Annotated in this window: 50 protein-coding genes and 1 tRNA gene (2 of these 51 running past the window's edge); 32 read left to right on the top strand and 19 right to left on the bottom strand. The window is 74.1% G+C overall.

Annotated features, from left to right (window positions below):
• From ACFQ8Y_RS03085 to ACFQ8Y_RS03120, 8 genes are all read right to left on the bottom strand, one after another.
• Positions 1–143 carry the beginning of a response regulator gene (locus tag ACFQ8Y_RS03085; protein ID WP_430584577.1) on the bottom strand. 523 nt of this gene lie to the left of the window's left edge, so 143 of the gene's 666 nt are visible here — the first part of the coding sequence; it begins with the start codon at positions 141–143; the stop codon falls past the left edge of the window.
• Positions 140–1,333, bottom strand: coding sequence for a sensor histidine kinase (locus ACFQ8Y_RS03090; protein WP_430584578.1), 1,194 nt, complete (start codon positions 1,331–1,333; stop codon positions 140–142). The genes ACFQ8Y_RS03085 and ACFQ8Y_RS03090 overlap by 4 nt, the downstream gene beginning before the upstream one ends.
• Before the next feature lie 73 nt (positions 1,334–1,406).
• Positions 1,407–2,039 carry a hypothetical protein gene (locus ACFQ8Y_RS03095; protein WP_430548719.1) on the bottom strand — a complete coding sequence of 211 codons (633 nt, stop codon included), beginning with the start codon at positions 2,037–2,039 and terminating at the stop codon, positions 1,407–1,409.
• Positions 2,036–2,932, bottom strand: a complete 897-nt coding sequence (locus tag ACFQ8Y_RS03100) for a hypothetical protein (protein ID WP_430584579.1) — start codon at positions 2,930–2,932, stop codon at positions 2,036–2,038. The genes ACFQ8Y_RS03095 and ACFQ8Y_RS03100 overlap by 4 nt, the downstream gene beginning before the upstream one ends.
• Positions 2,932–3,561: a signal peptidase I gene (locus tag ACFQ8Y_RS03105; protein ID WP_430548721.1), complete on the bottom strand. Its 630-nt coding sequence runs from the start codon at positions 3,559–3,561 to the stop codon at positions 2,932–2,934. The genes ACFQ8Y_RS03100 and ACFQ8Y_RS03105 overlap by 1 nt, the downstream gene beginning before the upstream one ends.
• Positions 3,558–4,625, bottom strand: a complete 1,068-nt coding sequence (locus ACFQ8Y_RS03110) for a hypothetical protein (protein WP_430548722.1) — start codon at positions 4,623–4,625, stop codon at positions 3,558–3,560. The genes ACFQ8Y_RS03105 and ACFQ8Y_RS03110 overlap by 4 nt, the downstream gene beginning before the upstream one ends.
• Before the next feature lie 97 nt (positions 4,626–4,722).
• On the bottom strand, positions 4,723–5,427 hold the full coding sequence (locus tag ACFQ8Y_RS03115; RefSeq protein WP_430548723.1) for a SipW-dependent-type signal peptide-containing protein: 705 nt from the start codon (positions 5,425–5,427) through the stop codon (positions 4,723–4,725).
• A gap of 180 nt (positions 5,428–5,607) precedes the next feature.
• Positions 5,608–7,413, bottom strand: coding sequence for a dolichyl-phosphate-mannose--protein mannosyltransferase (locus ACFQ8Y_RS03120; protein ID WP_430584580.1), 1,806 nt, complete (start codon positions 7,411–7,413; stop codon positions 5,608–5,610).
• Positions 7,414–7,448: 35 nt separating this feature from the next.
• Here ACFQ8Y_RS03120 and rsmI point away from each other — a divergent pair, with 35 nt between their 5' ends.
• Positions 7,449–8,354, top strand: coding sequence for a 16S rRNA (cytidine(1402)-2'-O)-methyltransferase (rsmI, locus tag ACFQ8Y_RS03125; RefSeq protein WP_430564144.1), 906 nt, complete (start codon positions 7,449–7,451; stop codon positions 8,352–8,354).
• 64 nt (positions 8,355–8,418) lie between these two features.
• Here the strand turns inward: rsmI and ACFQ8Y_RS03130 are convergent, their stop codons facing one another.
• From ACFQ8Y_RS03130 to ACFQ8Y_RS03140, 3 genes are all read right to left on the bottom strand, one after another.
• A complete protein-coding gene (locus ACFQ8Y_RS03130; protein WP_430584581.1) occupies positions 8,419–9,012 on the bottom strand; it encodes an isochorismatase family protein in 594 nt (197 codons plus the stop codon).
• A gap of 30 nt (positions 9,013–9,042) precedes the next feature.
• A complete protein-coding gene (locus ACFQ8Y_RS03135) occupies positions 9,043–9,264 on the bottom strand; it encodes a hypothetical protein (RefSeq protein WP_430548730.1) in 222 nt (73 codons plus the stop codon).
• 108 nt (positions 9,265–9,372) lie between these two features.
• Positions 9,373–9,549, bottom strand: coding sequence for a hypothetical protein (locus ACFQ8Y_RS03140; protein WP_430584582.1), 177 nt, complete (start codon positions 9,547–9,549; stop codon positions 9,373–9,375).
• Positions 9,550–9,640: 91 nt separating this feature from the next.
• On the opposite strand from ACFQ8Y_RS03140, the gene ACFQ8Y_RS03145 reads away from it, so the two are divergent.
• From ACFQ8Y_RS03145 to ACFQ8Y_RS03180, 8 genes are all read left to right on the top strand, one after another.
• Positions 9,641–10,903, top strand: coding sequence for a PQQ-dependent sugar dehydrogenase (locus ACFQ8Y_RS03145; RefSeq protein WP_430584583.1), 1,263 nt, complete (start codon positions 9,641–9,643; stop codon positions 10,901–10,903).
• Positions 10,904–10,981: 78 nt separating this feature from the next.
• Positions 10,982–12,766 (top strand): methionine--tRNA ligase, encoded by a 1,785-nt coding sequence (metG, locus tag ACFQ8Y_RS03150; RefSeq protein ID WP_430548733.1) that lies wholly within the window; start codon positions 10,982–10,984, stop codon positions 12,764–12,766.
• Between the two features lies 1 nt (position 12,767).
• Positions 12,768–13,682 carry a TatD family hydrolase gene (locus ACFQ8Y_RS03155; RefSeq protein WP_430584584.1) on the top strand — a complete coding sequence of 305 codons (915 nt, stop codon included), beginning with the start codon at positions 12,768–12,770 and terminating at the stop codon, positions 13,680–13,682.
• A gap of 169 nt (positions 13,683–13,851) precedes the next feature.
• Positions 13,852–14,973: a ubiquitin-like domain-containing protein gene (locus tag ACFQ8Y_RS03160; RefSeq protein ID WP_430548735.1), complete on the top strand. Its 1,122-nt coding sequence runs from the start codon at positions 13,852–13,854 to the stop codon at positions 14,971–14,973.
• A 220-nt stretch (positions 14,974–15,193) separates the two neighbouring features.
• On the top strand, positions 15,194–16,516 hold the full coding sequence (locus tag ACFQ8Y_RS03165; RefSeq protein ID WP_430584585.1) for a transglycosylase family protein: 1,323 nt from the start codon (positions 15,194–15,196) through the stop codon (positions 16,514–16,516).
• A 361-nt stretch (positions 16,517–16,877) separates the two neighbouring features.
• Positions 16,878–18,239, top strand: coding sequence for a G5 domain-containing protein (locus ACFQ8Y_RS03170; RefSeq protein ID WP_430584586.1), 1,362 nt, complete (start codon positions 16,878–16,880; stop codon positions 18,237–18,239).
• 59 nt (positions 18,240–18,298) lie between these two features.
• Positions 18,299–19,171, top strand: a complete 873-nt coding sequence (gene rsmA, locus ACFQ8Y_RS03175; protein WP_430548738.1) for a 16S rRNA (adenine(1518)-N(6)/adenine(1519)-N(6))-dimethyltransferase RsmA — start codon at positions 18,299–18,301, stop codon at positions 19,169–19,171.
• Positions 19,168–20,109, top strand: coding sequence for a 4-(cytidine 5'-diphospho)-2-C-methyl-D-erythritol kinase (locus tag ACFQ8Y_RS03180; protein ID WP_430548739.1), 942 nt, complete (start codon positions 19,168–19,170; stop codon positions 20,107–20,109). Before rsmA ends, ACFQ8Y_RS03180 begins: the two co-directional genes overlap by 4 nt.
• Before the next feature lie 259 nt (positions 20,110–20,368).
• Here ACFQ8Y_RS03180 and ACFQ8Y_RS03185 read toward each other — a convergent pair whose 3' ends face one another.
• Entirely contained in the window at positions 20,369–21,364 is a 996-nt protein-coding gene (locus tag ACFQ8Y_RS03185) for an acetylxylan esterase (protein WP_430548740.1), read from the bottom strand.
• Between the two features lie 148 nt (positions 21,365–21,512).
• Between ACFQ8Y_RS03185 and ACFQ8Y_RS03190 the strand changes: the two genes are divergently transcribed.
• From ACFQ8Y_RS03190 to ACFQ8Y_RS03265, 16 genes are all read left to right on the top strand, one after another.
• Positions 21,513–22,760 (top strand): ROK family protein, encoded by a 1,248-nt coding sequence (locus tag ACFQ8Y_RS03190; protein ID WP_430565032.1) that lies wholly within the window; start codon positions 21,513–21,515, stop codon positions 22,758–22,760.
• A gap of 135 nt (positions 22,761–22,895) precedes the next feature.
• Positions 22,896–24,257: an ABC transporter substrate-binding protein gene (locus tag ACFQ8Y_RS03195; RefSeq protein ID WP_430548742.1), complete on the top strand. Its 1,362-nt coding sequence runs from the start codon at positions 22,896–22,898 to the stop codon at positions 24,255–24,257.
• Positions 24,258–24,261: 4 nt separating this feature from the next.
• Positions 24,262–25,200 (top strand): carbohydrate ABC transporter permease, encoded by a 939-nt coding sequence (locus ACFQ8Y_RS03200; RefSeq protein WP_430584587.1) that lies wholly within the window; start codon positions 24,262–24,264, stop codon positions 25,198–25,200.
• Entirely contained in the window at positions 25,200–26,120 is a 921-nt protein-coding gene (locus tag ACFQ8Y_RS03205; RefSeq protein ID WP_430548744.1) for a carbohydrate ABC transporter permease, read from the top strand. The genes ACFQ8Y_RS03200 and ACFQ8Y_RS03205 overlap by 1 nt, the downstream gene beginning before the upstream one ends.
• A 45-nt stretch (positions 26,121–26,165) precedes the next feature.
• On the top strand, positions 26,166–29,231 hold the full coding sequence (locus ACFQ8Y_RS03210) for an alpha-mannosidase (RefSeq protein WP_430584588.1): 3,066 nt from the start codon (positions 26,166–26,168) through the stop codon (positions 29,229–29,231).
• A gap of 81 nt (positions 29,232–29,312) precedes the next feature.
• Positions 29,313–31,196, top strand: coding sequence for an ABC-F family ATP-binding cassette domain-containing protein (locus ACFQ8Y_RS03215; protein ID WP_430584589.1), 1,884 nt, complete (start codon positions 29,313–29,315; stop codon positions 31,194–31,196).
• 7 nt (positions 31,197–31,203) lie between these two features.
• Positions 31,204–31,659 (top strand): Lrp/AsnC family transcriptional regulator, encoded by a 456-nt coding sequence (locus ACFQ8Y_RS03220; RefSeq protein WP_430548747.1) that lies wholly within the window; start codon positions 31,204–31,206, stop codon positions 31,657–31,659.
• A 58-nt stretch (positions 31,660–31,717) separates the two neighbouring features.
• Positions 31,718–33,076: an L-lysine 6-transaminase gene (gene lat, locus ACFQ8Y_RS03225; RefSeq protein ID WP_430584590.1), complete on the top strand. Its 1,359-nt coding sequence runs from the start codon at positions 31,718–31,720 to the stop codon at positions 33,074–33,076.
• A 178-nt stretch (positions 33,077–33,254) separates the two neighbouring features.
• A complete protein-coding gene (locus ACFQ8Y_RS03230) occupies positions 33,255–33,839 on the top strand; it encodes a hypothetical protein (RefSeq protein WP_430584591.1) in 585 nt (194 codons plus the stop codon).
• Between the two features lie 560 nt (positions 33,840–34,399).
• The gene (locus ACFQ8Y_RS03235) at positions 34,400–36,013 is read left to right on the top strand and encodes an ABC transporter substrate-binding protein (protein WP_430584592.1); all 1,614 of its coding nucleotides are present in this window, start codon (positions 34,400–34,402) and stop codon (positions 36,011–36,013) included.
• Positions 36,014–36,099: 86 nt separating this feature from the next.
• Positions 36,100–37,104: an ABC transporter permease gene (locus tag ACFQ8Y_RS03240; protein ID WP_430562433.1), complete on the top strand. Its 1,005-nt coding sequence runs from the start codon at positions 36,100–36,102 to the stop codon at positions 37,102–37,104.
• Positions 37,097–38,044 carry an ABC transporter permease gene (locus ACFQ8Y_RS03245; protein WP_430548765.1) on the top strand — a complete coding sequence of 316 codons (948 nt, stop codon included), beginning with the start codon at positions 37,097–37,099 and terminating at the stop codon, positions 38,042–38,044. Before ACFQ8Y_RS03240 ends, ACFQ8Y_RS03245 begins: the two co-directional genes overlap by 8 nt.
• 5 nt (positions 38,045–38,049) lie before the next feature.
• Positions 38,050–39,102 (top strand): ABC transporter ATP-binding protein, encoded by a 1,053-nt coding sequence (locus ACFQ8Y_RS03250; protein ID WP_430548766.1) that lies wholly within the window; start codon positions 38,050–38,052, stop codon positions 39,100–39,102.
• The gene (locus ACFQ8Y_RS03255) at positions 39,095–40,360 is read left to right on the top strand and encodes an ABC transporter ATP-binding protein (RefSeq protein ID WP_430584593.1); all 1,266 of its coding nucleotides are present in this window, start codon (positions 39,095–39,097) and stop codon (positions 40,358–40,360) included. Before ACFQ8Y_RS03250 ends, ACFQ8Y_RS03255 begins: the two co-directional genes overlap by 8 nt.
• A 2-nt stretch (positions 40,361–40,362) precedes the next feature.
• A complete protein-coding gene (locus ACFQ8Y_RS03260; RefSeq protein WP_430584594.1) occupies positions 40,363–41,190 on the top strand; it encodes a type 1 glutamine amidotransferase in 828 nt (275 codons plus the stop codon).
• Entirely contained in the window at positions 41,190–41,987 is a 798-nt protein-coding gene (locus tag ACFQ8Y_RS03265; RefSeq protein ID WP_430584595.1) for a serine hydrolase, read from the top strand. The genes ACFQ8Y_RS03260 and ACFQ8Y_RS03265 overlap by 1 nt, the downstream gene beginning before the upstream one ends.
• Here ACFQ8Y_RS03265 and ACFQ8Y_RS03270 read toward each other — a convergent pair.
• From ACFQ8Y_RS03270 to ACFQ8Y_RS03280, 3 genes are all read right to left on the bottom strand, one after another.
• Entirely contained in the window at positions 41,965–43,236 is a 1,272-nt protein-coding gene (locus tag ACFQ8Y_RS03270) for a CynX/NimT family MFS transporter (protein WP_430548770.1), read from the bottom strand. The two genes, ACFQ8Y_RS03265 and ACFQ8Y_RS03270, sit on opposite strands and share 23 nt — an antisense overlap.
• A 43-nt stretch (positions 43,237–43,279) precedes the next feature.
• Positions 43,280–43,783 (bottom strand): MarR family winged helix-turn-helix transcriptional regulator, encoded by a 504-nt coding sequence (locus tag ACFQ8Y_RS03275; RefSeq protein WP_429764450.1) that lies wholly within the window; start codon positions 43,781–43,783, stop codon positions 43,280–43,282.
• Between the two features lie 92 nt (positions 43,784–43,875).
• Positions 43,876–45,408 carry an MFS transporter gene (locus ACFQ8Y_RS03280; RefSeq protein ID WP_430584596.1) on the bottom strand — a complete coding sequence of 511 codons (1,533 nt, stop codon included), beginning with the start codon at positions 45,406–45,408 and terminating at the stop codon, positions 43,876–43,878.
• 124 nt (positions 45,409–45,532) lie between these two features.
• Between ACFQ8Y_RS03280 and ACFQ8Y_RS03285 the strand changes: the two genes are divergently transcribed.
• Positions 45,533–45,991, top strand: coding sequence for a MarR family winged helix-turn-helix transcriptional regulator (locus ACFQ8Y_RS03285; RefSeq protein ID WP_430548772.1), 459 nt, complete (start codon positions 45,533–45,535; stop codon positions 45,989–45,991).
• A gap of 72 nt (positions 45,992–46,063) precedes the next feature.
• Here ACFQ8Y_RS03285 and ACFQ8Y_RS03290 read toward each other — a convergent pair whose 3' ends face one another.
• Both ACFQ8Y_RS03290 and fdhD read right to left on the bottom strand, forming a co-directional pair.
• Positions 46,064–48,391 (bottom strand): FdhF/YdeP family oxidoreductase, encoded by a 2,328-nt coding sequence (locus ACFQ8Y_RS03290; protein WP_430584597.1) that lies wholly within the window; start codon positions 48,389–48,391, stop codon positions 46,064–46,066.
• On the bottom strand, positions 48,388–49,260 hold the full coding sequence (gene fdhD, locus ACFQ8Y_RS03295; protein ID WP_430584598.1) for a formate dehydrogenase accessory sulfurtransferase FdhD: 873 nt from the start codon (positions 49,258–49,260) through the stop codon (positions 48,388–48,390). Before fdhD ends, ACFQ8Y_RS03290 begins: the two co-directional genes overlap by 4 nt.
• Positions 49,261–49,403: 143 nt before the next feature.
• On the opposite strand from fdhD, the gene fdhA reads away from it, so the two are divergent.
• Entirely contained in the window at positions 49,404–50,627 is a 1,224-nt protein-coding gene (gene fdhA / locus ACFQ8Y_RS03300; RefSeq protein WP_430548775.1) for a formaldehyde dehydrogenase, glutathione-independent, read from the top strand.
• 53 nt (positions 50,628–50,680) lie between these two features.
• Here the strand turns inward: fdhA and ACFQ8Y_RS03305 are convergent, their stop codons facing one another.
• On the bottom strand, positions 50,681–51,589 hold the full coding sequence (locus ACFQ8Y_RS03305; RefSeq protein ID WP_430584599.1) for an alpha/beta fold hydrolase: 909 nt from the start codon (positions 51,587–51,589) through the stop codon (positions 50,681–50,683).
• A gap of 98 nt (positions 51,590–51,687) precedes the next feature.
• Here ACFQ8Y_RS03305 and ACFQ8Y_RS03310 point away from each other — a divergent pair, with 98 nt between their 5' ends.
• Positions 51,688–52,350, top strand: a complete 663-nt coding sequence (locus tag ACFQ8Y_RS03310) for a TetR/AcrR family transcriptional regulator (RefSeq protein WP_430584600.1) — start codon at positions 51,688–51,690, stop codon at positions 52,348–52,350.
• A 14-nt stretch (positions 52,351–52,364) separates the two neighbouring features.
• Here ACFQ8Y_RS03310 and ACFQ8Y_RS03315 read toward each other — a convergent pair whose 3' ends face one another.
• Positions 52,365–52,964: a TetR/AcrR family transcriptional regulator gene (locus ACFQ8Y_RS03315; protein ID WP_430549030.1), complete on the bottom strand. Its 600-nt coding sequence runs from the start codon at positions 52,962–52,964 to the stop codon at positions 52,365–52,367.
• A gap of 216 nt (positions 52,965–53,180) precedes the next feature.
• Between ACFQ8Y_RS03315 and ACFQ8Y_RS03320 the strand changes: the two genes are divergently transcribed.
• The 4 genes from ACFQ8Y_RS03320 to ACFQ8Y_RS03335 form a co-directional block, all read left to right on the top strand.
• Positions 53,181–53,252: transfer RNA gene (locus ACFQ8Y_RS03320), tRNA-Gln, on the top strand.
• Positions 53,253–53,411: 159 nt separating this feature from the next.
• Positions 53,412–55,028, top strand: coding sequence for a bifunctional UDP-N-acetylglucosamine diphosphorylase/glucosamine-1-phosphate N-acetyltransferase GlmU (glmU, locus tag ACFQ8Y_RS03325; protein WP_430584694.1), 1,617 nt, complete (start codon positions 53,412–53,414; stop codon positions 55,026–55,028).
• Positions 55,025–56,008: a ribose-phosphate diphosphokinase gene (locus ACFQ8Y_RS03330; protein ID WP_430548778.1), complete on the top strand. Its 984-nt coding sequence runs from the start codon at positions 55,025–55,027 to the stop codon at positions 56,006–56,008. Before glmU ends, ACFQ8Y_RS03330 begins: the two co-directional genes overlap by 4 nt.
• Before the next feature lie 75 nt (positions 56,009–56,083).
• Positions 56,084–57,077, top strand: the 5' portion of a protein-coding gene (locus ACFQ8Y_RS03335; protein WP_430549032.1) for a glycosyltransferase family 2 protein. The gene runs 146 nt beyond the window's last position; 994 of the gene's 1,140 nt are visible here — the first part of the coding sequence; it begins with the start codon at positions 56,084–56,086; its stop codon lies beyond the right edge, outside the window.

The raw sequence follows: 57,077 nt of genomic DNA on the forward strand, positions 1-57,077 counted from the left end.
GCGTCGAGCGCCGCGCGCTGGCCCGCCGCGTCGGCCACGACCTCGATGCCGGGCTGCCCGCGCAACAGGGCCAGGACCAGGCCGCGCACCATCGCCTCGTCCTCGACGACGGCCACGCGCAGCGTGCGGGGGGCGGCGGTCATCGTCGGCTCTCCGCCCCGGGCGGCGCGACGACGAGCACCGGCAGCCTGGCGGCCAGCCTGGCCCCTCCCGCGGGTGACGGGCCGAGCGTGAGCTCCCCGCCCCGACCCTGCACCCGTGCCCGCAGGCGCGCGATCCCCGAGAGCTCCGGCTCGCCGTCGATCCCGACGCCGTCGTCGTCGACCGTGACGAGCGCGGTGCCCCAGCCGTCGGCGCTCTGGTCACCGCGGACCACGACGTCGATGACACCGGCCCGCCCGTGCCGCACGGCGTTGTTGACCCCCTCCTCGACGATGGAGAACAGCATCACCCGGTCCGCGGGGGGCAGGTCGTACCCGGCGAGCAGCGCGTCGGCGACGCCCTCGTAGCGCACGTCCATCCGGACCGTCGGCGGCAGCCGGTCCGCGAGGAGCAGCAGCGCCGCGGACAGGGCGAAGTCGCCCGCCAGGGGGTACAGGGTGTGGGCCACCGTCCGCACCTCGGACTCGCGGAACTCGTCCAGCCCCTCGGAGACCGCCTCGACGGAGCGCGCCGCGCTCGCCTGTCCGGCGCGCCGCAGCTCGTCGCGGACCCTCTCCAGCTCCCGGATCGCCAGGACGAGGCGCTGCTGCAGGCCCCCGTGCAGCTCCCGGGAGACCTCGCGCCGCACCCGCAGCTCCTCCTTCTCGGCCTCGATGCGCGCGAGCTCGGTGCGCTGCGTCTCCTCCAGGTGGCGACGCTCCTCGTCCCGGATGCGGCGACGGGTGCCCACGTAGTAGAGCGCGATCGAGATCGCGAAGGACGCCTCGAGGGTGGCCAGCACGGTCTCGACGACGAGGAACTCGGTGGACGCGCCCTGCGGCAGGCCGAGGTACACCGCTCCGGTGCGGGTGGCCCCGATCCCGAGGCTCAGGCCGACGACGAGGGCGATCCGCGCCCCGCGCGACCAGTGCAGGATGTGCAGCCTGAGCAGCAGCGCCGCCGCGAGCGCGCTCGCGACGACGACTCCACCGACGAGGAGGGCGGTGACGCGGACGACGAACACCAGCTCGGGCTGCCCGAACACCGGCGCACCGGTGCTGTCGACGGGCGCGATGCCCTCCATCTCCCAGAGCGCGAGCTCGGCGGCCGGGACGACAGCGATCAGCGCGACGCCGGTCATCGCGATGAGCGCGAAGGCACGACGCTCGTCCCGCTCCGCGTCTCGGACCACCCCTCATCGTCGACAGGGGGGTCGCCTTCAGGCAACCGGAGCGACTGCCGTCCGTCCTGCGTCCACGGCCTGGTCAGGCGCGCACGGCGTGGATCACCAGGTTGTCCCGCGCGGCTCCGGTGCTGCCTGCGCGCTGCAGGCACGTGAGCACGACGAGGCGCGCCTCGCCGTCCGGGCGGTGGCCCCAGACGTCGGGGGAGGCCGCGGCGTCGGCCTTGCTCAGCACCTCGGTGCTCTCCACGAGGTAGGTGACGCCGTCGACCCGCAGCTCGTCACCGGGGGAGACCGTGACGACGGGGTCGTGCGCCCCCGGCTCGAAGAACGCGTTGCCGGGCGCGCGCCCGTCGCGCACGGCGTGCACGGCCACGAGCCGGGGCCGGCTGCCCTCGGCCGAGGTCCGCTCCGGGTCCCGGACCTCGAACGCCTCGGTGAGCGTGGGCGGGTCGAGCGCCCCGCCCGTGGCGGACATCGAGGTGAGGGGGACGTCGAGGTCCTGGGCGGGTGCCTGGAACCGGCCGCCCGTCGGGCGCAGGTCCGCGCCCGCGACGTCGGGCCGGGCGTCGAGGCGGACGCACCGGCCGTCGAGGTCGCGCTGGGCGGCGGCGCACGTGTCGCCGCCCTGCAGCCCGAGCCAGGTCACGGTCGCCGCGCCGCCGAGCGACAGCGCGAGGACCGCGACCAGCAGGGCCCGCACCCCTCGTCTCACTCGGGCACCTCGCGGGACGTCGCCCGGTGGCGGCGCAGGGCCCGGGCGGCGCCCGCCGCGGTGAGCGCGAGCAGCGCGCCCGCGAGGAGCAGCCAGGGCGGGTCGGCCGGGAGAGCGGCACCGCCCGTGCGGGCGACGAGCCCGCTGGTGCCGGCGTCGCCGGTGGCCGTGCGGGTCGTCCCGGTGCCGCCGGTGGCCGTGCTGCGGTCCGCGGTGCCCGACCCCGGTCCGTCGTCGCCGGGGACCGTGCCGGGACCGTCGTCGCCTGGTGGGTCCTCGGCCGGTGCGTCGGGGTCGGGGGTGTCGCCGAGGATGCGGAGCAGGAGGTCGAACGTGAAGACGCGCTCGCCCACGAAGGCGCGGTTGCCGCTCGTCGCCTCCACCGGGAAGGCGTAGTCGACGGGGATGTCGACGGTGGCCCCCCGGTCCAGGGCGACCTCGTGGATCACCGTCCGACGGCCCTCCAGCTGCGTGGCGGGGACCCCGTTGACGGTCAGGTCGTCGTAGAACGAGTCGTCGGCCCAGCTCGCATTGCCGGCGTCGCGGAAGGCGACGGCGTCGACGACGCTCGCCGTGAGCGTGCCGGCGGTCGGACCGTCGTTGCGCACCCGCAGCACCGCCCGGCCGGAGTCGCCCGGGACGACGACGACCTCGCCGAGCAGCGAGCCGTCGACGAGGATCGCGTCGCCCGGCGTCACGGCGCCGGTCAGGCGGACGAGGGGCGTGCCGTCGGTGTCGTGCTCCGGGGTGACCGGGCTCGCCGCGTCCGCCCGCACGATCGTGGCCGGGGCGGTCGCGGAGGCCGCGACCACGGCGGAGGCCGACGGGGCGACGGCCCCGGTGGTGGCGAGCACCACGGCGAGGGCGAGGGCCCGGGTGCGGTTCCTGGTCATCACGATGCTCCCTGCTCTCGGTCGGTGGTCCGCTCCGCGCGACGGCGGGTGCCCCGCGAGCGGTCGGGCGTCACGACCGCGACGACGCCGTAGAGGATGAGGCCGACGGCGGCGACCTTCACCGCCGTGGGCGCCCACGACGCGTTCGTCACGTGGCCGACCAGCGGGATCGAGTACACGACGCGGCCCTGCACCTGGTCGGCGACGATCGGGTCGTCGTCGGCGCCGTTGGCGTCGCCGCGGGTGATGAAGCCGGCAGCCCCGTCGCCGCCCCACGTGATCCCGACGACCCGGTGGGTCACCAGGGTGGGGTCGCCGGAGACGGGCTGGAAGGTCAGGACGTCGCCCACCTGGACGTCCGCCGGGTCGACCGGGCGCACCACCACGACGTCGCCGGGGGAGAGCGCCGGCTCCATCGAGCCGGTCAGCACCGTGAGCGGGGTGGCGCCCATGGCCTTGGGGACGACCACGGCGGCCCCGGCCAGCGCGAGCAGGGCGACCATGACGGCGCCGAGCAGGACGGACGCGATCCTCCCGAGGACGCGCCGCGGGCGCCCGGCGGGGCGCGACCGGAGTGCAGGGGACGACGTCGTGCCGACGGCCGGGGCCTGCCCCGTGCTGGTGGTCATGACGCCCTCCCCTCGAGCCAGGCGCGCACGTCGTCCAGCGCGATCCCCTGGGCCTCGGCCCACTCCTCGACCTCGGCGGGAAGCTCGTCCGGGTCGACGGCGGCCTCGTCGAGACCGGCCCGGTCGAGCAGGTCGAGCAGGTCGTCGGCCCACTCGGGCTCCGGCTCGGCGTCAGCCTCGCCGGCGTCCGACGGTCCGCCGTCGGACGTCTCGGTGGGCTCGGGCTCGGTGGGCTCGGGCTCGGCGGGCGAGGTCTCCGCAGGCTCGGGCTCCGCGTCGGGTTCCGTGCTCGGCTCGGGTTCCGGGGCGGTGTCGTCCGGCGCCTCGGCCGGGTCGGTCTGCTCGGTGCCGGCCGTCGCGTCGGAGGTGTCGGGCTCGGCCTCGTCGTCCGACCGGGCGGCGTCGTCCTCCCGGGCGCGCGGGGCCGCGTCGACCTCGACGTCCAGGGAGCCGCTCACGACGGGGGGCGCGGGAACCGCCGCGGAGTCGCTCCACAGGCGCTCGCGGTCGTCCACCGACTCGCCCGCCCGGACCTGCCACAGGTCCGCGACGAGGTCGCCGTCCTCCAGCCGGAGGCCCTGGTAGGCGTTCCCCGCCCACGGGTCCATCGCCACGGTGAGCGTCACGGTGAGCGCGCCGGCGGCGTCGTGCGGGAGCTCGACGGGGACGTCGGGCGCGCCGTCGAAGCGGAACGCGCCCTCGGCGTCGAGCGTCCCGGTCGCCACCTCCACGCCGTCCTGCTCGACCACGGCCGAGATCTCGAGGACCTCGAGGAGCGTGCTGTCGCGCCAGGCCGGGACCGCGAGCCGCAGGACCGCGTCGAGGTTGTCCCCGCGCATCGCCGTGCCGAGGTCGTAGGACGCCGTGAGCTCGCCGTTCGGCTCGATCGTGCCGGGGTCCGGGGACCCGTCCGCGACGTCGAGCGTGACGTCGAGGTCGCCGGCCGCGAGGGTCGCGGCGGGGACGGGCGCCTCCGACCGCCAGGCCGCGGTGGTGGTGCCGGTCGACCCGAGGAGCAGGGCGCCGGCGAGGGCGCCGGCGGCGAGGCTGGCTGCGCGCTTCATGGGGAGCCTCCTTCAGAGGGTCTGCAGCGGGTGCCGCCGACGCGCTCCCGGGCCGCGGTGGTCGCCGGGCCCGGGAGGCGTCAGGTGGCGGGTGCCGTCAGCGGACCTGCTCCAGCATCACGTTCATGTCCTGCAGGACGGCTTCGGCGCCCGTCAGGTCCTGCCGGTCGATCTCGCGCGGCAGGTTCCCGAGGACGAACACCTGGAGCTCCTGCGTGCCCGACCCCGGGACGGGCACGTCGGTGGCCTGGGACACGTCCTGGGCCTCGCCCGTGAGGAGGTTCCCGTCCCGGTCGGTGACGAAGAACTTCAGGCCCAGCCCCTGGGCGAGCTCGCCCTCGAGGTTGCCGCCGTGCACGGAGACCCGGGCCTCCATGTTGTCGCCCTCGGCGTGGGCCATCACCCGGGTCCGTCCGAGGACGAAGTCGCCGGGCACCGCCTGCCACGTGCCGAGGTCGACCTGGTGGCCCACGACGTCGCTGGTGCCGGCCCCCGTGCCGTCCGCGTCGAGGCTCCGGAACTCGGTCGTGACACCGATCGGGAGCGACTGCTCCTGCCCGAGCCAGTTGACGTCCCAGCGCAGCCCCTGGCCGACCTCGCCCGACAGGTCCTGGGTGTCGCCGCCGTCGGGGGACACGTCGAACCACTGCGTCTCCTCCGCCTGCACCTTCAGGTGGCCGGCGCGGATGACGCCCCCGGCGACCTGTCCCTGGTCGTGCCAGAGGGCGAAGGTGCCCCCCGCGCCGAGCAGCAGAGCGGCACCTGCGACACCGGCGACGATCCCCTTGGTCCTCGTGTTCATGATGGCCTCACCCTTCGTGCGGTCGCGTTGCGTATCGCGCGAGGATGCTCGCCGTGGAGGTCTTCTCCGTCGTCCGGTGACTCGCCGTCGCAACGGTCCCCAGTCTTCGGCGGCGCACGGGAGTGGTCTGACCACTGCTAGGGGAAACCCCAGTGCCGGGGTGGGTGAGAGCCGGAGCTCCTAGATCCAGGACTCCAGCCGCATGACGTTCTGCCAGTAGGAGTAGGGCACCTGCATGCCCGTCCACAGCGGGTAGAAGATCGCCGACACGGCAAGGATCACGACGAGCACGGCGACGATCGTCGCCACGGCGAGCGAGCGCTCGCGCCGTCGTCCCTCCGTGCGCTCCAGCGCCACGACCATGGGGTAGACGAGCGTCAGCACCACGAACGGCGTGAAGACGATCGAGTAGAAGGTGAAGATCGTCCGGTCGCTGAACGGCGGCGCGTAGGCGAACCAGGGCAGCCAGCCGGCGGCGGTGCCGCTCAGGACGGCGAGGGCGCGCCAGTCGCGCAGCCGGATCCCCAGCCAGATCGTCGCGACGAGGGCGATCGCGCCGAGGAGCCACAGCAGCGGGTTGCCGAGCGACGTGACGGCGCGGGCGCACGACTCCGCGGCGTCGGCGGGGCACGTCCCCTGGCCGGGGGCCTCCTTCTCCCAGAAGAACGACGTCGGCCGCCACTGCACGATCCAGCCCAGGGGGTGCGAGGCGTACGGGTGGTCGGAGGAGAGCCCGGTGTGGAAGTCCCACATCTGCTGGTGGTAGTGGAGCAGGCTGCGCAGCGGGTCGGGCAGCCAGGTGACGCCCTCGCCGGGGTGCTCGGCCGCCCACTGCCGCAGGTAGGCGCCCTGGTTCACGAACCACGACCACCACGACGCGACGTAGACCACGATCGCGGTGGGCACGATCGTGAGGAACGCGGGCACGGCGTCCACGACGAGGGAGTCCTCCCACCAGCGGCCGACGCCGGCGGCGCGGCGGGCCGCGAGGTCCCACAGCACGGTGAGGATGCCGAAGACGGCGACGAACCACAGGCCCGACCACTTGGTGCCGCAGGCGAGGCCGAGGCTGACGCCCGCGGCGAGGCGCCACCAGCGGAAGCCCAGCCGCGGACCGTAGCGCGCCACGGTGCCGCCGGCGTCGAGGATCTCGGCGACCCGGCCCGCGAGCCGGCGTCTGGCCTGCTCGCGGTCCATGACGAGGCAGCCGAACGCGACCAGCACCCAGAACATGAGGAACTGGTCGAGCAGGGCCGTGCGGGAGTGCACGATGGCCTCGCCGTCGACGGCGAGCAGCAGGCCCGCGACCACCCCCATCGTGGTCGACGAGAACAGCCGGCGGGCGATCCGGACCAGCAGGAACACGGCGAGGATCCCGACGACCGCGCTGGACAGCCGCCACGCGAAGGAGCTGGTGGCGCCGCCGCCCGCGTCCATGCCGAGCCAGATCATCCACTTGCCGATCGGCGGGTGGACGACGTAGGCGGCCTTGTCGAGGTAGGTGAGGACGTCGCCGGCCTCGAACGCCGGGTTCGGCTCGTCGGGCCACTGCGCCTCGAAACCGAGGCGGCCGAGGGTGAACGCGTCCTTGACGTAGTAGGTCTCGTCGAACACGAGCTTGTGCGGCTGCCCCAGCTGCCACAGCCGGGTGGCCGCCGCCACCAGCGTGACGACGATCGTGCCGAACCAGCCCCAGAACCGGTCGCGGCGGCGCAGGTCGAGCCGGACGCGCCGCGCGCCGAGCAGCCGCTCCAGCAGCTTCGCCTGCGTGGTGCGACCGTCGCCGTCCGCGGGCATCGGGGACGGCGGTGCCGGGGTGCCGGGGAACGCCGGCGGCGGGGCCACGTGCGCCGGGGGCTCCGGCGTGCCGTCGGCCGCGGGCGTCCCGTCCGGGGCCTCGGCCGCGCGGTGGCGCGCGTGGCTCGGTGGCGTGCCCGCGGGCGCGGGATCGCCGGTGGCGGTGGCGTCGGCGTCGGGGGCGGTCACCGGGTCATCGTAGGGGGCGTGCGACGCTGGTCACCATGACCCCCGAGCCCTCCGCCGCGCCGTCTCCCGACACCCGTCCAGCCCCGCACTCCGAGGCCGGGGCGGTCGTGCTCGCGGCGACGCCCATCGGGAACGCGGAGGACGCGTCGCCGCGGCTGCGCCGGCTGCTCGCGGAGGCCGACGTCGTCGCGGCCGAGGACACGCGCCGCCTGCACGCCCTGGCCGCGCGACTGGGCGTGACCGTGGCCGGGCGCGTGACGTCGTACCACGAGCACAACGAGGAGGCCCGCGCCGACGAGCTGCTCGACGTCGTCGCGGACGGCGGCACCGTGCTCGTGGTGTCGGACGCCGGAATGCCCGCGGTGTCCGACCCGGGCTACCGCGTGGTGGCCCGCGCCGTGGAGCGGGACCTGCGCGTGACGGCGGCCCCCGGTCCGTCGGCGGTGCTCACCGCGCTCGCCCTGTCCGGGCTGCCCACCGACCGGTTCACCTTCGAGGGGTTCGTGCCGCGCAAGGCGGGGGAGCGGTCGCGGTGGCTCGGCGCGCTCGCCGCTGAGCCGCGCACGATGGTCTTCTTCGAGGCGCCCCACCGGATCACCGACACGCTGCACGCCATGGCCGACGCGTTCGGGCCCGCCCGGCCCGCCGCCGTCTGCCGTGAGCTGACCAAGACGTACGAGGAGGTGCTCCGCGGCCCGCTCGCGGACGTCGTCGCCGAGGCCGACGCTCGCGCCGCGGGCGGCGAGGGGCTGCGCGGCGAGATCTGCGTCGTCGTCGGAGGCGCGCCCGCGGGTGCGGCTCCCAGCGTCGAGGACCTCGTGCCCGAGGTCCTGGCCCGCGTCCGCGCGGGGGAGCGGCTCAAGGCCGCCGTCGCCGACGTCGCCACCGCGGCCGGGGTGCCCAAGCGCGACCTCTACGCGGCCGCCCTCGCCGCGAAGTAGCTGCCGAGCATGCAGTTGCGCACGTCCTGAGCGCTCAGAACGTGCACGGGTGCATGTTCGGCCGTCAGGCGGCGGTCGAGGGGGTGAGCTCGACGCCGGCGGCGGCGAGCTCGGTGCGGGCCTGCTCGCCCTGCTCGGGGCTGACGGGGATGGTGAGGTCGGTGAGCACGCGCGTCGCCAGGCCCAGGCCGACGGCGTCGAGGGCGGTGCGCTTGACGCAGTGCGACTCGACGAGGCCGACGACGTCGACCGCCTCGACGCGGGCGTCGCGCAGCGCCTGCTCCAGCGTGCGGCCGTCCGCGTCCGTGCCCTCGAAGCCGGAGTAGCCGTGGGCGTACTGGCCCTTCTTCACGGACACGTCCGGGCGCAGGTCCGCGAGGGCGGGGTGCAGCTCGGCGTTCGGCGTGCCGGCGAGGCCGTGCGGCGGCCAGGAGTCGACGAAGTCGGGGTGGTCGCTGAAGTGGTCGCCCGGGTCCACGTGCCAGTCCTGCGTGGTCACGACGATCTCGTACCGGTCGCGGTGCGCGGCCGCGTAGGCCGCGACGTCCGCGGCGACCTGGTTCCCGCCGTCGACGGCGAGCTCGCCGCCCTCGCAGAACGTGGGCTGGACGTCGACGACGATCAGGGCGCGGACGGAGGCGGGCACGGCATCGCTCATGCCACCCAGCCTGCCACGGTGCGCGGCGGATCAGGGACCGTCGCCGCCACCACCTCCGCCGTCGAAGAATCCCCCGCCGTCCAGGTAGCCCATGCCGAACGCGTCCGCGGAGCGACGGTTGCGCATGTCCATCTTGTCGGGCTCGAGCCGGGGGTCCGCGGCCCAGGAGGGCGGGCGGCGCTCGGAGGGATCGAGGCGCGGCAGCTTCTCGCGGCGGTGGAACGTGGCCCTGAGCCTTGCGCTGAGATTCATGACGACTCCTCCGTCGGAACCGCAGTCCGAGAACCGTTCGTCAAGAGTAGGTCGCGAGTCGGTCGGGTGTCGACGACGGTCACCCGGGGCACCAGCGCCCCGGCCGCGTCAGCAGTAGCCGCCGCCCACGGAGCCGGGGCAGTAGAGCGGCTGGACGGCCATGGTGCCGGCAGCGGGCCGTCCGCGCTCCTCCGCAACAGAGAGGGGCGGGAGGCCCGGCCGCGCGGCGGGACGGGTCCGGCCGCCACGACGGAACAGGCGTCGCAGGCGTTCGGTGATCGACATCGCAGTCCCCCTTGACCGGTTCTTGGGGGAGAGCATGCCAGTCCGGCGGCTCGGTGTCGACGGTGGCGGCCGTGCGCAGCAGGATGGGGTCATGAGGCGCCATCCGACCCGCCGCCCGGCGGCCGCCGCCCCCGTCGCGGCGCTCGTGCTCCTGCTCGCGGCCTGCGGCGGCCCGGGCGACGACCCGGACCCGGCGACGCGGTCGTCGTCCCCGGAACCGACGGCGAGCGACACCCCTGCGAAGACCTCCGCGGCACCGGCGGCCACGCCCGACGTCTCGGTCGAGACAGTCGTCGACGGCCTCGACGTGCCCTGGGGGCTCGCCGCGCTGCCGGACGGCGCGCTGCTGATCAGCCTGCGCGACGAGGCCCGCCTGGTGGTCGTGGACCCCGACGCCGGCACGACGACGGACGTCACCGGTCCCGGCGCGGACGCGCTCGCCGCGCAGACCACCCCCGACGGCGAGGGCGGGCTGCTCGGCGTCGCGCGCGACCCGGGCTCGGGCGACGTGTTCGTCTACCGCACCGGCGCCGACGACAACGCCGTGCTGCGCGGCGCGCTGGACGGGACGGAGCTCGGCGGGCTCACGACCGTCCTCGACGGCATCCCGCGCGCCGGGCACCACGACGGCGGCGGGCTGGCGTTCGGCCCCGACGGCTTCCTCTACGTCGGCACCGGTGACGCGGGGGACGGGGAGGCGTCCCAGGACGCCGCGTCGCTCGCGGGCAAGATCCTGCGCGTCACGACCGACGGGGATCCGGCGCCCGGCAACCCCGACCCCGGCTCGCCGGTCTGGACCTTCGGCCACCGCAACGTGCAGGGCCTCGGCTGGGACGCCTCGGGCCGGATGTTCGCGAGCGAGTTCGGGCAGAACACGTGGGACGAGCTCAACCAGATCGAGGCGGGCGGCAACTACGGCTGGCCCGACGTCGAGGGGCCGGGCCTCGAGGGTCAGCCGCAGGCGGGCGACGGCACCGTCGCGCCGGTCGCCTGGTGGCCCACCTCCGACGCGTCGCCGTCCGGCCTGGCCGTGACCGACGACGCCGTGTACCTCGCCGGGCTGCGCGGCGAGCGGCTGTGGCGCGTGCCCTTCGGGAGCACGGCCTCTGGAGCGGACGAGGAGGACCCGAGCCCGGGGGCGAGCAAGGGCGCGGTCGACGCCGACGGGAGCGCCCGACCGCTCGGGGAGCCCCAGGCCCTGCTCGCGGGCGAGCTGGGCCGGCTGCGCAACGTGGCGCCCGTCGAGCCCGGGGGCGGGGACGCCGGTGGCCTGTGGGTGCTGACCAACAACACCGACGGCCGCGGCTCGCCGCGGGACGGCGACGACCGCCTGGTGCGGGTCACCTTCGGCTGACGGGCGGAGGCGGGCGGGCCGGAGCCGGGGTGCGGACGGCTCGGGACGCCCCGTCGCGCGGGCCCTAGAATCGCCCGCATGACCCACATCCTCTCGGCCGTGGCGTGGCCCTACGCCAACGGCCCGCGGCACATCGGCCACGTCGCCGGCTTCGGCGTTCCCTCCGACGTCTTCAGCCGGCACATGCGGATGGCGGGTCACGACGTGCTGATGGTCTCCGGCACGGACGAGCACGGGACGCCGATCCTCGTGCAGGCGGAGCAGGAGGGCGTGACGCCGCAGCAGCTCGCGGACCGCTACAACCGCGTCATCGTCGAGGACCTCACGTCGCTCGGGCTGTCCTACGACCTGTTCACCCGCACGACGACGCGCAACCACTACGCCGTCGTGCAGGAGATGTTCCGCACGGTGTACAAGAACGGCTACATGGTCGAGAAGACCACGATGGGCGCGATCTCCCCGTCCACCGGCCGCACGCTGCCCGACCGGTTCATCGAGGGCACGTGCCCCATCTGCGGGTACGACGGCGCGCGCGGCGACCAGTGCGACAACTGCGGCAACCAGCTCGACCCGATCGACCTGATCAACCCCCGCAGCCGCATCAACGGCGAGACGCCGAAGTTCGTCGAGTCGAACCACTTCTTCCTCGACCTGCCGGCGCTCGCGGACGCGCTGGGCGACTGGCTGCGCACCCGCACCGGCTGGCGCCCGAACGTGCTGAACTTCAGCCTCAACCTGCTCGACGACATCCGGCCGCGCGCCATGACGCGCGACATCGACTGGGGCATCCCGGTGCCGCTCGAGGGCTGGGAGGAGAACCCGACCAAGCGGCTGTACGTGTGGTTCGACGCCGTGATCGGGTACCTCTCGGCGTCGATCGAGTGGGCGCGGCGCACGGGCGACCCGGAGGCGTGGCGCGCGTTCTGGAACGAGGAGACGGCCCGCTCCTTCTACTTCATGGGCAAGGACAACATCACGTTCCACTCCCAGATCTGGCCGGCCGAGCTGCTGGCCTACGACGGGAAGGGCTCGCGCGGCGGCGCGCCGGGCCCGTACGGGACGCTGCAGCTGCCCACCGAGGTGGTCAGCTCGGAGTTCCTCAACGTCGAGGGGCAGAAGTTCTCCAGCTCGCGCGGCGTCGTCATCTACGTGCGCGACATGCTGGCGCGCTACCAGCCGGACGCGTTCCGCTACTACGTGGCGGCCGCGGGCCCGGAGAGCCAGGACGTCGACTTCACGTGGGACAGCTTCCTGCGCCGCACCAACGACGAGCTCGTGGCGGGCTGGGGCAACCTCGTGAACCGCACCGCGAGCATGGTGCACAAGAACTTCGGGCAGGTCCCGACGCCGGGCGAGCTGGCCGACGTCGACCGCGGCGTCCTCAAGTCGACGTCCGCGGCGTTCGGCACGGTCGGCGGGCTCATCGAGTCCAACCGGCAGCGGGCGGCGGTCGCGGAGGCCATGCGCGTGGTCGGCGACGTCAACCGGTACGTGTCGGAGACGGAGCCCTGGAAGCTCAAGACGGACCCGGACCGCCTCGCGACCGTGCTGCACACGGTCACGCAGGCCGTGAGCGACTGCAACACGCTGCTCAGCCCGTTCCTGCCGCACTCGGCCCAGCAGGTGCACGAGACCATGGGCGGCACCGGCACCTTCGCGCCCCAGCCGCGCATCGACGAGGTCACCGACCTCGACGACGAGACCCGGCAGTACCCGGTCATCACGGGCGACTACGACTTCCCCTCGTGGGAGTCGCGTCCCGTGACGCCGGGCACCGAGATCGCGAAGCCCACCCCCGTGTTCACCAAGCTCGACGACTCGATCGTCGAGGAGGAGCTCGAGCGGCTGCGCGAGAAGGCCTGAGGTGGGGCGCAAGCGCGAGCGCGGGTTCCCGGCGGAGCCCGCGCCCCTGCCGGTGCCCGTCGCCGACAACCACACGCACCTCGACGCGATCGCCGGGATCCTTCCCGACGGCGAGCCCGTCCCGACCGCTGCCGAGCACCTCGCCCGCGCGGCGGCGGCCGGCGTGGACCGGGTCGTGCAGGTGGGCTGCGACCTGCCGGGCATCGACTGGACCGTCGACCTGCTGGCGGCGGGTCACCCGGGCGTGCTCGCGGCCGTCGCGATCCACCCCAACGAGGCCGTGCTGCACGCCGGCGTCCGCGAGGTCGGCCCGGACGGGCTCGAGCCCGACCCGGCGCCCCACCACGGGGTGCCGCTCGACGATGCGCTCGACCGGGTCGCGGAGGTCGCGCGTTCGCACGATCGCGTGCGCGCGATCGGGGAGACGGGCATGGACCTGTTCCGCACCGGCCCCCTGGGCGAGGCCGTGCAGCGTGACGCGTTCCGCGCCCACGTCGCGCTGGCGAAGGAGCTCGGCCTGGCGCTGCAGATCCACGACCGCGACGCGCACGCGCAGGTGATCGACGTCCTGCTCGCCGACGGCGCCCCCGAGCGCACCGTCTTCCACTGCTACTCGGGCGACGAGGAGATGGCCGCGCTCGCGGCGGAGCACGGCTGGTTCCTCTCGTTCGCCGGCCCGGTGACGTACCCGAGGAACGACCACCTGCGGGCGGCGTTGCGCGCCGTGCCCCTCGAGCTGGTGCTGGTCGAGACGGACGCGCCGTACCTGCCGCCGCACCCGTACCGCGGGCAGCCGAACGCCCCGTACGTCGCGGCGCACACCGTGCGCGCGATGGCGGACGTCCTCGAGCGCCCGCTGGACGAGGTGTGCCGGACGCTCTCGGCGACGTCCGAGCGCGTGTACGGCACGTGGTGAGCCCCCGGGTGAGCGGTTCGTGAGCGGTCGAGGGCTTCCCCCCTGGTCACGGTTCCGTTACGGTCTGGTGCTCGTGCGGAGGTCGAGGACGGAGCGCGGGTCGGACACGGCGACGGCCCCGTCGTCGACCCCACGCCGCGGGGCCCTCTCGGGCCCCGCGCGTCACGTCGTGCACGGCACGGTGGTCCTGGCGCTGGTGGGCGGCACGGTCGCGGTCACGCAGGTGCACAAGACGATGACGATCGACTACGACGGCCACGTCGCGACCGTCGGCTCCTACGGTGCGTCGGTGGCCGACGTGCTGCGCTACCACCACATCCCGCTCGGCCCGGACGACCTGGTGCAGCCCGCGGCGTCGTCGCCCGCGGCGGACGGCGGCCAGGTCGTGGTCCGCTCGAGCCGTGAGGTGACGGTCGAGATCGACGGGGAGGTCACCACCTTCCCGACGACGGCGCACACGGTCGGCGAGCTCCTGGCGGCGCTCGGCCCCCGCGGGTCGGACGCCGTGACGTCGGCGTCGCGCACCGCTCCGCTGGACCGGACCCCTGTGCGGGTGTCGACCACGAAGACCGTGCAGGTGGCGGTGGACGGCCTGGTGCTGCCGATCCGCACGGCGCAGTCGACGGTCCGCGACGTGCTCGCGACCGCGGGCATCACGCTCGGCGAGCACGACCGCACGTCCGTGCCGCTCGGCGCGGCCGCCGTCGACGGGATGGTCGTCATGGTGAGCCGCGGGAACACGGACGCCGACCGGAAGACCGAGGTCATCCCGTTCGAGACGGAGCGCGTCGAGTCCGACGAGCTGCCGAAGGGGTACGAGGTGGTGCGCACGGCAGGCGTGCCGGGGGAGCGCGTCACGACCTACGAGGTGCGCACCCTGGACGGCGCCGAGGTGGAGCGCACCGTGGTCGACCGCGAGGTCACGCGCAAGCCGGTGGACGAGGTCGTCGTGGTGGGCACGCTCGAGGTCTCCACGGCCAACCCCGACCCGGGTTCCGCGAAGGCGATCGGCAAGGCGATGGCCGCCGAGCGCGGCTGGGGCGCCGACCAGTACACCTGCCTCGAGAAGCTGTGGGACAAGGAGTCGGGCTGGCGCTGGAACGCCGAGAACCCGTCCAGCGGCGCGTACGGCATCCCGCAGTCCCTCCCCGGCTCGAAGATGGCGACCGCCGGGTCGGACTGGCGCACCAACCCGTCGACGCAGATCGAGTGGGGCCTGGGCTACATCTCCGGGCGGTACGGCACCCCCTGCGGGGCCTGGAGCCACTCCGTGTCGGTGGGCTGGTACTGACCGCTGCCGGTCGAGCCCGCCGACACCGGGGTCGTGGTCCCGACATGCTCGGGCGACGTGTGAGACAGGTCACCCCGGTCGTGGCGACTTATCGGACAGCAGGGGACAGACGCGGGCATCCGTACCATAACCAGGCTTGGCCGATGGTCACGATCCGGTTACGGTCTTCGGAGCCACCGGATCGACCACGACCCCGACAGCCAGCCGGGACCCCGCCGTCGTGACCGGACCACACGACGACTGGACCTGTGTGAACCCCTCGAACGAGACTCCCCACTCCTCGGCCGAGTCGATGCCCGAGGCTGGGCCCGACGCAGCGGCCGCCTCCGCGACGACCGCCACGCGCCGTCGCCGTCGGCTCCCGCTCATCGCGGGTCTCGCCGCCGGCGCGCTCGTCGTCGCGGGCGGTGCGGCCACGGCCTACGAGAGCGCGCGCAAGAGCGTGACGCTCGACATCGACGGCGCGACGCGCACCGTCTCGACCTTCTCCGGCTCCGTCGCCGGCCTGCTGGACGCCCAGGGCGTCGAGGTGGGCGAGCGCGACGCCGTCACCCCGTCCGTCGACGCCGCCCTGCGCGACGGCTCGCAGGTCGTGGTCCGCTCCGGGCACGAGCTCACGGTGGACGTCGACGGCGAGCAGGACGACGTGTGGGTCACGGCGCTGGACGCCGAGGAGGCCCTGCGCGGCCTCGACGCCCGCGGTTCCGACGTCTCCCTCGTCGCCTCCCGCTCCGGCGACCGCGCGTCGCTGCCGCTGCAGCTCGACGCCGACCAGCCGGTCGCCGTCGTCGCGGACGGCACCACCACGGTGGTCGACGACGGCTCCGTCGGCCTGGAGGCGATCCTCCAGGGGCTCGGCCTGACCGCCGACGACGACGACCACGTCTTCGTCGAGCGTCAGACCGCCAAGACCGACGGCGACCCGGCGGTGCGCATCGTCATCGAGCGCATCGAGACGAAGAAGGTCACCAAGAAGGTCGCGGTGGACCACAAGGCGCGTACCGAGAAGGACGCCGACCGCTTCGCCGACCTGGGCACCAAGGTCGCCCAGGAGGGCAAGGACGGCGAGCGCACCCTCACGTACCGCGTGACCACGGTCGACGGCGACGTCGTCGCCAAGAAGAAGCTCTCGGACAAGGTGACGACCAAGCCGGTCACGGAGGTCGTCGTCGAGGGCACCAAGGCGCGCCCGGAGCCGGAGCCCGAGCCGGAGCCGAAGGAGAGCTCCTCCGGCAGCTCGTCCTCGTCGTCGAGCTCCTCGGGCTCGTCGTCCGGTTCGACGTCGAAGGCCACCGGCTCGGCGCCCGCGGGGGTGTGGGCCGACCTCGCCCAGTGCGAGTCGGGCGGCAACCCGGCGACGAACACCGGGAACGGCTACTACGGCCTGTACCAGTTCTCCGCGCAGACCTGGCACGCGATGGGCGGCTCCGGCCTCCCGTCGGAGAACTCTGCCGCCGAGCAGACGCGCCTCGCCAAGAAGCTGCAGGCGCAGTCCGGCTGGGGCCAGTGGCCCGGGTGCGCGGCCAAGCTCGGCCTGCTCTGACCTGACGTCCGTCGGGCCTCGTGCCCGCCGGCGTCGACCGACCGCCCGGGACGGCACCGCCGTCCCGGGCGGTCGTGCGTCGGGGCCCTGCGCGCGCCGGGCGGGCTGTGGGTCTCGTCACGACGCCGCCGGCAGATTAGGTCTCCGATAACGAATCGGTTACGGTCGGGTGTCCCGCGTGCGAGCCGTGCTCGACAGGTGTATGTGACGCGGGCCCTGAACCGCCGGATCGGTGGGTCGGAACTCGGCGCCCTCGGGCGCGGGGGCCGGGAGCGAGGCGCGAGCGCGCCGCCCCGGTGCGTGACGGGCCGCCGGCCCGCCCCCGACCACCGTGCCCGGACAGCACGACGACTGGACTCTCGTGACCCGCTCCCCCCAGACCTCTCCCGTGCCCGCCGTGCCGGACGCCGACACCGTCGCGCCCGCCACGACCCGCCCCCGCCGCCGCTGGCCGTTCCTGGCCGCCGCGACCGTCGCCGCGGTCGCCGTCGCCGGTGGCGCCGTCGCCTACGCCGACGCCCGCAAGACCGTCACGCTCGACGTGGACGGCGACGTGAAGACCGTGACGTCCTACTCGGGCTCCGTCGACGACCTGCTCACCTCCCAGGGTGTCGTCGTCGGCGACCGCGACCTCGTGACCCCGGCGGCCGGCGCCACGCTCGAGGACGGCTCCGACGTCGTCGTGCGCTCCGGCAAGGAGCTCAGCCTGCAGGTGGACGGCAAGGACACCGATGCCTGGGTCACCGCGCTCGACGCCGACGAGGCGCTCGACAGCCTCACCGCTCGCGGCGGCGACGTGCGCATCGTCGCCTCCCGTGACGGCGAGCGCGCCTCGCTGCCGGTGGACGTCGACACGGACGGCCCGGTGGCCGTGGTGCACGACGGCACGACCGACGTGGTCGAGGACGCGGAGGACGTCGAGGCCGTGCTGGCCGAGGCCGACGTGGAGCTCGGGAAGAACGACCGGGTGCACGTCACCGACGCCGCCAACGCCGAGGTGAAGAAGCACGTCGCCGCGGCCGTCGCGGACCAGCAGAAGCAGGCCGAGAAGCAGGCCGAGAAGCAGGCCACGAAGGACGGCGCGCAGACCGAGCAGGTCGCCGCCGAGGCCGCTGCCCCCGCGCCGCAGGTGGCCGTCGTCGTGCAGCGCGTCGAGACCAAGAAGGTCACGACCACCAAGGCCGTCGACCACAGGACGACGACCAAGAAGTCCGGCGACCGGTACTCCGACGTCGACGCGAAGGTCGTGAAGAAGGGCAAGGACGGCGAGCGCACGATCGTCCACCGGGTCACGACGGTCGACGGCAAGGTCGTGAAGAAGACCAAGGTCTCGGACGAGATCACCACCAAGCCCGTGACCCGCGTGCTGGTGAAGGGCACCAAGGAGCGCCCGGAGCCCGAGCCGAAGACGCCGTCCTACTCCGGCTCGACCCGGTCGATCGGCAAGCAGATGGCCGCGGCGCGCGGCTGGTCCGGCGAGCAGTGGTCCTGCCTCGAGTCGCTCTGGACCAAGGAGTCGGGCTGGAACGCCTCGGCGGCCAACCCGTCGTCCGGCGCGTACGGCATCCCGCAGTCGCTGCCGGGCTCGAAGATGGCGTCGGCCGGCTCCGACTGGCAGACCAACCCCGCCACGCAGATCGAGTGGGGTCTCGGCTACATCGCCGACGTCTACGGCACGCCGTGCGGCGCGTGGGGCCACTCGCAGTCGGTGGGCTGGTACTGAGCCGGCTCCCCGGCCGTCCCTGAGTCGTCGGCCGCGGGCCGACGAATAGACTCGCCCCCATGACGAACACCCCTGGCGCCCTGCTCGGCCCTGCGGAGATCCGCGAGCTGGCAGGGCGCCTCGGCGTCCGCCCCACCAAGCAACTCGGGCAGAACTTCGTGCACGACGGCGGCACGGTGCGCAAGATCGTGCGCGCCGCCGGTCTGCGGCCGGGGGAGCGCGTCGTCGAGATCGGCCCCGGGCTGGGGTCGCTGACCCTCGGGCTGCTGGAGGCCGGAGCGTCCGTCGTCGCGGTCGAGATCGACCCGGTGCTGGCGGGCCAGATCGTCGAGACCGTGCACCGGCACGCGCCCGGTGCGGACTTCGAGGTGGTGCCCGCCGACGCGCTCGAGGTCACCGAGCTGCCGGGGGAGCCGCCGACGGCGCTCGTCGCGAACCTCCCGTACAACGTGGCCGTCCCGGTGCTGCTCACGTTCCTGCAGCGGTTCCCGAGCCTGGAGCGCGTGCTCGTCATGGTCCAGGCCGAGGTGGCCGACCGCCTCGCGGCGGGGCCCGGGTCGCGGACCTACGGCGTGCCGTCGGTCAAGGCGGCCTGGTACGCCGACACGCGCCGGTCGCTCAACGTCAGCCGGCACGTGTTCTGGCCGGAGCCCAACGTGGACTCCGCTCTCGTGGCGCTGGAGAAGCGCGAGCCCCCCGTCACGACCGCGACGCGCGAGCAGGTCTTCGCCGTCGTCGACGCCGCGTTCGCCCAGCGTCGCAAGACGCTGCGCGCCGCCCTGTCCGGCACGTTCGGGTCCGGTGTCGCCGCAGAGGAGGCGCTGCGCGCCGCGGGCGTCGACCCCGGGCTGCGCGGCGAGCGGCTCGAGGTCACGGACTTCGCGCGGATCGCCGAGCAGCTTCCGGTCGCGGCGGGCACGGTGGACGCGTGACGCATCTCGCCGCCGCCCCGTCGCCGTCCGTCCGCGTCCGCGCGCCCGGCAAGGTCAACCTGTCGCTGCGCGTCGGCGCGCGCCAGGCCGACGGCTACCACCCGTTGTCGACGATCTTCCAGGCCGTGGCCCTCTACGAGGAGGTGACCGCCACGCAGGTGCCGGAGGGTGCCGGCGTGACGATCACCGTGGACGGCCCGCAGGCCGAGCTCGTGCCCGTCGACGGCACGAACCTCGCCTGGCGCGCCGCCGAGGCGCTGGCGGCCCAGGTCGGCGTCGCGCCGGACGTGGCGCTGCACCTGGCCAAGGGCGTGCCCGTCGCCGGGGGCATGGCGGGCGGGTCCGCGGACGCGGCGGCCACCCTGGTGGCGTGCGACGCGCTGTGGCAGACCGGCCTGAGCCGCGACGACCTCGCGTCGCTCGCCGCGGAGCTCGGCTCGGACGTCCCCTTCGCCCTCCTCGGGCACACCGCCGTCGGGACCGGTCGCGGTCACCTGCTGACTCCCGCCATGGCCCGCGGCGAGTTCCACTGGGTGTTCGCGGCCCAGGCCGAGGGCCTGTCCACCCCCGCCGTCTACGGCCGCTTCGACGAGCTGGCCGGCCCGGACGGGGCCGCCGACGAGCCGGGGCTCGACGAGGACACCGGTCTGATGCAGGCGCTGCGCGCCGGCGACGCGCACGCCCTCGGGCGGGCCCTGCACAACGACCTCCAGGCCGCGGCGCTCTCGCTGCGCCCCGAGCTGGAGCGCACCATCGCCGTCGCGGACGAGGCGGGCGCGCTAGGCGCGTTCGTCTCGGGCTCCGGGCCGACCGTCGCCGCGCTCGCCCGGTCGCGCCAGCACGCGCTGGCCGTCGCCGCGTCCTGGACGGCTGAGGGTGCCGCCGACTCCGTGTGGTGCACCTCGGGCCCCGCGCACGGCGCCCGCCTCCTCCCGTGACGCCGAGGTAGCTCCACCTCTGCCGAGGTAGTTCCACCTCTGCCGAGGTAGTCCGCATCCCGGCGAGGTAGCTGGCCCTTGGTGGTCATCATGGGCGATATCTCCCTGATGCCCGGACTACCTCGGCACCTCTCGTACTACCTCGCGGAGACCCGAGCTACCTCGGCACCTCTCGTGCTACCTCGCGGAGACCCGAGCTACCTCGGCAGGTCTCGTGCTACCTCGCGGGGGTCCGGGCTACCTGGGCGGTCGGGGGCGGTCAGACGTGCTTGGCCAGCCAGGCGAGGGTCGGGGCGAAGCGGTAGCCCTGGCCGCCCTCGTGGCGGTTGTAGGGGTACACGTCGATCGCCGTGTCCGGCGCCGTCTCGCCCAGCGCGCCCCACTGGTTGTACGCGGCGTACACGGTCGACGGCGGGCAGACGTCGTCGCGCAGGGCGGTCGAGAACAGCGCGGCCGCGCGGGCGCGGCGGGCGAACGAGACGCCGTCGAGGTAGGAGAACGTGCGCCAGACGGCGTCCTCGTGCTCGCGGTGCACGGACAGGTACTGCGTGATCTCGCCGTACGGGAACGCGTCGGAGATCTGCACGGCGCGGCGGTAGTGGCACAGGAACGGCACGTTCGGCACGGCGGCGGCGACGTCGGGCACCAGGCCGGCGACGGCGATCGCGATGCCGCCGCCCTGGCTCGTGCCGGCGACGGCGACGCGCGCGGGGTCGATCCCCTCCACGCGGCGCACGGCGTCCACGGCCCGCACGCCGTCGGTGAAGACGCGCCGGTAGTAGTGCTCGTGCGGGTCGAGGACGCCGCGCGTCATGAAGCCGGGAGAGGCCGGGCCGCTGCCCACCGGGTCCGGGGTGTCGCCGCCGTGGCCCCAGCCGGAGCCCTGGCCGCGGGTGTCCATGACGAGGTGCGCGTAGCCCGCGGCGGCGGGGCCCAGGTGGTCGTGCGCCAGCCCGCGCCCGCCGCCGTAGCCGACGAACTCGACGACGGCGGGCAGCGGTCCGTCGGCCGCCGCGTCGTGGCGCGCGGGTCGGGTCAGCCACGCCTTGACCGGCTGCCCGTCGAAGCCCGGGAACGTCACGTCGTCCACCACGAGCTCCGTGAGTCCGGTGTCCGCCCGCTCCAGCGTCGGGCCGTCGTCGTGCGCGCGGGACTCGACGAGGGTCTGCGACCAGAACGCGTCGAAGTCGGCGGGCTCGTCGATCTCGGGCACATACGTCTCGAGCTCGGCGACGGGCAGGTCGAACTGGGCCATCGGGTTCCTCCGGGGACTTCCTGCGGGACCTCCCGCAGCGGTGCGGTGTCGGGCTGCACTGTAGCCGGGACGGCCGGGGCCGCGGGAGAACGCTTCCCCTCCCGGACGTCTACGCTGCAACCACTCGGACGGGCGAGGTGAGGACACGGTGCGACGCGGGACCAACCTGCCGCGGGTGGGCGACTTCAACCAGATGGTCGTGCTCGACCAGGTACGGCGGGCGTCCGGCGGCACGAGCCGCAGCGAGCTCGCGGCGAGCTCCGGGCTGTCCCTCCAGGCGGTGTCGAACATCGTGGCGCGGCTCATCGCGCTGGGGTACGTCGTCGAGGGGGAACGCCGGGCCGAGGGCCGGGGCAAGCCCCGCACCATGCTCTACCTCGAGCCGCAGGGCGCGTTCGCGCTGGGCGTGCACATCGACCCGGTGGTGGTGACGTCGGTGCTCGTGGATCTCGACGGCCGCACCGTGGAGAAGGTCGTCGAGCCGACGCCGGCCGGACCGGGGGCGGTGGCCGAGGCCGTCGCCGCGGCAGCCGCCGCGATGCTCGAGCGGGCCGGCGTCGACCGCTCCGCCGTCCTCGGGCTGGGGGTGGCGGCGCCGGGGCCGGTGGACCTCGCCGCCGGCACGGTGATCCGCCCGCCGCTCCTGGACGGCTGGGAGGAGGTGCCGGTGCGCGACCTGCTGGCCGCCGCGACGGGGTTCGACGTCGTGCTGGACAAGGACGTGTCGGCGGCGATGGTGGCGGAGCTGTGGCGCGGCAACCGGATGCTGCGCGGCACGTCCCTCTTCTTCTACACGGGCTTCGGCGTCGCCGTCGCGGTGGCGCACGACGGCGAGCTCCTCGCGGGGTCGTCGCGCAACGCCGGTGAGGTCGGCCACCTGGTGGTCGACAACGACGGCCCGCTGTGCGGCTGCGGCCAGCGGGGGTGCATCGGCGTCTCCGCCGCCCCCGCGACGCTGGTGGCCGAGGCCGTCGCGGGCGGCGTGCTCCCCCCGGGCACCCCGGCGTCGACGCCGGCCGAGCTCGACGCGGCCCTCACGACGCTGTGCCGGGCCGCCGCGGACGGCGACGCGGTCGCCGCGGGGATCCTCGCGACGTCCGCGCGGCGGGTCGCGCGCGGGATCACCGTGGTGGCCGACCTCGTGGACGCGGAGGTCGTCGTCTTCGGCGGCCCGGCGTGGGCGCGGCTGGCCCCCCACTACCTGCCCGTCGTGCGGCGGGAGCTCACGGTGCAGGCGACGTTGCGCGAGGTGCACGCCGTCGAGGTGCTGGGGTCCGCCGTCGGCGACCACGTCGGCGCGGTGGGGGCGGCGAGCCTGGTGCTCGACGGGCTGTTCACGCCGCGTCCCTCCGGGCTCGTCGGCGGGGGCGCGGCGCGCGCTCTCGTGCGCCCGTAGCCCGCGGGCGCCCCACCGAGGACCGACCTCGAACCGCCGGGCCGGCATGCTTGACAGCAATAACTCAATTCGCTTGAGTTATTCGTGTCAGCCGGCCCGGCGTCGTCGGGCCACTCATGTGGGCAAAGGAGCAGCATGCGACTGGCACGACACCTCGCCGCGGGGACCGCGGTCACGGCGCTCGTCCTCACCCTTGGAGCCTGCGGCTCGGGGGGCGGCGAGGGCAGCAGCGGGGACGCGACGATCAAGATCGCGTACCAGAAGTTCGGGAACTTCACCCAGGCCGACGAGCTGTTCAAGGACGTCAAGGCCGAGTACGAGAAGGAGAACCCGGACGTCACGATCGAGCTCGTGCCGATCGAGGCCAGCCAGAACGACTACTTCACGAAGCTCGCGCTCATGAACCGCGCGCCCGGGACGGCGCCCGACCTCATGTACGAGGACACGTTCATGATCAAGTCGGACGTCGAGGCGGGGTACCTGCTGCCGATGGACGACTACCTCGCCGAGTGGGACGACTGGGGCCAGTTCGTCGACCAGGCCAAGCAGGCCGGGCTGGGCGACGACGGCAAGACCTACGGCGTCCCCATGGGCACGGACACGCGCGGGCTGTGGTTCAACAAGGAGGTGCTCGCGAAGGCGGGGCTGCCCGAGGACTGGGCCCCGAAGACCTGGGACGAGCTCCTCGAGGCCGCCCGGGCGATCAAGAAGGCGGACCCGGAGGTCATCCCGCTCAACGTCTACTCGGGCAAGCCGATGGGCGAGGGCTCCACCATGCAGGGCTTCGAGATGCTGCTGTACGGCACGGGCGGCACGCTCTACGACACCGGCGCGTCGAAGTGGATCGTCGGGTCGCAGGAGTTCGTCGACTCGCTCGACTTCATCAAGACGATCTACACCGAGGGACTCGCGCCGACGCCGCAGCAGGCGCTCGACCCGAACGTCGGCAACACGGTCTCGGCCGAGTGGCTCCCGAAGGGCAAGCTCGGCATCTCCCTCGACGGGTCCTGGATGCCCGGCACCTGGCTCGAGGCGGGCACGGCGCCCTGGCCCGAGTGGACCGACGTCATGGGCACGGCCGCGATGCCCACCCAGGACGGCCAGGCCCCCGGCGCGGTGAGCATGTCGGGCGGCTGGACGATGGCGATCGGCTCCGGGTCGAAGAACCCCGACGTGGCGTTCGACGTCATCACCCACGCGCTCGACAAGGAGAACTCGCTGCGGTACGCGATCGACAACAGCCAGATCGCGGTGCGCACCGACGTCGCCGAGGAGCCCTCGTACTCCGAGGCGAACCCGACGGTGCCGTTCTTCTCCGACCTCGTCGAGGTGACGAACTTCCGCCCCGCCACCTCCGACTACGCGCAGATCTCCAACGCGATCCAGGTGGCGATGGAGTCGGTCATGACCGGGCAGCAGACCCCGGAGGAGGCCGCGGCCGTGTACGACAAGGCCGTGATCGCCCAGGTCGGCGAAGAGAACACGACGAACGGCTGACGACGTGACCGCCACCCTCGCCCCCGCCCCCGTCGGCGGGCCGGGGGCGGGGCCGTCGCCGGTGCGGCGCGCGCACGCGCGCCGCACCGCCGGCCGCCTCGTCCCGATGCTGCCCGCCGTCGCCCTGCTCGCGCTGTTCATGCTCGGCCCCGTCGTGTGGTCGTTCTACGGGTCGTTCACCAACGCGGCCCTCACCGGCCCGAACGCCCTCGCCCCCGAGTGGGTCGGACTGGACAACTACGTCGCGCTGCTCGCCGACCCCGACTTCCCGAAGGCCCTGTGGCTCACGGTGCTGTTCGTCATCGCGTCCGCGGTGATCGGGCAGAACGTGGCCGGCCTCGGCCTCGCGATGCTCATGCGCTCCGCGCTCAAGCCCGTGCGGGCGGTCGTCTCGACGCTCGTCGTGACGGCGTGGGTGCTGCCCGAGATCGTCGCCGCCTTCGCCGCCTACGCGTTCTTCCACGCGGACGGCACGCTCAACTCGCTGCTGGCGGGCGTGGGGGTCACCGGCCCCGACTGGCTCTTCGAGTACCCGATGCTCGCCGTCATCCTCGCCAACGTCTGGCGGGGCACGGCGTTCTCGATGATGGTCTACTCCGCCGCGATCGCGGAGGTGCCGCCCGAGATCACCGAGGCCGCGACGGTCGACGGGGCGAACGCTGCCCAGCGCCTGGTGTGGGTCACGCTGCCCACGATCCGGCGCAGCATCTCGACCAACCTCATGCTCACGACGCTGCAGACGCTGTCCGTGTTCACCCTCATCTACGTGATGACGGGCGGCGGCCCCGGCACCGACAGCTCCACGCTGCCGATCCTCGCCTACCAGGAGGCGTTCAAGTTCGCCCAGGTCGGCTACGGCACGGCGATCGCGACCGTGATGCTGGTGATCGGCGCCGTCTTCTCCGTCGTGTACATCCGCAGCCTGAAGCCGGAGGTCGACTGATGGCCCAGACCGCAGCCCCCGCGTCCGTCCCTTCCCCCGTGCCCGACGTCGCCGGCGCGCCCCCCGCACGACGGCGGGCGACGCCGTCGGTCGCCGCCCCCGGGCCGCGCGCCGCGCGCGTGCTGTCGAACGTCGTGCTGGTCGTCGTGGGGCTGTGCTTCCTGCTGCCGCTCGGCTGGATCGTGCTGGCGTCGCTGGACCCGAGCGCCACGCTCGCCGTCCGGCTGCCCGAGACGTTCACGCTCGAGAACTTCACGGCCGTCATGACCCCCGAGCAGACGTGGGTGCCGCTGGCGAACGCGTTCGTGCTGTCCGCGGGCACCGGGCTCATCACCGTGGTCGCGTCCGTGCTGGCGGCGTACCCGCTGTCGCGCTACCGGATGCGCTTCAACAAGCCGTTCCTGTACGCCGTGCTGTTCGGCACCTGCCTGCCGATCACGGCGATGATGGTGCCGGTCTACTCGCTGTTCGTGCGGCTCAACCTGCTCGACTCGCTGGCCGGCACCACGTTCTTCATGGCCGCGACGTCGCTGCCGATGGCGATCTGGATGACCAAGAACTTCATGGACTCCGTGCCGATCTCCCTCGAGGAGGCGGCGTGGACCGACGGCGCGTCGGCCATGACCACGCTGCGCACCATCGTGCTGCCGCTCATGCGGCCCGGCATCGCCGTCGTCTTCATCTTCGTGTTCATCCAGGCGTGGGGGAACTTCTTCGTCCCCTTCGTGCTGCTGCTGACCCCGGAGAAGCAGCCGGCGGCCGTGAGCATCTTCGCGTTCTTCGGCCAGTACGGCTCGGTCGCCTACGGCCAGCTCGCGGCCTACTCGATGCTCTACGCCCTGCCCGCCGTCGGCCTGTACGTGCTCGTCTCGCGGCTGTCCGGCGGCTCGTTCGCGCTCGCCGGCGCCGTCAAGGGCTGACCGAGCCCCGTTCCACCGCCCGCACCGTCACCAGGAGCCTGATCCATGCACGACACCACCGCCCGCACCACCGCGCGCCTCGAGCGGTTCACCCGCGACTGGCTGGAGCCCGCCGTCCTGCGCGAGACCCGGCCGCTCGACGTCGAGGCGTGGACCGTCGGCGGGGAGCCCGTGCCCTTCGCCGACGCGGTCGCGGCGACCTACGCGCCGTTCGCCCTCGGCAGCCCCTGGGGGCGGCCGTGGGACACGACGTGGTTCCACGTGACCGGAGCCGTCCCGACCGAGTGGTCCGGCGACGCGGCGCCCGAGGGCACGCGCGTCGAGCTCGTCGTCGACCTGGGGTTCACCGGCGCCGGACCGGGCTTCCAGGCCGAGGGCACCGCCTGGACCCCGGAGGGCCGGATCGTCAAGGCCGTCGAGCCGCGCAACCAGCACGTGCCGCTCGTCGCGGGGCAGGCGCTCGACGCCGACGGCCGCGTCGACCTCTACGTCGAGGCCGCCGCCAACCCCGACGTGCCGGGCGGCGCCTGGACCCGGCCCACGCCGATGGGCGCCTGGGAGACGTGCGGGCCCGACCCGATCTACGCGCTGCGGACGATGCACGTCGCGCTCGTCGACGAGACGGCCTGGGAGCTGCTGCAGGACGTGCGCGCCCTGCACGGCCTGGTGCGGGTGCTGCCCGGCACGAGCCCCCGCGCGGCCGAGGTGCTGCGCGCGCTGGAGGACATGCTCGACGCCGTCGACCCCGACGACGTCGCCGGCACCGCCGCCGCGGGTCGTGCGGCCCTCGCGCCGGCCCTGGCCGCCCCGGCCACGGCGTCGGCGCACCGCGTGCACGCCGTCGGCCACGCCCACATCGACTCCGCGTGGCTGTGGCCCACCCGCGAGACGGTGCGCAAGTGCGCGCGCACGTTCTCCAACGTGCTGTCGCTCATGGACGAGGACCCGGACGTGCGGTTCGCGTGCTCGTCGGCGCAGCAGTACTCGTGGGTCCAGGAGCACTTCCCGGAGCTGTTCGAGCGGATCCGCGAGCGCGTGCGCGAGGGCCGGTTCGTGCCCGTGGGCGGCATGTGGGTGGAGTCCGACACGAACATGCCGGGCGGCGAGGCGCTGGCCCGCCAGCTCGTGGCCGGCAAGCGGTACTTCATCGAGGAGCTGGGCGTGGAGCCGAAGGAGGTCTGGCTGCCGGACTCCTTCGGGTACACGGCCGCCCTGCCGCAGCTCGCCCGGCTGGCGGGCAGCGACAACTTCCTCACGCAGAAGATCTCGTGGAACGACACCAACCGGATGCCGCACCACACGTTCTGGTGGGAGGGCATCGACGGGTCGCGCGTCTTCACGCACTTCCCGCCGGTCGACACGTACAACTCCGACCTGTCGGCGGAGGAGCTCGACCGCGCCGAGCGGCAGTACGCCGAGAAGGGCCGCGCCAACACGTCGCTCGTGCCGTTCGGTTACGGCGACGGTGGCGGCGGCCCCACCCGCGAGATGGTCGCGGCCGCGCGGCGCACCCACGACCTGGAGGGGTCGCCGCGGGTGGAGCTGTCCGACTCGCAGACCTTCTTCGACGCGGCCCGGGCGGAGTACGCGGACCCGGCCACGTGGACGGGGGAGATGTACCTCGAGTACCACCGCGGCACCTACACGTCGCAGGCCCGCACCAAGCGCGGCAACCGGCGCAGCGAGCACCTGCTGCGCGAGGCCGAGCTGTGGGCCGCGACCGCGGCCGTGCGGACCGGCGCCGACTACCCGGCCGAGCGGCTGCAGCGGCTCTGGCGCACGGTGCTGCTGCAGCAGTTCCACGACATCCTGCCGGGGTCGTCCATCGCCTGGGTGCACCGCGAGGCCGAGCGGAACTACGCCGAGGTCGCCCGTGAGCTCGAGGAGATCGTCGCCGAGGCGCTGCGGGCGCTGGTCGGGGAGGGTGACCGGACGGTGGCCGCGAACGCCGGGCCGTTCGCGCGCGACGGCGTCGCCGCGCTCGGCGCCGCGGCCCTCGACGCCCCGCGCGGCGCGGGCACCGTGGCACCGGTGGCCGACGGCGACGGCTGGGTGCTGGAGAACGACCTGGTGCGCGTCGTCGTCGACCCGGACGGGCACGTCGTCTCGGCGGTCGACCGGGCGAGCGGGCGCGAGGCGGTGCTGCCCGGCGCGAAGGCGAACCTGCTCCAGCTGCACCGCGACGTCCCCAACGAGTGGGAGGCGTGGGACATCGACGAGCACTACCGGCGCGCCACCACCGACCTCGTCGCGGCGGTGAAGGCCGAGGTGGCCGAGGGTGCGTCCGGGCCGGTCGTGCGCGTGCTGCGGGAGTTCGGCTCCTCGCGCGTCGAGCAGGACCTCGCGCTCCCCGTCGACGGGCGCGGGCTGCGCATCACGACCCGCGTCGACTGGCACGAGCGGCAGAAGCTGCTCAAGCTCGCGTTCCCGCTCGACGTGCGCGCCGAGCGTGCGACGTCGGAGATCCAGTTCGGGCACGTGCACCGGCCCACGCACGTCAACACCTCCTGGGACCACGCGCGGTTCGAGACCGTCGCGCACCGGTGGGTGCACGTGGGGGAGCCCGGCTTCGGCGTGGCCGTCGCGAACGACTCGACCTACGGGCACGACATCACCCGCACCCGGGCCGACGACGCGACCGACGCGCAGGGCGCCCGCGGTACCACCGTGCGCCTCTCGCTGCTGCGCGCGCCGAAGTTCCCCGACCCCGACGCGGACCAGGGCGAGCACGAGCTGACCTGCGAGCTGGTCGTCGGCGCCGGCATCGACGACGCCGTGCGCCACGGCTACGCGCTCAACCTGCCCGAGCGCGTCGTCACCGGCGACCGCGGCATCGAGCCGCTGGTCACCGTCGACGACGACGCGGTCGTCGTCGAGGCGGTCAAGCTGGCCGAGGACGGCAGCGGCGACGTCGTCGTGCGCCTCTACGAGAGCCGCGGCGGGCGCGCGCGGGCGCGCGTCGCGCCGGCGTTCGCGCACGCGTCCGTCGAGGTGACCGACCTGCTCGAGCGCCCGCTGGCGGGCGCGGCCGGCACCCCCGCGCGCGACGGCGACGCCGTGCTGCTGGAGATGACGCCGTTCCAGGTGGTCACGCTGCGCGTGCGGCGCTGACCGCCCGGCGCGCGATCCGTCGCGGTGTCCGGCCGCACACCGTGACGGATCGCGTGCCCGCTTGGCGACTACCCTCGTCGGGTGGCACATCTCCTCGGCGCGGACGGCATCGCGCTGACCATCGGCACCCGCACCCTCCTGCGCGACGTCTCGCTCGGGCTCGACGACGGCGACCGCATCGGCGTCGTCGGCCCCAACGGGGCCGGCAAGTCGACCCTGCTGCGTCTGCTCGCGGGCACGCAGGCCCCCGACGCCGGGCGCGTCACCCGGGTGGGCGGCTCGCGCCTCGGCATGCTCGTCCAGCGCGACGTGGACGACGACGCGGCGACGATCCGCGACCTCGTGCACGGCGACGACGCGACGCACGAGTGGGCGTCCGACGCGCGCATCCGCAACGTGCACGCCGGCCTGCTGGCCGACCTCGACCTCGACCAGCCGGCGTCCACCCTCTCCGGCGGGCAGCGGCGTCGCGTGGCGCTCGCGGCCCTGCTCGTCGAGGACCCGGACGTCCTGCTCCTCGACGAGCCCACCAACCACCTCGACGTCGAGGGCGTCGCCTGGCTGGCCGAGCACCTCGCCGCCCGCTACGGCCGGCCGGGCGCCACGGGCGCGCTCGTCGTCGTCACCCACGACCGCTGGTTCCTCGACGCGGTCTGCTCGCGCACGTGGGAGGTGCGGGGCGACGGCTCCGGCGGCGTCGACGGGTACGACGGCGGGTACGCGGCCTACATCCTGGCGCGCGCCGAGCGCGCCCGGCAGGCCGCCACCGCGGCCGAGAAGCGCAACAACCTGCTGCGCAAGGAGCTCGCCTGGCTCAAGCGCGGCGCGCCCGCCCGCACCTCCAAGCCGAAGTTCCGCCTCGACGCCGCGGCCGCGCTCATCGACGACGAGCCGCCGCCGCGCGACACCCTCGAGCTCACCCAGATGGCCACCCGCCGCCTGGGCAAGGACGTGCTCGACCTCGAGGACGTCACCGTCACCGTCCCCGCGCGGGACGGCCACGAGGCCGGGCCGCGCGACGCGGCCGGGCGGCGCGTGCTGCTCGACGACGTCACGTGGCGCCTCGGCCCCGGCGACCGGTACGGCGTCGTCGGCGTGAACGGCGCGGGCAAGACGACGCTGCTCTCGCTGCTCGCCGGGCGGCGCGAGCCCGACTCCGGTCGGGTGCGGCGCGGCAAGACGGTGCACGTCGCGGAGCTCACCCAGGACGTCGGCGAGCTCGACGACGTCGGGCACCTCACCGCCGTGCAGGTCGTGGACCGCGAGAAGCGCACCGTCGTCGTCGACGGCAAGGAGCTCACCGCCGGGCAGCTCACCGAGCGTCTCGGCTTCACCCGCGAGCGGGCGCACACCATCGTGCGCGACCTGTCCGGAGGCGAGCGGCGGCGCCTCCAGCTGCTGCGGCTCCTCGTCTCGGAGCCGAACGTGCTGCTGCTCGACGAGCCCACGAACGACCTGGACACCGACACCCTCGCCGCCGTCGAGGACCTGCTCGACGGGTGGCCCGGCACGCTGATCGTCGTCTCCCACGACCGATACCTGCTGGAGCGGGTGTGCGACCGGCAGTGGGCGCTGCTCGGCGACGGCGCGCTGCGGGACCTGCCGGGCGGCGTGGAGCAGTACCTCCAGCTGCGCCGGGCGGGCACCTCGGGCCCGTCGGCGGACGCCGCCTCACCGGGCGCCCCGCCGGCCGCGACCGGGACCGCCGGTTCCGCGGCGCGACCTGCGACGACGCCGCCCGGGGCCTCCGCGGCGGAGGTGCGGGCCGCCAAGAAGGAAATCTCACGGATTGAGCGGAGGTTGGCTCGGATCGCGGACGAGGAGAACACTCTGCACGAGCAGATCGCCGCCGACCCGACGGACTACACCGCGGTGGCGGCCCTCGACGAGCGCCTCCGGGAGCTCGGCGCCGAGAAGGAGGAGCTCGAGATGGCCTGGTTGGAGTCCGCCGAGGTGGCCGGATGATCGCCCCATGAACGACCCAGTGCTGGACGACGTCGACCGGGCGCTCGTGCGCGCGCTGCGCGAGGACGGGCGCGCGACACTCGCGGCGCTCGCGGGCGTGACGGGGCTGTCGCAGTCCGCCGTGCAGGCGCGGGTGCGCAAGCTGGAGGCGCGGCGGGTGATCACCGGCTACCGCGCCGTCGTCGACCCCGACGCCGTCGGGCTGCCGATCGCGGCGTACGTCGAGATCACGCCGCTGGACCAGTCGCAGGCCGACGACGCCCCCGAGCGGCTGCGCGACGTCCCGGGCATCGAGGCCTGCTGGTCCGTCGCGGGCAACGCGAACTATCTGCTGCTGGTGCGGGTGTCCTCGCCGTCGGCGCTGGAGGACCTGCTCGGCGTCATCCGGCGGGAGGCGAGCGTGTCCACGCGCTCCACCGTGGTGCTCCGGACGTACTTCGAGGGACGGCCGCTGGCGCACTGACAAGATTTCTTACGGTCATGCTCTGGTTCGGCAGGAAGTTCTCCTCTACCGTCAGGGTATGACCGAGACAATCTCTCAGCGCACAGCCTCCAGCGTCGGCGGCTCGATCGAGGCCACCGCCGTCCTCGAGTCGCTGCGCGAGCACCTGCTCGTCGACGGCTTCGACCTCGTGCTCGACCTCGACCGCTCGCACGGCTCGACCCTCGTCGACGCCCGTGACGGCCGCGAGTGGACCGACCTGTTCACCTTCTTCGCCTCCAACCCCCTGGGGATGAACCATCCCGCCCTGTTCCGCGACCCGCTGTTCCGCGAGGAGCTCACCCGCGCCGCGATCAACAAGCCGTCCAACTCCGACGTCTACACCGTCGAGCTCGCCCGGTTCGTCGACACCTTCGCCCGCGTGCTCGGCGACCCCGCGCTGCCGCACCTCTTCTTCGTCGACGGCGGCGCCCTCGCCGTCGAGAACGCGCTCAAGGTCGCGTTCGACTGGAAGTCGCGGCACAACGAGGCGCACGGCCGCTCGCCGGAGCTGGGCACCCGGGTGCTGCACCTGCAGCACGCCTTCCACGGCCGCTCCGGCTACACCATGTCCCTCACCAACACCGAGCCCGGCAAGGTCGCCCGCTTCCCCAAGTTCGACTGGCCGCGCATCTCCTCGCCGTACCCCGGGCACGACGCCGACGGCACCCCGCGCGACGTCGAAGCCCTCGAGGCGCAGGCGCTCGCCGAGGCACGCGCCGCCTTCGAGGCCCACCCGCACGACATCGCCTGCTTCGTCGCCGAGCCCGTCCAGGGGGAGGGCGGCGACCACCACCTGCGCGCCGAGTTCCTCCAGGCGATGCAGGCCCTGTGCCGCGAGCACGACGCCCTGTTCGTCCTCGACGAGGTGCAGACCGGCGTTGGCATGACCGGCACCGCCTGGGCCTACCAGCAGCTCGGCGTGCAGCCCGACGTCGTCGCCTTCGGCAAGAAGGCCCAGGTGTGCGGCGTCATGGCCGGCGGCCGCGTCGACGAGATCGACGACAACGTCTTCCACGTGTCCTCGCGCATCAACTCCACCTGGGGCGGCAACCTCGCCGACATGGTCCGCTCGCGCCGCATCCTCGAGGTGATCGAGGCCGAGGGGCTGATCGAGCGCGCCGCGCGCGTCGGTGCGGGACTGCTGTCGCGGCTCGAAGCGCTGGCGGCCGCGCACCCCGGCGTCGTCACCGACCCCCGCGGCCGCGGGCTCATGTGCGCCGTCTCCCTGCCGTCGCGGGACGTGCGCGACGCCGTCCTCGCCGGCCTGCACGCCGAGGGCTTCCTCGTCCTCGGGTGCGGGGAGCGGTCCGTGCGGTTCCGGCCGGCGCTCACGGTCGACGAGTCGGTGCTGGATGCCGCCGTCGCGGCTCTCGGTCGTGTGGTGGCGCGAGTCTGATCGTCGGCCGACACCATGCTCCGGTTGACGGCCGGGCGGGGGTTCGCGCGCACGGTAGCGTTCACGGGCGCCAGGGCGCCCTCCACTTCGGGACGTCTACTACCGTGCGCGCGAACCCCCGCCCGGCCTTCTTTTCGCGTCCTGGTCGTCGTGGCCGGCGTCGTGACAGGCTCGGGCCGTGAGCGGTCATCGGGTGGTGGTGGACGACGGCGAGCCGGGCCTGGTGCTGACGGTGCTGCCGGGCCTGGGGTACACGGCGGAGGGGCCGGTGCTGGCGCGGCCCTCCGCGGCGCTGCGCGCGGCCGGGTGGACGGTGCGGAGCGTGGTGTGGGGCGAGCGCCCGGACTTCGACGTGGCGCGGCGGGCGTACGCCGACGTGCTGCGTGACGGCGTCGCCGCCGCGCCGGACGCGGTGCACCTGGTGCTGGCGAAGTCGCTCGGCACGCTGGCGCTGCCCGTCGCCGTCGAGCTGGGGCTGCCCGGCGCGTGGCTGACGCCGCTGCTCACGACCGACCGGGCGCCGGAGGTGCGTGCCGCTTCCGTGGGCCTGGGCGCGTCGGGCGTGCCGGCGCTGCTGGTGGGCGGCACCGCAGACGCGCTCTGGGACGGCGCGCTGGCCGCGGCGTCCGGGGTGCGCGTGCTCGAGGTGGACGGCGGCGACCACTCGCTCGAGGTCGACGGCGACCCCGGCCTGACGGCAGCGACGCTGGACGCCGTGACGGCCGCCGTCGTGGACCTGGCCGGAGCCGCCGTCGCCCGCTGACCGCCCCGGCGACGTGGCCGAGTCGCGCCTCGACGTGCGGGCCGTCGCGCTCCACCCAGCGCTCCGGCAGGCCGCGACGGCGCGCGACGTCGCGGGCCGACCGCGGGCTGGCACCCGACCGCTCGGGCTCGCGCGCGGCGACGGCGCCCCGCAGCTCGGCACGGTCGTGATGGCGTGCGATCAGCACGGCGCGGGCGTCATCGTCCACGGTCGGGAGCGTGCGCCCTGTCGAGGGGCAGGGTCGGTGCGGCAGTTCTGTCCCACCGCGGCAGGTCGAATACCGCCGTGGGCTGGAACTGCCGTCGTGACGAGCCGGGTCGGCAGCGCGACACGCGGTCGATCGTTACCCATCCTTAACAGTGATTTTCACCACGGGAGGCCATGATGGCGATATGTTCCACGGCAACGTCGTCGTGCCTGCTCTGTCGGGGGCGGCGACCGTGCACGACGACGTGAGCACGGCAGGGCAACGGCGCCTTGAGCGACCAGGACGTGGGGAGAAGCCGGTGACGATGGGGCGAAGGGCTGCAGCGGCAGCCACGGCGACAGCGGTAGCGCTGGTGCTGGCGAGCTGTTCGGGCGGCGGCGGCGACGACGACGGCACGGACGGCGGCGGGGGAGGCGGCGGCAGCGACCCGGACGCGACGCTGCACCTGTCGCTCTCGCAGGACGTCGAGACGCTGCTGCCGATGGACTCGAACGTCGGGGACAACATCTCGGTGCTCGACGTCGTCTACGACGGGCTGGTCCGGTACGACCCGAAGACCACCGAGCCGTACAACTACGTGGCCGAGAGCGTCGAGACCGAGGACAACACGGTCTGGACCATCACGATCAAGCCGGACCTGACGTTCCAGAACGGCGAGCCGGTGGACGCGGACGCGTTCGCCCGCGCCTGGAACTACGCCGCGTACGGCCCGAACGCCATGGCGAACAACTACTTCTTCGAGCGCATCACCGGCTACGAGGAGATGCAGGGCGAGACCGACGACGACGGGAACGTCACCAAGGAGCCCGAGGCCGACACGCTGTCGGGCCTGAAGGTCGTCGACCCGCAGACGCTCGAGGTCACGCTGACGGGCCCGTTCGCCGGCTTCGGGACCATGCTCGGCTACACCGGGTTCTTCCCGATCGCTCAGGCGTGCCTCGACGACATCGAGGCCTGCGCCGTCCAGCCGATCGGCAACGGCCCGTTCCAGGTCGAGAAGTGGGACCAGGGCGTGAACCTCACCGCCCAGCGCTGGGACGACTACACGCTCGAGGAGACGCCCGAGTACGGCACCATCGAGTGGACCGAGTACACGGGTGAGGACAACTGGCCGGACTTCCAGGCCGGCAACCTCGACTTCGCGGTGCCGCCGCCCGCCGAGCAGCAGGCCGCGGCGAACGACCCCGACCTGCAGGAGCGGTACGTCGAGGGCCCGGGCGCCGCGCTGACCTACATGGCCTTCCCGCTCTACGAGGACGGGCCGTGGGATGACGTCGAGTTCCGCAAGGCGATCTCGCTCGCCGTCGACCGGCAGGGCATCATCGACGCCCTCCTGCCCGGCCAGCGCGTGCCCGCCGACAGCTGGGTGGTGCCCGACGTCGTGCCCGGCGGCACCGGCGGCACGTGCGAGTGGTGCACCTTCGACCCGGACGCCGCCAAGGCGGCGCTGGAGAAGGCCGGCGGCTGGCCCGACGGCGAGAAGCTGACCATCCACCTCGGGCAGGACGCCACCGAACAGGAGCTGTTCAAGGCGGTCGGCGACTCGATCCAGGAGACCCTCGGCATCCCGTACGAGCTCGACGCGACGCCGGACTACTTCGCCCGGCGCGCGGCCCGCGATTTCGACGGCCCGTTCCGCGCCAACTGGTTCCCGGACTACCCGCTGAACGAGAACTACCTCGCCCCCGTGTACGGCAGCGGTGACGAGAAGAACGGCAACGTGGAGTTCGGGTACTACAGCGCGGACTTCGAGGCGGCGATCCAGGCCGGCGACGAGGCCGCGACGCTCGACGAGGCGATCACCCAGTACCAGGAGGCGGAGAAGATCCTCGCGGCCGACTTCCCGACGATCCCGCTCTTCGTCGCGCAGAACACCGACTACTACAGCGAGAACGTGTCGAACGTCGTGCTCGACCCGTTCAGCGGTGAGCCCAAGCTGCGCCTCCTCGAGGTCACGAACGGCTAGTCACCACGTCGTCGGTCGGGCCTGTCGGGACCGCGTCACAGGGTCCCGACAGGCTCGACCGGCATCACCACCAGAAAGTTCCGTGAATGGGCCGCTACATCCTGCGCCGCTCCCTCCTGGGGGTGGCGACCCTGCTGCTCGTGATGTTCGTGCTGCACCTGCTCACGACGTTCGCGATCCAGCTCAACGGCAACCCCGCCCTGGCGTTCTTCGGCGACAAGGTGCCGACCGCGTCGCAGCTCGCCGCGGTCGAGGCGCGCTACGGCCTCGACGACCCCTGCTACGACCAGACCGGCAACCCGTGCCTGGGCCCGTTCGTGGAGCGGCTCGGGCAGTACGCGCAGGGTGACTTCGGCACCAACCTGCGCGGCCGCGAGGTGACGGACATCGTCGCGACCGCCGCCCCGAACACGCTCAAGCTGTTCCTCGTGGTGACGATCGTGTGGTTCGTGCTCGGGATGGGGCTCGGCACGATGGCGGCGCGCCGGCGCGACCGGTCCGCGGACCACGGCATCCGGCTCACGTCGGTGCTCATCGACGCGTTCCCCATCTTCGTGCTGCTGCTCGTGTACCGGTACGTGTTCGCGGTGCCGCTGAACGGCTGGGCCGAGGACACGTTCGGTGCGGACAGCCTGCCCGCCCTGTGGTTCAGGCCGTCGTTCGACGACGACCACCCGTGGGCGACCCTGCTCGTGCCCGGCATCCTGCTCGGCCTGGCCGGGTCGGCGGCGTTCATCCGCCTGGTCCGGGCGAGCCAGCTCGAGTCGTACGCGGGCGACCACGTGCGCACGGCGCGCTCGCGCGGACTGAACGAGCGGCACGTCGTGACCCACCACGTGGTGCGCAACTCCGCGGTGCCGGTCGTGACCGCCGTCGGCCTGACGTTCACCGAGGCGCTCGCGGGCGCCGTCGTCACCGAGGGGATGATGAACATCTACGGCATGGGCGGGGTGCTCTGGGAGGCCGTCCGCGCCGCGGACGTGGCGCTCATCCTCGGCATCGTGACGATCCTCGCCGCGGTGACGGTCGTCGTGATGCTGGTCGTCGACATCGCCTACGCCGCCCTGGACCCGAGGATCCGTTATGCCTGACCGCACCGCACCCGAACCCACGGCGGCCACCACCACCCCGGACGCGCCGGCGGTCGACGCGTCGACGTCGCTCGGCGGGGACGCCTGGCGCCGCCTGCGCCGCCGGCCCGACGTGATCGCCGCGGCCGTCGTCGTGGTCTTCTTCGCCGTGATGGCGGCCTTCCCCCGGCTGTTCACCAGCACGAACCCGCAGAGCTGCGTCATCGGGAACTCGAAGATCCGCCCGCAGGGCCTCGGGTCCGAGCACCCGCTCGGCACCGACGTGCACGGGTGCGACCTGCTCGCCCAGCTCGTGCACGGCGCCCGTCCGTCGCTGACGCTGGCGTTCGTGGTGGTGGGCGCGTCCCTCGTCATCGGCGTCACGCTGGGCCTGCTGGCCGGGTACTACCTCGGGTGGGTGGACACGGTGGTGTCCCGCACGATCGAGGTGTTCCTCGTGATCCCGCTGCTGCTCGCCGCCCTGCTGCTCCTCACGCTGTTCCGCAAGGTGAGCGTGGGCGGCGGCACGTTCGACGTCATCCTCCTGCCGGCGGTGGTGCTGACCCTGTTCGGCTGGATGGCCTACGCGCGCTACGTGCGCGCGGCCACCCTCGAGGCCAAGAACCTCGACTACGTGACGGCGGCGCGCGCGCTGGGCGCCTCCGACCTGCGCGTCATGGTGCGGCACGTGCTGCCCAACGCGATCGGCCCGGTCACGGCGCTCGTGCCGACGGCGATCGCGGGCGTGATCAGCACCGAGGCTGTGCTGGCCTTCCTCGGCATCGGGGTGCGGCCGCCCGCCATCAGCTGGGGGATCATGATCACGAACGGTGCGGACTGGGTGACCGGCGGGTACGCGTACCTGCTCCTGTACCCGCTCGGGTGCCTGGTCCTCACGGTCCTGGCGCTCGTCGCCCTCGGCGACGCCCTGCGCGACGCCCTCGACCCGAGGCTCCGGTGACCGACATGACGGAAACCCTGATCACACCGACCGACACCGAGCGGTCCGCCGGCGACGTGCTGCTCGAGGTGGAGGACCTGGCGGTCGAGTTCCGGTCCGACGACGGTGCGGTGCGCGCCGTCGACGGGCTCGGCTACCGGGTGGAGGCGGGCCGGACCCTGGCCCTGGTGGGCGAGTCCGGCTGTGGCAAGTCGGTGAGCTCGCTGGCCGTGATGGGGCTGCTGCCCCCGACGGCGCGCGTCGTGCGGGGCACCGCGCGCTACCGCGGCACCGACCTGCTCGCCCTGTCGCCCGCCCAGCACCGGGCGCACTGCGGCACGCACGTCGCGATGGTCTTCCAGGACGCGCTGGCCGCGCTCAACCCGGTGCACACGGTGGGCTACCAGCTCACCGAGTCCCTGCGGGCGCGCACCGGGACATCGCGGCGGGAGGCCCGGCGGCGCGCCGTCGAGCTGCTGGACCTCGTGAAGGTGCCGAACGCGGCGCAGCGGGTCGACGAGTACCCGCACCAGTTCTCCGGCGGCATGCGGCAGCGCGTGATGATCGCGTCCGCGCTGGCCCTCGACCCGGACGTGCTCATCGCCGACGAGCCGACGACGGCGCTCGACGTCACCGTGCAGGCGCAGGTGCTGCGGCTGCTCGCGGAGATCCAGGCGGAGCGGCAGATGGGGCTCGTGCTGATCACCCACGACCTCGGCGTCGTCGCGGGCGTCGCCGACGACGTCACCGTGATGTACGCGGGCCGCGCCGTCGAGCACGCCCCCGTGCGCGACCTGTACGCCGCGCCCGCGCACCCCTACACGCGGGCCCTGCTGCGCTCCGTGCCGCGGCTCGACACCCGCGCCGGCGACGAGCACGCCGTCGGCGGCCGGCTGCCCGTCGTGCCCGGCCGGCCCCCGGCACCGGGTCGCGTCCCGCCGGGCTGCTCGTTCCACCCGCGGTGCGATCTCGCGCAGGACGTGTGCCGCACCGACGAGCCGTCGCTCGACGACGTCGCCCCCGGGCGGACGTCGGCCTGCCACTTCGCCGCCGAGCTCCTGGGAGGCGCCCGTGCCTGACACCGTCACGACCGACCCCGCCGCCGCACCCGCGACGTCCGACGACGTCGTCCTCGAGGTGCGCGACCTGGCCAAGTCGTACCCGGTGCGCCGCGGCGTCGTCCTCAAGCGCACGGTCGGCCAGGTGCAGGCCGTGGACGGCGTCTCGCTGGCGCTGCGCCGCGGGCGCACGCTCGGCCTCGTGGGGGAGTCCGGCTCCGGGAAGTCCACGCTGGCGCGCGTCCTGGTCGGCATCGAGAAGCCGACGCGCGGGCAGGTGCTGGTCGACGGCGAGGACGTCTCGACGATGTCGCGCGCCGCCCGCCGCGAGCTGCGGCGCAACGTCCAGATGGTCTTCCAGGACCCGTACACGTCGCTCAACCCCCGTATGTCGGTGGGGGAGATCGTCGCCGAGCCGTTCCGCATCCACCGCGACGCCGTCCCGGCCGGCGGCCGGCGACGCGCGGTGGCCGAGCTGCTCGAGCTCGTCGGCCTCGATCCCGACCACGCCCACCGCTACCCGCACCAGTTCTCCGGCGGGCAGCGGCAGCGCGTCGGGATCGCCCGGGCGCTCGCGGTCAAGCCGCGGGTGCTCGTGTGCGACGAGCCCGTCTCCGCCCTCGACGTGTCCGTGCAGGGCCAGGTCATCAACCTGCTGGAGGACCTCCAGGACGAGCTGGGGCTCGCCTACCTGTTCATCGCGCACGACCTCGCCGTGGTGCAGCACATCGCCGACGAGGTCGCGGTCATGTACCTGGGCCGCGTCGTCGAGGAGGGCGACCGGCCCGCGGTGTACGACGACGCGCACCACCCGTACACGCGGGCGCTGCTGTCCGCGGTGCCCGTGCCCGACCCCACCGTCCGGCGCGACGACGAGCTGATGCTCGAGGGCGACCCGCCCTCGCCCGCCGACCCGCCGTCCGGCTGCCGCTTCCACACGCGCTGCTGGCTCGCCCACCGGCTCGCCGCGCAGGAGGGGGCCGTGCCGCCGGACGGTGTCGACGGCGCGGACGCCGTGCCCGCGCGGTGCCGCACGGAGGACCCGGTGCTCGTGCCGCTCGGCCGGCTCGACGGCGGGGGCGACGCCGGCGCCCGCGGGGCGACGCCGCCGACGGTACCGACGGCGCCGACGGTGCCGACGGTGCCGACCGTGCCGCACGCCGCCGCGTGCCACTTCGCCCGGGAGGCGGCCGCGCTCGGCGGGCGCCCGACGGCGGGTGCCGCCGCCGTGCCCGAGACCGTCCCAGAAGGCCCCGTCCTCGAGAGCAGGGAGCGCTGACCGTGACCGACCGCCGACCGACCGTCGTCCTCGTCCAGAACTCGCCGCACAGCGGCCCGGGCCGCCTGCCCGACTGGTTGGAGGCGGACGGCGCCACCGCCGTCGTCGTGCAGGGCGCGGACCTCGTGGAGCAGGTCCCGTCGCTCGCGGGCGGGGGAGCCGCGCCCGACGGGGTGGCCGGCCTCGTGCTGCTGGGCGGCGGCCTGCTGCCCGACGAGGACGAGCGCGCGCCGTGGCTGCCGCACGAGCGCGCGCTCGTCGCCGAGGCCCTGGACGCCGGCGTCCCCGTGCTGGGCATCTGCCTGGGCGGGCAGGTGCTCGCGCACGTCACGGGCGGCACCGTGACGGGCCGGTCGGGGGAGACGGAGAAGGGGCTGTGCCCCGTGCGCCTCCTCGACGACGCGGCCGACGACGCGCTGCTGGGACCGCTCGGCGGGCTGGCCGAGAACGGTGAGGTCCGCATGGTCGAGAGCCACGTCGACTCGATCACGGGGCTGCCGCCGCGGGCCGTGCACCTCGCGACGAGCGACGCGTGCGGTGTCCAGGCGTTCCGCGTGGGCGACGTCGCGTGGGGGCTCCAGTTCCACCCCGAGGCGGCGCCGGAGCGCATCGGCACCTGGGACGTCGACGAGCTCGCCGAGCTCGGCTTCGACCGCGACGAGCTGCTGGCCGCCGCCCTCGAGCGCGCCCCCGAGAACGAGAAGCAGGCCCGTGCGCTCGCGGCCGCATTCGCCGCCGTGGTCCACGACCGCCGTGAGCACGGGACACGCCCACGACACGCCGAGGACCAGGGCCGGGACCACGCCCACCACGTCTCGGGGGTGCGCTGATGCCGAGCACGGGCACGCACTCCGACGGCGTCCCCGTCGTCGCCTACCAGGTGCGCCGCGCGGGCGGCGAGGTGCTCGCCGAGCGCGACGCGGACGCCCCGTTCTACGCGGCGTCGACCGTCAAGCTGGCCGTGCTGGTCGCGGCGGCCCGTGCGCTGGACGCCGGGGAGCTCACGCTCGACGAGGAGGTGGCCAGCACCGACACCTTCCGCTCCCAGGTGCCGGGCGAGCCCGACTACCGCATCGAGCCCGACGACCTCGACCCGGGCATGCCGCCGCCCGGCACGTCCATGCCCGTGGGGCTGGTGGTGGAGCGGATGATCGTCGTGTCGTCCAACGAGGCCACCAACATGGTGATCGACCTCGTCGGCCTCGACGCCTGCAACCGTGTCCTGGCGGACGTCGGGGCCGCCGCGAGCGTCGTCGGGCGCAAGTACAGCGACCTGGCCGCCGAGGCCCGCGGCGACTCGCACCGCACCACGCCGGCCGACCTGGCGGCGCTGATGTCCGCGGTCGTCACCGGGCAGCTCGCCGGGCCGGAGCGCACGCTCTGGATGATCGACCTGCTCGCGCGCCAGACCGACCGGCAGCTCACCGCCGCGGTGCCCGAGGGCGTGCCGTACGGCTCCAAGTCGGGCTGGGTGGACGGCATCCGGCACGACGTCGCGTTCGTCGGCACGCCCGGCCCGGGCGCCCTGGTCGTCGCGGTGTGCACCCGCGGCTACGACGAGTCGCACGCGGAGGAGGCGCTGCGGGCGCTCGGCGCCCTCGCGGTCACCCTGACGGAGGACCGCTAGGCGGGTCGGCGGGCCGGGCCGACGCCACCCACATCGCCGTGGCCATCGTGGCGAGCACCCCCGCGACGAGGGCCAGCGGCGTCGTCCAGCCGTGGGACGCCTCGTGCACGGCGCCCATCGTCGTGGGGGCGAGCACCGCGCACCCGTAGCCCGCCGTCTGCACCACCGCCGACGACCGGCGCGCCACCGCGACGCCCGGGCTGCGCTGCGCCACGAGCGTGAAGATGACGGTGAAGTTGCCGCCCTGGGCGGCGCCCGCCAGCCCCACCCACAGCCACCACAGCCCGGGCGCGAGGAGCAGCCCCAGCGGCAGGGAGATCCACATCGCCGCCATGAGGACCGCGACCGCGCGCGCCGACAGGCCGCGCGAGAACGCCGCCGGCACGAGGAACGACCCCAGCACCGCGCACAGCTGGAACGGGGCCGCCGCGCTGCCCGCGCCGGCGGCGGTCATGCCGAGCCGGTCGTGCAGGATCTCGGGCAGCCACGCCGTCACCGCGTAGTAGCCGAAGGCCTGCCCCGCGAACGCCACCGACAGCAGGACGACGAGCCGCCGGACGGCGGACCGGGCGTGCGGGTCGAGGGCGTCGAGCTCCGCGCGCGCCGACGGCGGCCGGACGCGGGCGCCGCCGTCCCCCCGCGGGGCCGAGGCCCGTCCCCGGGCGGCGAGCCGTCGCCCTGCGGGCACCCAGGCCGCGAGCGCGACCACCGCGAGGACGCCCCAGCCCGCCAGCGCCCACTGCCAGCCGAACGCCGTCGCGAGGGGCACGGTGAGCATCGTGGTGAACGTCGACCCGAGGTTCATCGTCGCGCTGTACGCGCCCGTGACCGCGGCGGCCCGACGGCGGAAGTCGCGGGTGATGACCACCGGCACCGCGACGTTGCCGATCGTGATCGCGACACCGAGCACCGCGCTGCCGGCGAGCGCCGTCGGCACGGAGCCCGCCGAGCGCAGCAGGGTGCCCGCGAGGATCCCCGCCATCGAGGCGCCGAGCGCGAGCTCCGGTCCCAGCCGGGCCACCAGCACCGACGCCAGCGGCGTGCAGAGCGCGAAGCAGAGCACCGGGACCGAGGTGAGCAGGCCCGCACCCGCGGGCGTGAGCTGGAGGGCGGCGGCGACGTCGTCGACCACGGGCGGCAGCGACGTGATAGGTGCCCGCAGGTTGAGCGCGACGAGCAGCAGCGCCGCCAGCAGGAGGCCGGCGCGGGCGCCGTCGTCGCGGGCGGAGGGGGAGGGATAGGACGTCACGCGGCGGGCATCTCCGGGCGGGTCGGCGTGGTGGGCACGCGGGTCACTCGTCGAACTGGGCGACGACGGTGCGCAGCAGCGCGGCGAGCTGCGGGCGCACCGCGGCGGGCAGCGCGTCGAGCACGCGGGCCTCGACGTCGAGCAGGTCGCTCATCGCCGCGTCGACCCGCTGCCGGCCCGCGGCGGTGAGCTGCACGAGCACGCCGCGTCGGTCGGACGGCGCGCGGTGGCGTTCCACCAGCCCGCGCTCCTCGAGCCGGTCGATGCGGTTGGTCATGGTGCCGCTCGTCACGAGGGTCTGGGCGACGAGGACGCCGGGGGACAGGCGGTAGGGCTCGCCCGCGCGCCGCAGCGCGGACAGCACGTCGAACTCCCAGGTCTCCAGGTCGTGCCGGGCGAACGCGCCGCGCCGCGCGCGGTCCAGGTGCCGCGCCAGCCGGCTGACGCGCGAGAACACCGTCAGCGGCTCGACGTCCAGGTCCGGGCGCTCGCGGCGCCACGCGTCGACGATCCGGTCGACCTCGTCGGACCGTGCCTCCACATCCATGCGCCGAGACTACTCCCGGTCTCTCGACGTCAAGAATCTTGACGCGTGTGATCTGTGCCGAGGTAGTTCGAGCCACCTCGGCGAGCTTCGAGCTACCTCGCCTGAGGCTTCGGGCGCAGGGTGAGGGCCGCGACGACGGCGACGACGGCGACGACGGCCGCGGCGACGAGGAACGCGGCGTGCACTCCCGCGACGTAGGAGCCCTCGGCGGTCCGCGCGGCGACGGCGTCCAGCCCGGCGGGCACGGAGCCCTGCACGAGGCCCTGGTGCTCGCCGTCGTCGAGCCCGAGCCCGGCGGTGCCGGCGTGGACGTGGGCGGCGACGACGGCGGACATCACGGCGGTGCCGAGGGCGCCGCCGATCTGGATGCAGGTGGACTGGAACCCGCCGGCCACCCCCGCCAGGTGCACCGGCGCGGACCCGACGATCGCCTCGGCGCCCGCGGTGATGGTCATGCCGGTGCCCATCGCGAGGACGACGAACGCGGCCGCCATCACCCCGTACGGCGAGGTGGCCGTCGCGCCGAGCAGCACCAGCAGCCCCACGGCGGTGAGGCCGAGGCTCAGGGTGCCGGTGGCGCGGGTGCCGATCCGCGCCACGAGCAGGGCGCCGACCGGGGCCGACACGATCGACACGGCGGACATCGGGAGCAGCATGAGGCCGGCGTCGAGCGCGGAGGCGCCCCGCAGGTTGATGAAGAACATGGGCAGCAGGAACGTGGCCCCCATGAGGACGAAGAAGTTGGCGGCGATCATCAGCCCGCCGGTCCCGACCGTCGTCCCGCGGAAGAGGGACAGCGGCAGCAGGGCGTCGCCCGTGCGCGCCTCGGTGCGCCCCTCCAGGACGACGAAGCCGGCGATGACGAGCACGCCGAGGCCGAGCAGTGCGAGGGTGCGGGGGTCGCCCCAGCCCCAGGCCTCGGACTGCACGATGGCGAAGACGGTGGCGACCAGGCCGAGCGCCAGCACGACGACGCCGCGCAGGTCGAACCGGCCCGTGGCGGGGAAGCTGGTGCGCGGGAGCAGGCACAGCCCGTAGACGAGGCCGACCGCGGCCACCGGGATGTTGACGAAGAACACCGACTGCCAGCCGGCGGCCGCCTCGAGCGCGCCGGCCAGCGTGGGGCCGACGGCGATCGCGATGGAGGAGACGCCGCCCCAGATCCCGACGGCCATGCCGAAGCGCTCGCGCGGGAACGTGGCCCGCAGCATCGCGAGGGTCTGCGGCATGAGGACGCCGGCCGCGACGCCCTGGACCACGCGGAACGCGATGAGCCCGGCGGCGGTGGTCGACAGCCCGATGGCGGTCGACGCGACGGTGAACAGCACGAGCCCGGCCAGGTAGAGGGTGCGGTGGCCGTACCGGTCGCCGAGCTTGCCCGCCAGGATCAGCGTGACGGCCAGCCCGAGCAGGTAGCTGTGCGTGACCCACTGCAGCTGGACGAACGTGGTCCCCACGTCGGCGGCGATCGCGGGGTTGACGATCGAGACGACGGTGGCGTCCAGGCCCACGAGGAACAGGCCGAAGGCGACCCCCACGAGCGTCAGCCCGGGGCGGCCGCGCAGCGGGCGGCGTGCCGTCGGGGACGCGGTGGCGTCGGGGGCGAGGGTGGGGGCGCTGCTCACGGTGGCTCCTCGGAGGTGGTCGCGCGACGCCGGGCGGCGGGCGGCTCGGGCAGAGAGATGCCCGGGCGGACCCGGGCAGAATGATTATGAAACTATAACTATCGAGACCGCCTAGGATCGGGCCATGCCCGACGAGACGATCGTCACGCCCGGCCTCGCCGACCTCGCCGACGCCGTCGTCGAGGTGGCCCGTCACCTGGACGTGCGCTCCCCGGAGCTGCGCGGCATCGTCCCGCTGACCGGCACCGAGGTGGCCGTGATCCGCGAGGTCCACCGCACGGCCCGCCCGACGCCGTCGCGCATCGCCGTCGCGACCGGGCTCGCGCGCAGCAACGTCAGCACCGCGCTGCGCACCCTCGAGGCGCGCGGGCTCGTGGTGCGCGAGCATGCCGACGGCGACCGGCGGACCGTCCGGCTGGTCGCGACCCCGCTGGCCGACGAGCACCTCGCCCGCATCCGCGACTTCTGGAGCCGCCGGCTCGGGGGCGTGCCCGACGACGTCCGGGACGCCGCCCTCCGCGCGCTGCCGGCCCTCGACGCGCTCGCGGAGGCCCTCGTCGAGCCCCGCGCGCAGGAACCCTGAACTACCTCGGCGGGGCCAGAACTACCTCGGCGGGGCCTGAACTACCTCGGCAGGGTGCGAGCCACGTCGGCGTCAGGCGGGCTCGAGCCGGACGACGACCGCCTTGGACACGGGCGTGCGGCTCGTCTCCGCGGTCGCGCCCAGCGGCACGAGCACGTTCGCCTCGGGGAAGTAGGCGGCGGCGCACCCGCGCGCCGTCGGGTAGGCGACGACGCGCTGGCCGCGCAGCACGCGGTCGATGCCGTCGTGGTACTCGCCGTGCACGTCGACCGTCGCGCCGTCGGCGATGCCGAGCTCCGCGAGGTCGTCGGGGTTGACCAGCACGACGGAGCGGCCGCCCTTGATGCCGCGGTACCGGTCGTCGCGGCGGTAGATCGTGGTGTTGAACTGGTCGTGCGAGCGGATCGTCTGCAGCAGCAGGCGGCCGGGCGGGCACTCGACGGGGGCGAGCTCGTTGACGGTGAGGTGGGCCCGCCCGTCGTGGGTGGGGAAGGTGCGCGAGTCGCGCGGGCCGTGCGGCAGGCGGAAGCCGTTCGGGCGCCGCAGCTGGGCGTTGTAGTCCTCGCAGCCCGGCACGACGCGCGCGATGTGCTCGCGGATCACGTCGTAGTCCCGCTCCATCGCCGCCCAGTCCACGGGGCGGTCCGAGCCCGGGCCGCCGGGGCGGGCGCCGAGCACGGCGCGCGCCAGCCGCGTGACGATCGAGACCTCCGACAGCAGGCCCGGCGCGACCGGCTCGACCTTGCCGCGCGACGCGTGCACCGCGCAGACCGTGTCCTCCACCGACACGAACTGTTCCCCCGACGCCTGCCGGTCGACGTCGGTGCGCCCCAGCGTGGGCAGGATGAGCGCCTCCCGGCCGACGACGGCGTGCGACCGGTTGAGCTTCGTCGAGATCTGCACGGTGAGGTCGGCGCGGCGCACCGCCTCCTCGGCGGCGCCCGTGTCGGAGATCGCCCCGACGAGGTTGCCCCCCAGGGCCACGAGCGCTTTCACGCGCCCTGCGGCCATCGCCTCGACCGTGCCGACCGCGTCGAGGCCGTGCTGCCGGGGGACCCGGAGCCCGAACTCGGCGTCGAGCGCGTCCAGGAAGGCGTCCGGCATCTGCTCCCAGATGCCCATCGTGCGGTCGCCCTGCACGTTGGAGTGGCCGCGGATGGGGGAGGCGCCCGCGCCGGGCCGGCCGATGTTCCCGCGCAGGAGCAGCAGGTTGACGATCTCCTTGATGGTCGGCACGGCCTTGGTGTGCTGCGTCAGGCCCATCGCCCACGTGACGATGACGCGCTCGGCGCGCAGGTAGCGGTCGGCGAGCTCGTCGATCTCGGTGCCCGTGAGGCCGGTCGCGGCCAGGACGGCGTCCTCGTCGAGGTCCGCCAGGTGCGCCCTGAGCTCCTCGAGCCCCGACGCGTGCGCGGCGAGGAACTCGTGGTCCAGCACCGTGCCGGGCGCGGCCGCCTCGGCGTCGAGCACCCGCTTCGACACCGCCTGCAGCAGGGCCATGTCGCCGCCCAGCCGGATCTGCAGGAACTGGTCGGCGAGCCCCGTGCCGCGACCCGCCAGGCCGCGCACCGTCTGGGGGTTCTTGTACCGCTTGAGCCCGGCCTCGGGCAGCGGGTTCACGGCGACGATGCTCGCCCCGTTCTCCTTGGCCTCCTCCAGGGCGGTGAGCATGCGCGGGTGGTTGGTGCCGGGGTTCTGCCCCATGATCACGATGAGGTCGGCCAGCGCGAAGTCGTCGTAGGTGATCGTCGCCTTCCCGACGCCGATCGTCTCCCCCAGGGCGGCGCCGGTGGACTCGTGGCACATGTTGGAGCAGTCGGGCAGGTTGTTCGTGCCGAACGCGCGCACGAACAGCTGGTAGACGAACGCGGCCTCGTTGGACGTGCGCCCGCTGGTGTAGAACGACGCCTCGTCGGGGGAGCCGAGGGCGTTCAGCCGGTCCGCGAGGATCGCGAACGCCTCGTCCCAGGTGACCGGGACGTAGTGGTCGGACCCGGCCGCCTTGTGCACCGGCTCGACGAGCCGCCCCTGCTGCCCGAGCCAGTGCTCGGTCCGGGTGAGCAGGTCCGAGACCGGGTGCTCGGCCCAGAACGACGGCTCGACGACGAGCGGCGTCGCCTCCCACGTCACGGCCTTCGCGCCGTTCTCGCAGAACTCGGCGGGCTTGCGCCGGTCCGGGTCCGGCCAGGCGCAGCTCATGCAGTCGAAGCCGTCGCGGTGGTTCATCGACAGCAGCAGGCGCGCGGTGCGAGTGGGCCCCATGTCGCGCAGCGCCGGGACCAGAGCGTGCACGATGCCGGGCACGCCGGCCGCCCAGTCCTTCGGCGGTCGGACCTCCTCCGGCTGCGGCTCCAGCGGCTCGCCCTCGTCCCGGACGTCCTCCGGCTGCTGCGTGGTCATGCGGCGTCCCCCCTCCGGTCGCGGTGCCCGCCGTCCTCGACGACGCGGTGGTCGCCGGCGTAGACGACGAGGGTCGGGTCGCGCACGAAGCCGACGAGCGTGAGCCCCGCGGAGTCCGCGAGCTCCGCGGCGAGCGACGACGGCGCGGAGACGGCGGCGAGCACCGGCACCCCCGCCATGACGGCCTTCTGCGTGAGCTCGAAGCTGGCCCGCCCCGACACCACGAGCACCGTGCCGCGCAGCGGCAGCATCCCCGCCGCGGCGGCCCAGCCGACCACCTTGTCGACCGCGTTGTGCCGGCCGACGTCCTCGCGCACCACCAGGGCCTCGCCGGTCGCGGCGTCGAACAGTCCTGCCGCGTGCAGCCCCCCGGTGCGGGCGAAGACGTCCTGCGCCGCGCGCAGCCGGTCGGGCAGGGCGGCCAGCAGGGCGGCCTCGACCCGGACGGCGTCGTCGGCGACGTCGAACGCGCTGCGGGTGAAGACCGCGTCGATCGACGCCTTGCCGCACAGACCGCAGGCGCTGGAGGTGAAGAACTCGCGCGCGAGCGCCGGGTCGGGCGGCCGCACGCCCGTGGCGAGGGCGACGTCGAGCACGTTGTAGGCGTTCTCGCCCGGGGCCTCCTGGCCGGCACCCGCGCAGTAGCGCGCGCCGGCGACCTGCGCGCCGTCGGTCACCACGCCCTCCGAGACGAGGAAGCCGGTCGCGAGCTCGACGTCGTGCCCCGGGGTGCGCATCGTCACCGCGTACGAGCGCCCGCCCACGCGGATCTCCAGCGGCTCCTCGCCGGCGAGCAGGTCCTCGCGGCGCGCGGTGCGGCCGCCGATGGTGACGCGCCTGACGCGGCGTCGGACGGTGACGCGGGTCATACCCGCAGGCCTAGCAGACCCCCGCGCCGGGCACAACGGCAGCGCGTCGGGGCGACCCGCGCTCGACCTGCCGAGGACGCGCGACGCGCCTACGGTCGGAGGACCGGCTCAGACCGGGCCGGACGTGTTCAAGGAGGAGCACCATGGCAGACACGAATCGCGCGGTCGCGTACAAGGGGCCGGGCGAGGTCGAGGTCATCGACATCGACTACCCGACGTTCGAGCTCAAGGACGGCCCCGGGGTGAACCCGGCGAACGTCGGCCGGCAGGTACCGCACGGCGCGATCGTCAGGACCGTCGCGACCAACATCTGCGGTTCGGACCAGCACATGGTCCGCGGCCGCACGACCGCGCCGAAGGATCTGGTGCTGGGCCACGAGATCACCGGCGAGGTCGTCGAGGTGGGACCCGGCGTCGAGTTCGTCAAGGTGGGCGACCTCGTCTCCGTCCCGTTCAACATCGCGTGCGGGCGCTGCAAGAACTGCAAGGAGCGCAAGACCGGCATCTGCCTCAACGTGAACCCGGACCGCCCGGGCAGCGCGTACGGGTACGTCGACATGGGCGGCTGGGTCGGCGGGCAGGCGAACTACGTGCTGGTCCCGTACGCCGACTGGAACCTGCTGGTCTTCCCGGACAAGGACCAGGCGCTCGAGAAGATCATGGACCTGACGATGCTGTCCGACATCTTCCCGACCGGCTTCCACGGTGCCGTGACCGCCGGCGTCGGGGTGGGGTCGACGGTGTACGTCGCAGGGGCCGGCCCGGTGGGCCTCGCGGCCGCGACCGGCGCCCAGCTGCTGGGCGCGGCCGTCGTCGTCGTGGGGGACATGAACGCCGACAGGCTCGCGCAGGCCCGCTCGTTCGGCTGCGAGACCGTGGACCTGACGAAGGGCGGGCCGGCCGAGCAGATCGAGCAGCTTCTCGGGGTCCCCGAGGTCGACTGCGCGATCGACGCCGTCGGCTTCGAGGCCAAGGGGCACGGGTCGGACTCCGGGCACGAGGCCCCGGCGACGGTGCTGAACTCGCTGATGGAGATCACCGCCGCGGGCGGCGCGCTGGGCATCCCGGGGCTGTACGTCACCGGCGACCCGGGGGGCATCGACGAGGCCGCGAAGAAGGGGTCGCTCTCGCTCAGCCTGGGCACGGGGTGGGCGAAGTCGCTGGCGTTCACCACCGGCCAGTGCCCCGTGATGAAGTACCACCGCGGCCTGATGCAGGCGATCCTGCACGACCGGGTGCAGATCGCGAAGAACGTCAACGCGAAGGCGATCACCCTCGACCAGGCCCCGCAGGGGTACGCCGAGTTCGACGCCGGCGCCGCGACGAAGTACGTCATCAACGCGAACGGCTACCTCGACGGCAAGTGACCTGTCGGGGCCACGCGCACGACGGGCTGCGCGTGGCCCTGACGGCTCGGGGGTCAGGCGTCGTCGTGCTCGCGCAGGAACCCGTCGACGAGCGGGAGCACCTGGTCGGGGAGCTGCCACAGGACGCCGTGCCCGCCGCCGGGCACGAGCTCGACGCGGGAGCCGCGCACCTGGTCGGTGACGCGGCGGCCCGCGGCGACCGGGTCGCCGAGCCTGGTGGCCGCGCCGAAGAACGCCAGGGTGGGCGCGGTGATCGCGCGGAGCCGCTCGTCGGTCAGGGGGCTCGGCCACGGCGTCCGACGGCGGTAGCGCAGGGCCGCGCGGGCGAGGGCGCGGTCCTCGTCGGCGAGCGTCACGCCGGGGATCAGCCACTCGTCGAGGCGGGCGAGGTTGCGTGCCGTCGGCAGGGCCGCGGCCCGGACCATGCGTGAGACCACCTTCCTGTCGGGCCTGACCAGCGCGGTGATGCCCTCGCCGAGGACGAGCGCGCCCACGCGGTCGGTGGCGCGGTCGGTGGCGCGGTCGGTGGCGCGGTCGGGCGTGCCGGACGCCAGCAGCGCGGCGAACCAGGCGCCCTCGGAGTAGCCGAGGACGTGCGCGCGCTCCAGGCCGAGCCCCTCGAGGAGCTGGACGCCCCACGCGGCGTAGTCGTCGGCCGAGCGCAGCGCGGCGGTCTGCTCGCTGCGCCCGGCCGTGCCGACGACGTCGGGCGCGTAGACGACGCGGTCCGCGGCGAGGGAGCGCACCACGCCGTGCCAGCTCAGGCCCGTGCCGTTCAGCCCGTGCAGCAGCACGAGGGGCGTACGGGTCCCGGTGCCGGAGCGTCGCACGTGCGTGGGGCCGTAGGCGGTCTCGACCCGGACGTCCTCGGACGGCAGCGGCCAGCGGGTCTCGAGGTCGCGGTACGCCGCCTCGTAGGCGGTGCGTGCGGCCTCGCTGGTGAATCGACCTGTCGACGGCATCGGACCTCCTGGTGCGCGGTTGATGGTATGACCGTACCATCAACGTGGTACGGACGTATCATCAGCACGACCGACCAGCACCGCCGAGGGGAGCGACCGTGCCGCGACGGGTGGACCACGACGAACGCCGCCGCCAGATCACCGACGCCTGCCGCCGCGTCGTCGCGCGCGACGGGCTCGAGGCGGCCACGTTCCAGGCCGTCGCCGCCGAGGCGGGGGTCTCCGTCCGCCTCGTGCAGTACTACTTCGGCCACAAGCACGGGCTGCTCGTCGCGACCCACCGCGCGGTGATCGAGGGGTCGGCGGCCCGGTTCGGCGGCGGGACGCCCGGCGGCGCGGACGCCGGGTCCGAAGCGCCGCCGCCCCGCGCCGTCCTGCGCGCCGTGCTCGCCGCGCTGCTGCCGCTCGACGACGCCCGCCGCGCGGACGCCGTCGTCCTCGCGGCCTTCCACGCCGCCGCCCTGACCAACGAGGCCGTCACGCCGGAGGAGCTGCGCGGCGCCCCGCGGGCGCTCGTCGACCTCGTCGCGGCGCTGCTGCTGCGGGCGCGCGGAGACGGCACGGGCGCGGGGGAGGGCTCAGGGCCGGACGACGGGGCCCGGCTCGACGCGGCCCGGCTCGACGCGGCACGGCTCGACGCGGAGGTGGTGCTCGCGTCGGCCGCCGGGCTCACCCAGGGTGTCCTCGCCGGGCACGTCACCGGCGAGACGGCGCTCGCCGTCGTCGACCGGCTGCTCGACCACCTCGTCGGCCCCGGCTGACGCTCGACGCGCCGTCAGCGGGACTTCGTCAGCTCCGGCTTCTTGACCATCCCGGACAGCCCGTTCCAGGCGAGGTTGGTCAGGTGCGCGGCCACCTCGGCCTTGTCGGGGCTGCGGGCGTCGAGCCAGTACTGCCCGGTGAGCGCGACCATGCCCACCAGCATCTGCGCGTAGAGCGGCGCGGCCTTGCGGTCGAGCCCGTTGGCCTTGAACTGGTCACCGAGGATGTGCTCCACCAGGGTCGCGACGTCGCCGATGAGGCTGGAGAACGTGCCGGTGGCCTGGGCGACGGGGGAGTCGCGCACCAGGATGCGGAAGCCGTCCTCCGACGCCTCGATGTACCCGAGCAGGGCCAGCGCCGTGCGCTCCACCAGCACCTTGGGATGGCCGCCCTCCTCGAGCGCGCCGGTCAGCGCGGACGTCAGCGCGCGGACCTCGCGGTCGACCACGACGGCGTAGATGCCCTCCTTGCCGCCGAAGTGCTCGTAGACCACCGGCTTGGACACCTCGGCGCGGGCGGCGATCTCCTCGACGCTGGTGCCGTCGAAGCCCTTCTCGGCGAACAGGCCGCGGCTGACCGCGATCAGCTGCTCGCGCCGCTGGCTCGCCGTCATCCGGGCGCGCGGCGGACGCTTGGGCGCACGGGAGTCGGTGGGCATGGGCCCCATTGTGCCCTCCGGACGATGCGGCCGGTGTGGCGCGTGCCACGGCGCCGGTGGACGCCGAGGGGCGGGACGCGTGCCGGGGCGGTGGTGCGGACCTGGCAGACTGAGGACGGACGCCCGACGGTGCCGCGCCTGCTGGGGCGCGAACCCGGCCCGGGGGACCGATCCGCCTTGGTGTAATCGGCAGCACAGAGGTTTTTGGTGCCTTTGGTCCAGGTTCGAGTCCTGGGGGCGGAGCTCGGCACCATCGACAGAGCACACCCGAGAAGAGACGGAGCACTCGTGGTCTCGACAGGACCGGACGCCGCAGGACGCGTGGTTCAGGACGACGTTCAGGACGACACCGTGGCGAGACCGGCGGCCGTCGTCGTCCTCGCCGCGGGGCAGGGGACGCGGATGAGGTCCGCGACACCGAAGGTGCTGCACGCCCTGGGCGGGCGGACGATGCTCGGGCACGCGATGGCCGCGGCCCGCGAGCTCGACCCGCAGCAGGTGGCGGTCGTCGTGCGCCACGAGCGCGACGTCGTGGCCGCCGCCGCGGCGCAGATCGACCCGGCGGCCCTCGTCGTCGACCAGGACGAGATCCCCGGCACCGGCCGCGCCGTCCAGTGCGCGCTCGACGCGCTCGACGCCCGCGCCCACGCCGGTCGGGCCGCGCAGCTCGTGCACGACGACGCCGTCGACGACGAGCTGCACGCCGACCACGCCAACGGCGGCGACCACCCCCTGGGCGACGGCCTGGACGGCGCCGTCGTCGTCCTCGCCGGCGACATCCCCCTGCTGGACGGCGCCACGCTCGGCCAGCTGCTCGCCGCGCACCACGCGGACGGCAACGCCGTGACGATCCTCACGACCGAGGTCGCGGACGCGAACGGCTACGGCCGCATCGTGCGCGAGCCCGGCACCGGCGACGTCGTGGCGATCGTCGAGCACAAGGACGCGACGCCCGAGCAGCTCGAGGTCCGCGAGATCAACAGCTCGGTCTACGTCTTCGACGCCGCGGTGCTGCGCCGCGGGCTCGGCGGCCTGGACCGCGACAACGCGCAGGGCGAGGTCTACCTCACCGACGTCGTCGCGTCCGCGCGGGCCGAGGGCGGCGCCGTGCGCGCCGTGCTGAGCGACGACCCCATGCTCGTCGAGGGCGTCAACGACCGGGTGGCGCTCGCGACCCTGGGTGCCGAGCTCAACCGCCGCGTGCTCACGGAGTGGATGCAGGCAGGCGTCACCGTCGTCGACCCGGCGACCACCTGGGTGGACGTCGACGTCGAGCTCGCCCCCGACGTCACGCTCCTGCCCGGCACGCAGCTGCACGGCGCCACGAAGGTGTCCTCGGGCGCGACGATCGGCCCGGACACCACGCTGACCGACGTCGAGGTGGGCCCCGGCGCGACCGTCGTGCGCACGCACGGCTCGCTGTCCGTCATCGGCGAGAACGCGTCCGTCGGCCCGTTCGCCTACCTGCGCCCCGGCACCGAGCTGGGCACGAAGGGCAAGATCGGCACCTTCGTCGAGACGAAGAACGCGCAGATCGGCGAGGGCTCCAAGGTGCCGCACCTGTCGTACGTCGGCGACGCGACCATCGGCGAGCACACGAACGTCGGCGCCGCGTCGGTCACGGTGAACTACGACGGGCAGAAGAAGCACCGCACGGTGATCGGCTCGTACGCGAAGACGGGCGCCGACACGATGTTCGTCGCCCCCGTCACGGTGGGCGACGGCGCGTACACGGCCGCGGGCTCGGTCATCATCAAGGACGTCCCCGCCGGCGCGCTCGGCGTCGCCCGCGCGCAGCAGCGCAACGTCGAGGGCTGGGTCGAGCGCCGCTGGCCGGGGACGCCGGCCGCCGAGGCCGCCGCCCGCGCCCGCACCGAGGGCTCGGGCGGGGAGCTCGGTGCGCAGGCGCAGCGCCAGCTCGCCGCGCACAATGCCCTCACCGGCGCCATCCCGGTGGTGCCTCCCGCCGACAGCCCCGACCCGACCGCCGACCCGACCGAAGGAAGCACGCAGCGATGAACAACTTCATCCCCGGCACCGGTGAGCGCACGCTCGTCCTCGCCACCGGCCGGGCGCACCCGGAGCTCGCGGAGGCCGTGGCGAAGGAGCTCGGCATCGAGCTGCTGCCCGTGTCGGCGTACGACTTCGCGAACAGCGAGACGTACGTGCGGTTCAGCGAGTCGGTGCGCGGCTCGGACATCTTCCTGCTGCAGAGCCACACCGCCCCGGTGAACCAGTGGCTCATGGAGCAGCTGCTCATGGTCGACGCGGCCAAGCGCGGCTCGGCGCGCTCGATCACCGCCGTGGCGCCGTTCTACGCGTACGCACGCCAGGACAAGAAGAGCCGTGGCCGCGAGCCCATCTCGGCCCGCCTCGTCGCCGACATGCTCAGGACGGCGGGCGCGGACCGGATCCTCAGCATCGACCTGCACACGCCGCAGATCCAGGGCTTCTTCGACGGCCCGGTCGACCACCTGTGGGCCATGCCCGTGCTGGTCGACTACGTGCGCACCCGCGTGGACGTGTCCAACGCCGCCGTCGTCTCGCCCGACGCCGGCCGCATCCGCGTCGCCGAGCAGTGGGCCGCCAAGCTGGGCGGCTGCCCGCTGGCCTTCGTCCACAAGACGCGCGACGTCACGCGCCCCAACCAGGCCGTCGCCAACCGCGTCGTCGGCGAGGTCGAGGGGCGCGACTGCGTGCTCGTCGACGACCTCATCGACACCGGCGGCACCATCGCCGAGGCGGTCAAGGTGGTCATGGACGCCGGGGCCCGCTCCGTCACCGTGGCCGCCACGCACGGCGTGCTGTCCGACCCCGCCGCGCAGCGCCTGCAGGAGTGCGGCGCCACCGAGGTCGTCGTCACCGACACGCTGCCGATCACGGCCGACAAGCGGTTCGACAAGCTCACCGTGCTGTCCATCGCCCCGCTCGTCGCCCGCGCCATCCGCGAGGTCTTCGACGACGGCTCCGTGACGAGCCTGTTCGACGGCAACGCCTGACCGACGCCGGTGGCCCGGGGCGTGCGTCGTCCCGGGCCGCGGCGTCCCCCGGAGGGGAGGCACGGTGACATGACGGTGGACGTGACCGTGGTGGTCCCCACGTACAACGAGGGCCCGAACGTCGCCGAGCTGGTCCGCCGGCTCGCCGCCGCGCTCGGCCCCGACGGCGAGGGCCGCCGCGTCGCGCCCGGTGGCGTCGAGGTGCTGTTCGTCGACGACTCGAAGGACGACACCCCCGCCGTCATCGAACGGGTCGCCGCCACCTCCGCGGTGCCCGTGCGCCTGATCCACCGCGAGGTGCCCGACGGCGGACTCTCGGGCGCCGTCGTCGCCGGCCTGCGCGCCGCAGCCGGCGAGCGCGTCGTCGTGATGGACGGCGACCTGCAGCACCCGCCCGAGATGGTGCCCGTGCTGCTCACCACCGCGCGCGAGACCGACGCCGACGTCGTCGTCGCCTCCCGGTACACGGGCCGCGGGGACGCCGGCGGCCTCGACGGGCGCTACCGGCGCTGGGTCTCCAAGGCCTCGGGGCTGCTGGCCCGGTCCATGTTCCCCGTCAAGCTGCGCGACGTCTCGGACCCCATGACCGGGTTCTTCGTCGTCCGCACCGGCGCCGTCGACCTCGCGGGGCTGCGCCCGCGCGGCTTCAAGATCCTGCTCGAGATCCTCGCGCGGCAGCGGCTCGTCGTGGTCGAGGAGCCGTTCGTCTTCGGGGAACGGTTCGCGGGCCGGTCGAAGGCGACCGTCGCCAACGGGCTGCGTTACGTGCAGCAGCTCACCCTGCTTCGGTTCGGACGGCTGTCCCCGTTCGCGCTGATCGGTGCGCTCGGCGCCGTGCTCAACCTCGCGATCCTCGCGGGGCTCCAGGGGCTCGGCGTGCACTACCTCCCCGCGGTGATCTGGGCCAACGCCGTGACGATCGTCATCAACTTCCTGCTGCAGGAGCGGTTCGTGTTCGCCGACCTGCGTGACGGCGCGCACGGTTTCTGGGGCCGCTTCGTGCGGTCCTTCGCCTTCAACGGCACCGAGGCCGCGGTCCGCACCCTGCTGCTGTGGTGGATCGTCGAGC

This window comes from Isoptericola sp. NPDC056605, assembly GCF_042792795.1.
Classification (GTDB): domain Bacteria; phylum Actinomycetota; class Actinomycetes; order Actinomycetales; family Cellulomonadaceae; genus Isoptericola.

Bases quoted from the DNA above. Each gene is read 5' to 3' on its own strand.
- ACFQ8Y_RS03195 (WP_430548742.1), top strand. From the start codon at position 22,896: ATGCGACTGGCACGACACCTCGCCGCGGGGACCGCGGTCACGGCGCTC.
- glmU (WP_430584694.1), top strand. From the start codon at position 53,412: ATGAGGTCCGCGACACCGAAGGTGCTGCACGCCCTGGGCGGGCGGACG.
- ACFQ8Y_RS03110 (WP_430548722.1), bottom strand. From the start codon at position 4,625: ATGAAGCGCGCAGCCAGCCTCGCCGCCGGCGCCCTCGCCGGCGCCCTG.
- ACFQ8Y_RS03135 (WP_430548730.1), bottom strand. From the start codon at position 9,264: ATGAATCTCAGCGCAAGGCTCAGGGCCACGTTCCACCGCCGCGAGAAG.
- ACFQ8Y_RS03210 (WP_430584588.1), top strand. From the start codon at position 26,166: ATGCACGACACCACCGCCCGCACCACCGCGCGCCTCGAGCGGTTCACC.
- ACFQ8Y_RS03115 (WP_430548723.1), bottom strand. From the start codon at position 5,427: ATGAACACGAGGACCAAGGGGATCGTCGCCGGTGTCGCAGGTGCCGCT.
- lat (WP_430584590.1), top strand. From the start codon at position 31,718: ATGACCGAGACAATCTCTCAGCGCACAGCCTCCAGCGTCGGCGGCTCG.
- ACFQ8Y_RS03145 (WP_430584583.1), top strand. From the start codon at position 9,641: ATGAGGCGCCATCCGACCCGCCGCCCGGCGGCCGCCGCCCCCGTCGCG.
- rsmI (WP_430564144.1), top strand. From the start codon at position 7,449: ATGACCCCCGAGCCCTCCGCCGCGCCGTCTCCCGACACCCGTCCAGCC.
- metG (WP_430548733.1), top strand. From the start codon at position 10,982: ATGACCCACATCCTCTCGGCCGTGGCGTGGCCCTACGCCAACGGCCCG.
- ACFQ8Y_RS03330 (WP_430548778.1), top strand. From the start codon at position 55,025: ATGAACAACTTCATCCCCGGCACCGGTGAGCGCACGCTCGTCCTCGCC.
- ACFQ8Y_RS03185 (WP_430548740.1), bottom strand. From the start codon at position 21,364: ATGGCCCAGTTCGACCTGCCCGTCGCCGAGCTCGAGACGTATGTGCCC.
- ACFQ8Y_RS03285 (WP_430548772.1), top strand. From the start codon at position 45,533: ATGCCCGACGAGACGATCGTCACGCCCGGCCTCGCCGACCTCGCCGAC.
- ACFQ8Y_RS03265 (WP_430584595.1), top strand. From the start codon at position 41,190: ATGCCGAGCACGGGCACGCACTCCGACGGCGTCCCCGTCGTCGCCTAC.
- ACFQ8Y_RS03240 (WP_430562433.1), top strand. From the start codon at position 36,100: ATGGGCCGCTACATCCTGCGCCGCTCCCTCCTGGGGGTGGCGACCCTG.
- ACFQ8Y_RS03250 (WP_430548766.1), top strand. From the start codon at position 38,050: ATGACGGAAACCCTGATCACACCGACCGACACCGAGCGGTCCGCCGGC.
- rsmA (WP_430548738.1), top strand. From the start codon at position 18,299: ATGACGAACACCCCTGGCGCCCTGCTCGGCCCTGCGGAGATCCGCGAG.
- ACFQ8Y_RS03305 (WP_430584599.1), bottom strand. From the start codon at position 51,589: ATGCCGTCGACAGGTCGATTCACCAGCGAGGCCGCACGCACCGCCTAC.
- ACFQ8Y_RS03315 (WP_430549030.1), bottom strand. From the start codon at position 52,964: ATGACGGCGAGCCAGCGGCGCGAGCAGCTGATCGCGGTCAGCCGCGGC.
- ACFQ8Y_RS03275 (WP_429764450.1), bottom strand. From the start codon at position 43,783: ATGGATGTGGAGGCACGGTCCGACGAGGTCGACCGGATCGTCGACGCG.
- ACFQ8Y_RS03205 (WP_430548744.1), top strand. From the start codon at position 25,200: ATGGCCCAGACCGCAGCCCCCGCGTCCGTCCCTTCCCCCGTGCCCGAC.
- ACFQ8Y_RS03290 (WP_430584597.1), bottom strand. From the start codon at position 48,391: ATGACCACGCAGCAGCCGGAGGACGTCCGGGACGAGGGCGAGCCGCTG.
- ACFQ8Y_RS03140 (WP_430584582.1), bottom strand. From the start codon at position 9,549: ATGTCGATCACCGAACGCCTGCGACGCCTGTTCCGTCGTGGCGGCCGG.
- ACFQ8Y_RS03130 (WP_430584581.1), bottom strand. From the start codon at position 9,012: ATGAGCGATGCCGTGCCCGCCTCCGTCCGCGCCCTGATCGTCGTCGAC.
- fdhD (WP_430584598.1), bottom strand. From the start codon at position 49,260: ATGACCCGCGTCACCGTCCGACGCCGCGTCAGGCGCGTCACCATCGGC.
- ACFQ8Y_RS03220 (WP_430548747.1), top strand. From the start codon at position 31,204: ATGAACGACCCAGTGCTGGACGACGTCGACCGGGCGCTCGTGCGCGCG.
- fdhA (WP_430548775.1), top strand. From the start codon at position 49,404: ATGGCAGACACGAATCGCGCGGTCGCGTACAAGGGGCCGGGCGAGGTC.
- ACFQ8Y_RS03105 (WP_430548721.1), bottom strand. From the start codon at position 3,561: ATGACCACCAGCACGGGGCAGGCCCCGGCCGTCGGCACGACGTCGTCC.
- ACFQ8Y_RS03100 (WP_430584579.1), bottom strand. From the start codon at position 2,932: ATGACCAGGAACCGCACCCGGGCCCTCGCCCTCGCCGTGGTGCTCGCC.
- ACFQ8Y_RS03245 (WP_430548765.1), top strand. From the start codon at position 37,097: ATGCCTGACCGCACCGCACCCGAACCCACGGCGGCCACCACCACCCCG.